Raw genomic sequence first — 57,671 nt, 5'->3', positions numbered from 1 at the left:
GGCCACGTCACCCATGCCGGAGCCCATTTCCCCTCCAGATCGCTGGTCCAGGCGACCGACCGTCCCAGCCCGTACTGCCAGCGGATCAGAATCGGGTCCTCGTCCAGGCTGGTCAATAGCTGTTCAGCCGTCTGTTTTGGCGTCGTCGCCACGTATGCGTGCAGCGGCGGCAAGGGCTGGCGGAGCGCGGACCAGTCGTCGCCTCCGGTGCGCTTCGGCACCTGCGGCTGTTCCACGATATACGTGCGGCTGGCCAGCGCTGTCTCCTTACTGAAGATTTTCGGCACCGACGTCGCGTCTTTGGCGAAGTAGTAGCGCCCGTTTCCCCATTGGGCGATATCCTCCAGCAGCAAAGTATCGGCGTCATCACCGACGGCCACGGTGGACACGGTGATGTTTTCGCCCGCCATCTGCTGCAGGAGCGCCTGATAGTCACTGCTTCGGCCCGACTGTCCGTCGGTCAGCAGGATCACGTGCTTCCGCTTTGTCTGCATCGTCTTGATCCGCTCGTACGCCATCTGCAGCGCCGGGAATATATCCGTGCCGCCGTCGGCGAAAATGCCGCCGATCTGCCGATGGATTTCGTCCAGGTCGGTGACGGATCGGGGCGGAACCACTTCCCAGGGACTCCCGTCAAACGCAATGACGCCGATCTGATCCTGCCCGTTCAGCATCGTGGTGGCCCGGATCGCCGCTTCTTTTGCCAGCTCCATCTTGTCCACGCCGTGCGCGTCCGCAGACATGCTCCCCGACTTGTCGATCACCAGCACCAGTCCCAGCGAGGGCAGATCTTCCTTGCCGCGCAAATCCATATGGACCGGCAGCGCTTCCTCGATCGGGGTCTGCAGCCAGCCGCCCATCCCAAAGCTGTTGGAACCGCCGGTCATGATCAATCCCACACCTAGATCGCGGACCGCCGTCCGTATCCGCTCCATGTCGGCGTCGCTCAACTGGGTGGCCTCCACATCGGCGAGGATAATCGACGCGTACCGCTTGTATCCGTCCAGCGCCTTGGGCAAAAGTGACGGGTCCTTCACGTCCGTCTTGATGCTGCCTGCCGCAAGCGCGCTGACCAGGTTTTTCGCCGCGCCGGGATGTCCCTCCAGAACCAGCACGGTCGGGGCGCCTGCCACCTGCGCGTACGCGTGTGCCTGGTTGTTGGTCTGTACCGTGTCACGCTCCGGTTCGATCTCGACGCGGTAGCGCTGAAACCCTTCCTGCAGCGCTTTTTGCGTAAACAGGAAGCGGTTTTTCCCCTTTTCCACCTGTATGGTCTGCCGGCCTGCTTCCCGATTCCCCTCGTACAGGCGGAGGGTCGCCCGCGTGGCCGTCGTGCTTTCGACGTCCACCTTGATCGCGTACTCCTCGCCTGCGTACAGCCGCTCCGGCACCTGTACAGCCGTGAGCACCACTTCTTCTCCCTGCGGCTGCTGCAGGGAGACCGCTTCGACGGCAATGCCCCGTTCCGCCGCCAGCTTTGCTTCCCGCGCGGCATCGCCGTGCGTGGCCAATCCGTCCGTCAGGAGTACAATTTTGCCTCGCGCATGGCTGGGGATCATCGCGGCGGCCAGGCGGATCCCTTCGGCCAGATTGGTGGCATGCCGGTTCACTTCCACCCCGACCGGCTGCACGTCCTGCCGGGTCGTCAGCGGCTGGTCTACTGCCGCTTCCGCACCGACAGCCACCACGCCGAACTGATCTTCGGCCCGCTTCTCCTCCACCGCGGCGCGAATGAATTCGTACACCCTCGGGTCATCTTTCATCGACGCCGACCGGTCGACGACGACCACCACTGTCTCCGCCCGCACCGGATGGAGAAGCTGTGTCCCGGCGAGCGCCAAAATCAGCAGGAGAAAGACAGCACCGCGCACGGCAGCGATCAGCGTCTTGCGGCTGTTCGGCATCCTGCGCTGGCCGCGCCACCAGGAAGCAATCATCCAGGCGGCGGGAATCAGCAGGAGCAGAAACCACGGCTGCTGCACGTCAATACCCACGTTGATACACCCTCCATTCCGCAAACACCACCAACAGTGCCAGCGCCGCCAGCCACCCGGTCAGCTCCCGGCTTCCGGCAGCCTGGCCGTCCTGCGGCTTGGCTTCTCCTTCGCCGGCCCCGCTGCTTCCGACCGTCAGCGAACGCGGCGCGATGTCCGACTCCGCCTCGTCCATGTGAACCGCAAAGTAACGGACCTGTGCCGTTCCTGCGACTTCTTCCGTCAACCGGTACAACCCCGTCTGCTCCGGAACACGGAACAGCCAGGTCGTTCCCTGCGCCTCGACGGCCTGCTCCCGTCCGTCCGGGTAGGTCAGCGTCCGTTTTTCCGCTCCCGGCGTCAGCGGAATCGCCAGCGTCTCTCCCGGAACGGCGGGGCCGATCGGAACGTTCTGGGCGGACGACAGCCAGGAGGCCACATTTTGCATGAAAATCGGGAACGCCGGCCGCAGCGGAAAGTCGGAATCGTGCAGGTCAAAGTTGACGATGACACCCTTTCGTCCCGCCAATGACCCGGCCAGGACGAGGTTGGTGTCTCCTGCCTTCACCAGCGGCCGCATGCCCGGCATTTCGCTTACCACGGAGGTCCGGGCCACGTGCACATCCTGCCAATCCACGTGCTTCACGAGCGGATCGTCCGGCCGGAGTGTTTCCGGCCTGTGCTGCACAGCAGCTGCACCGGTGTACGGCAGCCAGTCTGTTTTTCGATCGGGAGCGATCACCAGGATGTTCCCCTCCGGCAGCCGGTCGGGCACCACGCCGTCAAACACCCACACGTCGGCCCTCTCGGTGCCATCCGGCAGCTCGGAGCGCGTCTCCACTTCCAAACGGCCGACTGACTGCAGGGCCTGGTGCAAAAACCGGTTTCCCTGCGGACTGACCAGCACGGCCCGCCCTTTTCCGGCGGCAAATGGCACGCTCCACCGCTCGTTGTCTTCCGCCAGCCCGTCCTTTTCCGGTTCGATCACCGCCCGGTAGACAGGGGCGGCGGGCAGGCGTTCAAAGGTAACGGTGCGGGACGCCCCGGCCTCCACCGCAAACTCGCTTACGTCCAGCACTTGTTGCTCGGGGCCGTAGATCGTCGCCCTGCCCCGCACGGGCTGACTGCCGTAGTTGTCGATCCGCAACAGCCCTTCTGTCCCGCCTTGGCCCGGCTGAGTAACAAAGGCGCCGATTGCTGCGTTTTCTTTTGCCCGACCCGCTTGCACAAAGCGATACGGACCGGATACTGCCAAGGCGCTCTCCTGTTCGGCCGCGCGGGCGGTCCCGCCGTCGCCAAACCACATCACCCCGCTGCCCGGCTCTGTCGCCGTGATCGCCGCGGCCAGCGACAGGGCCGCCTGCTGATCACTCGTCCCCGGACGAGGCGCCAGCGATTGCAGTGCCTGCAGCAGCGCCTGCCTGTCCGTACTCTTGGCCACCAGAACCCGCGGCTCCAGCCCCGCCTCGATCAGTGTGATCGCCTGCCCGCCGCTCAACCGTTCCACGATGCCGCGAGCGGCATCGAGGGCCTGCTCAAAGCGGGAGTGCTCCCCTTCCCTGGTCAGCATGCTGCCGGACGTGTCGATGACAAGCACGGTATGGTCGGCAATTGCTCCCGCCGTGGGCACGGCCGGACGGACCAACGCCAGCACCAGCAGGACGGCGGCCAAAAGTTGGAGCAGAAGCAGCAGGTTGCGCTTCAACTTTTCCCACGGGCGCACCGCTTCCCAGCTCTGCAGCGTCCGCTGCCACAAAAGCGTGCTGGGCACCTCCAGGTCCTCCGTGTTCCGCTTGAGCAGGTAGAGGGCGACAATGGCCGGCACGATCAGCAAAAATCCCAGATTGCCCAACGCCATCCACTGCATGACTGCCTTCTCCTCCTCTCTACCGAATCAACCCTGCCTGCCGGAACACCCGAAAGACCATTTGCTCCAGCGGCGCTTCCGCCTCCACCGCTGTGCAGGCGATTCCCCGCCGGTAGGCGAAATTGGCCAGCTCCGCCTGATAGTCCCGCACGGTCTGTCTGTAATGGTCGACGAGCTGCCGGGTAAGCGACACCTCTTTAAACTGCCGCGTCTCGCTGTCGATCAGCCGCCGCTCTCCCTCGTACGACGGCTCTCGTTCGTCTTGCGCCAGTATCTGAACCAGCGCGACCTCCTGCCGGGCAGCCTGCAGATAGGCGATGCCCGCTTCATAACCCGTTTCAAACAAAAAGTCGGACAAGACGATGGAGATGCCCGGTTTGCCCCGCACGGCGCCCGGTGAGCGGAGCGCCCGGTTCATGTCACCTGTCCCGCCCGCCTGCAGCCCGGAGAGAAAGGAGAGCAGGTGGGCCGCCTTGTGTTTCCCCTGCAGATTGCACAGCGACGCCGTCACCTTCTGGTTAAAGGCGTATACCGACACATAGTCCAGATGGCAAAGCGAGATATAGCCCAGTGCGGCTGCCAACTGCACCGCCCGTTCCAGCTTCCGGGGTTCCCCGTAGGCCATCGACCGGCTGCAGTCGATGTACAGCGTGACATGCAGTTCCTGCTCATCGAGAAATTTTTTCAAAAACAGCTTTCCCGAGCGGGCGTAGGCGTTCCAGTCCAACTGCCGCAGATCGTCACCGGGAGCGTACGGCCGGTAATCGGCAAATTCCAGCGAACTGCCTGTCCGTTTGGAACGTCGTTTGCCCGCGTGGGTGCCGCTGGCCATCCGCCTGCTCAACACCTGCATCCGCTCCAGCCGGCTGAGCCACGCCGGGTCCAACAACTGCCCGCTCATGCCTTGTCCTTCTCCAGCGCGGCCAGAATGTCGGTGATAATCCGGTCAGGGCGGATGCCGTTTGCTTCCCCTTCAAAGTTGAGAAACACGCGGTGCCTGAGCGCCGGCAGCGCAACCGCGTCGATGTCTTCGTAGGCCAGGTTGAAACGGCCGGCCAGCAGGGCGCGCACCTTGGCCAACGCCACCATTGCCTGCACGCCGCGCGGTCCCGCCCCGGAACGGACGTACCGGTTGACCGACTCCACCGCCTGTTCACCGGGATGGGTGGCCAGCAGCAATTTGACCGCGTATCGCAGCACCGGATCAGCCACCAGAATGTCGCGCGCCGCCTGCTGGATCTCGGCGATCTCCCGTGCGGAGGCCACCTTTTCCACAGACGCCGGCTGTCCCGCCGTCGTCCGCAAAACGATCTCCCTCAGCTCATCCTCGCTGGGAAACGGCACGTCGATTTTAATCAGGAACCGGTCCATCTGCGCTTCCGGCAGCGGATAGGTCCCTTCCTGCTCCAGCGGGTTTTGCGTCGCCAGCACGAAAAACGGCTCCGGGAGCGGCCGCGTGCTCCCGCCCGCAGAGACGGTCCGCTCCTGCATCGCCTCCAAAAGCGCGCTCTGCGTCTTCGGCGTAGCCCGGTTGATTTCGTCAGCCAGCACGACATGGGCGAAGACGGGGCCTGGTTGGAACTGGAACGACTGCTGCCCCGTTTCGTCCACGCGCAGGATGTTGGTCCCCGTGATGTCGGTGGGCATCAGGTCGGGGGTGAACTGAATCCGCTGAAACGACAGTTCGAACGCCTGCGCAAGCGTCTTCACCAACAGCGTCTTGCCCAGCCCGGGCACGCCCTCCAGCAGCGCGTGGCCGCCGGCAAAAACCGCCCAGAGCAGCTGCTCCACCACGTCTTTTTGCCCCACCAGCACTTTTCCGATCTCCTGCCTCACCCGTTCCACCCGGCTGAGGCACTCTTCCACTGCATGTTGTGTCATCGCCACGTCTCCTTGCTTCACGTTTTCGCTTAGGGTTCGATACTGCTGAAATACGCTTTGACCGCGTCCTGGTAATCGTCCGGAATTTTCCCGTGTTCCAGGCTCTCGCGGGCAAACGAAGCGTATTGGCTGTATACCTCTTCATAGGGACGGGCAGCTCCCGACGATACCTGTGTCGTGGTGCTGGCCCGGGACTGGGAGGGACCGGCTCCGAGCGGACCGCCCACGGTATCGGTCGGCCCTTCTGCGCCGATGCGGGGCGATGGGACGGTCACCAGTTCATGTCTGCCTGCGCCCAGACCCGCACCCGGGCCCTTGCCGCCACCTTTGCCGGAACCTCCCCCCGCCCCGGCACCGCTGCCGGAGCCTGCTCCATTCCCGGAGCCATTACCCGCACCGGAACCGCTTCCTCCGCCTGCCTGGCCGTTTCCACCTGCACTGCCGGCTGGGGATGTCCCTTGGCCTTGTTGGGAGCCTGCTCCCGAGGAATTCGCCCCCGCAGACCCGGAGGCGGGGACTGCCGTTCCCGCGCCGACTGATCCCGCTGTTCCCGCGCCAAAGCCCATCCCTGTCTGGCCGGCGCTGCCGAACGGGGAACCGGCTGCTGCCAGCATCATCTGCGACTGCTGCAGCACGGCCAGTGACTGTGCGGCCAGCAGCGCTCCCTGCTGCGCCTGTGTCACCTGCTGCATGGCCTGCAGCAAGCCGGATTGCAGTGATGCCATGGCCGACTGCACGTTGCCCTGGGCCAACTGCTCGGCCGCCTGCTTCAATTGCGCCGCGGTGGCGGCGGCGTCATCCGTCCCGGCGTCAGCAGCGGCCTGAGCCAAATGTTCCGCCGCTTTTTGCAGCTCCTCGGCAAGAGATTGCCGCTCCTTGGCAGACAGCGCCTCCAGCGCTTTAGCCGACTGGCGCAGCGCTTCTACCAGCGCCTGCCGGTCCTCTTTGCTGAGAGAAGCCGCGGCCTGCCGCAGTCCTTGATGCTGCGCCAGCGACTGCTGCAAACGCTGCAGTGCCGCCTGCTTCGCCAGTTCCGCCTGCTTCCATTGATCCAACTGCTTTTCCGCTGCCTTCAGCGCCTGGAGCCGTTCGGTCTGACTGTCCGCCTCCGACAGCGCCTTTTTGGCTTGCGCCAGTATCTCTTCCAGCTTCTTTTTTTGCGCGTCGCTCAACCCCTCAGCGGCTTTGGCCTCCTGCTCCAGCTTCGTCACCGCCTCTTGCGCCGCTTTCTTCGCCTCCCGCTCCTGGGCCAGCTGTGCCAGCCGCTCATCCTGCGGGTTGGCCCAGAAAACCAGCAGGAGACAAAGGGAGAGCAGGCATCCCGCTGCGTACGCGGGCCGTTTTGCATCTGGCAGGACGGGGATGCTCTCCAGCACCTGCGGCAGCGCCTCGCGCAAGCGGCGTACGGCGTCCTCCCGCTGCATAACAGCTAGCGGCGACGTACTTTCACGGTGCTCCAGCGCCGTCACGACCCGCTGTGCCAATCCCTGACGGTCGGCCAGCAGCGCGCACTCCCGCTCATCCGGACGGTGAATAAAGGCGACAATCGCTCCCGCCGCCACTGCGAGCAGGCAGATGGCGGCCGCAATCGCCTTGTAGTACGGGATGGGCACCAGGCGGGCGATGAGAAGAACCATCAGGCTTCCCCCCAGTCCCCACAGGACACCCGCCGTGAGCCTGAGCACAAGCTTCTGGACGCTCAACCTCCTGCGGATCGGCCGGAGCAGCGCGGACAGCTCATCCTTCTGTTCCTTCTGTTGCCGGATGGACACGACCCATCACTCCTTATTCGCCGCTTTTCGCAAACGGGGGCGCACCGGCTTGATCAGATAAACAGCCAGCGCCAGGCAGATTGCGGTGACAAACGTCAGAAACAGCACGTACAGCCAGAACGGGTCAACCGAAACGAACAAGAACTGGCTGCTGAGCGTCCGGCGCAGATCATGCACAGGTCCTTCGTTAAAAATGCCCAGCATTCCGACCAGCGGATTGATGCTGTGCAGCAGATCAGGCAACAGCGGCTCCGTGCGCACCGGCGCAGGGTTTTGCCGCTGCTGGTACTCGATGAACTCACGGATTACTTCGGCCAGGATGACGGTGCCCGCGGTATACGCGAAGACGACCGCATAGCTCAACACCGTAGCGACTCCCGTCCGTTTGATCAATGTCGAGATCAGCACCCCGACGCTGCCCAATGCCAACATGGTAACCAGGTAAAAGCCGAACACCTTCAGCAGTTGGGCGGGAGAGATGCCGCCGTACAAAAAGACGATCGCGTACAGCGGGATAGTGGAGAACACGAGAAACGTCACAAAGCTGAGTGACGCCAGCCATTTGCCCAAAATCAGTTTGGTCGCGCTGATGTTGGTTGTCAGCAGGACGTTCAGCGTCTGACGCTCCCGCTCGCCGGAAATCACCCCTGCCGTCAACCCCGGCACGACAAAGCAAATCATCCCCAACTGCAGGATTGAGAGCACGATGAACATTTCGCGCGAGTTGTTCATGTTGTAGTAGCCGCGGCCTCCCGTCACCAGATAGATAAACGTCAGCGTCACCATGCCCAACGCCAGCAGGTAAAAGGCGATGATCCACGGCGAACGGCGCGTCCGCATCCGCAGTTTCCACTCGTTTACAAGCACAGGGTTGCGCAATCGCTGCATGAGGTTCATGAGCCCACCCCCTTCGTGATTTCCAAAAAGATTTCTTCCAGATTGCCCTGCTCCTCGTTGAACGCGGCCACCGGCAGTCCCGCGGCCGCCAAATCGCGCAGCAGCGCTGCCTGCTGCTCGTCATTTCCCGTAAACCCGGCTACCACCCAGCTGCCTTCGCGCGTGACGTCTGATACGGTCGGCACTTCACGCAGCCGGGTCATCGCTTCCTCCACGCGGTCCAGCAGGCGGATGCGCAGCACCCGCTTTTCCTGCATCTTCTGGTAAATCTCGTCCACTCTGCCACACGCGACCAGGCTGCCGCCCTCGATGATGCCGATCACGTCGCACATCTCGGCCAGCTCCGGCAGAATGTGCGAGCTGATGATGATGGTCTTGCCCATGTCGCGCAGTTCCTTCAAAATCTCGCGCAGCTCGATCCGGGCCCTGGGGTCCAATCCGGATGCCGGTTCGTCGAGGATCAGCACTTCCGGATTGTGCACGAGGCAGCGGGCCAATCCCAGGCGCTGCTTCATCCCCCGCGACAGCGAGTCTACATACGCGTCCCGCTTGTGGCTCAGATTGACCAGCTCCAGCAATTGCGGAATGATCTGTCGGCGCTCCTGGGCGGGAATGTCGTAGTTGGCTCCGTAGAAGTCCAGGTACTCCTCCGCCGTCAAATTGTCGTACACCCCGAAAAAATCAGGCATGTAGCCGATCAGCTTGCGCACTTCACGCGGATGCTTTGTCACTTCGTATCCGCCGACGTACGCCTGGCCGCTGGTCGGCTCCAGCAAGGTGGCCAGAATGGACATTGTCGTCGACTTGCCGGCTCCATTCGGGCCGACGAAGCCAAACAAGGTGCCCTTCTCAATCTCCAGCGTCAGCCCTTTCAACGCTTCCATTTTGCCGTATCGCTTTACCAGCCGATTGATCTGGATCATGGACGCATCACCTTTCCTTCCACGCTGATCACCGGGGTGCCGAGGTGGCGGTAATCTTCATACCGGTGCGAAAACTTGATCCGAAGCGTGCCTTCGGGCGAGAGGTACACCGGCGTCTTGTCCCCGGTCATCGTGTTGTTGGCAAACGCCTTTTCGAACGGATCAAATTTATGGGTCTTCCAGTTGTACACCTGTTTATCAAACTGCGTATTGCTGTCCGACCAGGTGTAGAGGTAAATGTTCGTGATCTTCACCTGTTTGTCCCCAAGTTCGATCGGGAAGTCAAGCGTGATCTCGCCCGCCTGCATCATATACCCGTCGTCGCGTTCATCAACCTTCACCGAACTGCTCGTTTTGATAGGCACAATCGTTCCGGGCGGGTAGACAATATGGCCGTCCGTGGAGGGCTTCAGCGACAGCGGCTGCGTCACCAACGTCAGGCTTTCCGTCTGAGACCGCCTGTTCTTCACGTCCGTCTCCACCGCAGGGGTCTGTGTCCAGCCAAAAAGCATGAGTGACGCCGGCCGGAAGCCGCTTCCTCGATCCAAATCGTGGATCATCTCGCCTTCCCGACTCGTTTCATACGGGTCGTACCAGTCCACGTGCGGCGGGAGAATATCGGTTCTGGACTGATAGACAGAATTGTCTATTTGTGCCGGATTAAACGGCAGGTTGACCTGGACACTCGATCCCGGCGCCAGTTCAGGCACCTTTTGCACCTTGCTGCCCGAGACGATGACGACGTCCCGCAGCGCATACTTTGACTTGTTGGTCACCGTCCCTTTGACGGTGCCGTCGGCGTAGACCAGATCGGCCTCAAACAAACCAGCGTCGGTGACGATGTGCTCCATCCCCACCTTGCGCATGGACCAAAACTCGACGTCGCGGAACTGCACGAGCGACCGATCCGACTGCATCGAGACCCACGCCTTCGTCGACGCTTCACCGAGGTAATGGTGCTGAATCGGCCACACCTTGCCGTCTCCCTTTACTTCCAGCTCATAGTCGCCGCTCGTCGGCACAAACAGCGCCGTGACCGCCTTGGCCCGCGCCTGTCCGTCCCCCTGCAAGTGGATGATGCCGGTTTGATGCACGAGCGCGCCAGTTCCCCGCTGCAGCGCGCCGTACGAAAAAATAGCGACGCCGGTGATGACGGCAAACACCGGGACAACCACCCACATGTAGCCCTGCTTTCGCTTGCGGCGCAGCAGGTAATAGAAGACCGGACCCGCCAGCAGCGCGTAGCAGCCAAAAAACAGCGCTGTCCACTTCACGTCCGGCAATTTCAGCTGGGGAATGCGGTCGGCGGCCTGGTTTAATCCCCACATGCCATCCATGGGATCTCTTTCTGTTCGTTGCAGTGATGAGCCAAACGCCTTGGTCAGCGTCTCCGCCCAGAAACGGCTGTTGCCGCTCCAGCTTGCCACCGGCTCTTCCGACAGGTCGTAGGCAACGTACAGCACTTTGCCCTCACCCAGCGAACGTACCGCCATTAACGGAACGCCGCCCTCCGCATGGACCACGCTGCCCGTTTTCAGACGTCCCGCACTGATCGTAAACGGCTTTTCCAGCACAAGCGGCTTGTTTTTCTCCACCGCCAGACTGGAAAAAGCGGTCAGGCTCGTAACACCGGTCACCTCTACCGGCGAAAGGTCGGCAAGCACCCCCGCCGTCTTGTTGTAGTGGGCACCGCCGGCCAGCACGAGCATGCCTCCCCCCGCTGTCCAGTCGCGGATCGCCTGCACCTGCTGTCCATTTAACCCGTCCAGGGCAAAATTGTTCAAAACCAGAATGTCGAGCATTTCCAACTGCACTTTTGAAGTCGGGATCTGCTCCGGTTGCATCGGCAGGACCCGCACCGGATTGGGTAAGACCGATTGGGGCATCGCCCCAAGGAAGTTGGCGGTGTCAACGTCGGCCGCCAGCACGCCCACGAACAGCGTGTCCGGACCATACCGGCGTCCGCCGATTTTCGTTTGGGCCACGATCTCATCGCCTTGAATCAGGGCCACGTATCCGAATGGGTCGATCGCGTTGCCCGGTACGGTGATCGTTACCTGCTTGGTCGCTCCTTTGGCGACGGATACAGGCTGGTAGTACCCTACAGAAAAGTCGTCATTCTTACTTCCGGCTACGACCAGACTGCCTTCCACATCCGCTCCGCCATTGCTGACTGTCACCTGAACCGGGACCACGCCTGCTTGCTTGTACTCACCGCGAATGCCGGGCGTGACGCCCAGTTGTACAGATGATTCCGCATGTACCGTTGCTGCCCGGCTGTCGGGCAGTCCGGCCAACAGCAGCAGGCAGACACATATGTGCAGCAGCCAGTGCTTGGACTTCGCCATATTCATTTCCGCATAACCTCCGCGAACAAATTTGTCGTTTACCTGTAATGACGTATGAATTCGACAAATGGCTACAAGTTGGATTCAAATCAATTGCCCTTTGTCAAAATATACAAACTTATCGCGGTAAAAATAAAGGATAAAATGCTGCCAGTCCCTGTTATGAAGAAGGTGCTGGACCAGCAGGCCCGGCAGCAAAAAAGACACCGCCAAAAAGCGGTGCCGGAGGATGGAACATACCGTATGGGGACGTGAAATGGCGACTCGAAGCACCCGATTGCTCACGCTGCCCTACGGGATGTGATCAAGCCTTGCCCGAAGCCGATACGACGGGCTGCTCCCGAAAAAAACGAGGCAGAAAGAACAGCGGATAGATCAACAGGTACAGGTTGGGAATCCACCAAACCGGATCAAAATCCCCTTTGAACAGCCAAAAGGAGATCGCCTGCAGACCGGAACAGGACGTCAGTACCAGCGAGATCAGCGCCAACGGCCGCCAGCAGCTGTTTTTCCTGCGGTACGCGTACAGACTGGCAAATCCGGTGATCGAGATGAACAGATCGAGAAACCCTGTCAGCCGCTTCATTTGGCCTCACTCTCCGCCACAACGCCTTTTTCCGGCCCGGCCGAAGCGCTTTCCCCGTGCGCCGCGCCGCTCAAATTCAGCATTACGCAGCCGACGATGATGAGCGCGATGGCGATGATTTTTTGCGCAGTGAGCACATCCTTGAAAAACAGGAAGCCGATGACGGCAATCGCCGCCGTCCCCACTCCCGACCAGATCGCGTATGCCGTGCCCACCTCAAGCTGTTTGAGCGCCATGCTCAACGACGAAAAACTGATGACGTAAAACACGAACATCAATACGGTAAAAACAGGCCGGCTAAGCCCGTTCGACAGCTTCATGAATGTGGTGCCCGCCACCTCGAAACAGATGGCCAACGCCAGATACAACCAGCTCATACGCTCTCCTCCTGTCGTTTTTGGGTACGGACCACTCCGCCCAGCAAGATGTCGATCACCGCGTCAAGCGCCTGATCAAGAGTCATGTTGTTTCTCGTCAGCCACTGCCGGTTGATTAACTGCTCCCAGGCGCCCACATACATCTGAATCAGGATGTCCGTGTTCACCCGGCGAAACACGCCTTTGCCCATCCCTTCTTCCAAAACGGCCCGGACCTGGTCCCACTCTTCCTGAATGCACGCGTCCACGAGTGCCCACTGGGCGGGATAGTATCGCTTCAATTCGTACCACAACCGCAGGTCGGTGCCGCCAAACCCGCTCGGCACATAAGTCAGCAGCCGGCGCAGCTTCTCCGTCACATCCAGATCCTGCCGATTCACGATGGTTTCCATGCTGTCCCGCACGTCCTGAATTTCCTGTTCGATCAGATGACCAATCAGTGCTTCCTTGGACGGAAAATGGCCGTACAGTGTCTTCGTGCTGACACCCGCACGGCGCGAGAGGTCCGCCATCGTAAATTTGAGGCCTCTGGTCTGGATTTCTTCAATCGCCGCCTGAACAATGCGTTCCTGCAAGGGCATCCCACTCCTTCCACTCGGAAACCAAGGAAAATATTTTATTTCTATCATTTTCCTCACGCCTGCAGTATAAGAGGAATGCGAGCCAAGTGTCAATCCTTTCCAAACCCGCACATTTTCAAGCATGGGCAATTTTGCTATTGTTAGGAGAAAAGGAGGATTACCATGAACAATCAGGACACCCCCACTGCGCCCGTGCGGTTCCTCGAGGGTGACCGGGTGTACTTGCGGCCCATCGGCCTTGACGATACCGATCTCTATTTCCGGATGCTGTTTGACCCGGAGGTGCGGAGACTGACCGGCACGCAGAAAAGCTTTACCCGTGAACAAATATACCGATACATCGAAGGAAAAACGCAGGACCCGTCGTCGCTCCTACTGTTGATCGCCTTGCGGGAAACGGACGAGGTGATCGGCGACATCGCCCTGCAGAGCATCGACAACGTGAACCGCAATGCCAATATCCGTATCGCCATTAATTCCCAGGAACACCAGGGCAGGGGGCTTGGCACGGAAGCCATGCGTCTTCTGCTCGACTACGCATTCGGGATTTTGAACCTGCACCGGATTGAGCTGAACGTCTTCTCCTACAACTCGCGGGCCATTCGCGCCTATGAAAAACTCGGCTTTCAGCGGGAGGGCGTGCAGCGCGAAGCCTTGTACTACAACCACCAGTATCACGACTCGATCATCATGAGCATCCTGGAAGACGAATACCGAGCGCAGCACCTGAAGAAACACGTCTAGCCGCCATAAAAAGACTGAAGACAAACTGTACTTTTTGCCATTGAGTTCCTCAAGGAAACAATCTACCATCGTTCCCAGGCCGGAAGGCCTGCACTTTTTACAACCAAAGGTGGAGATAAAGTACGAGCATGGAGTGATGGGCCAACCGAGCTCCTTTGACGACCTGCTTAGCGGAAAATCGAAGTCGCGGGGAAAAACAGGGGAGCACAAATCTCACTTCGTCGAACTACCAGATGTTTGCCCCCTGCACGCGTTGCGTTTTGGAGCGGACATTACAACTTCTTTGCTGGTCGTCAAGATAAAAGGGGGGAGAAATTTATGAAGCTGTCTATGAAGTTGTTCAAAAGAATTTTTTCTCCTGTTTTAGCTCTGTCTGTTTTGGCGGTAGCAGTACCTACTTCTGTTTTTGCCGCAGAAACAAACACGGTGTCACAACTCAACCCTTCTGTGGCGAAGGTCAACACAGTGTCGCCAAAGGTAGAAACACAGGGTGTCAAAACTGCAGCACTCCAGAAAGCGGTATTGAAGTTAGCAGATATGCTGGAATCGCAAGCCATAAAAAAATTGCTCGACTTTGTTGAGGATTACGGCAGTATAAAAGTAGCAGATACTATCAGGAAATATGCCGATGATATTGCTGATACCTTGCGGACCATAGCTTCTTGGAAAGACCTTTCTATCAAAATCATTCAAGATCAAGTTAGCGGGGTGTTATATGATCTGGGAGTACCACTGAGTACAGCGAGACAGGTTGGTTGGGTCATTTCAAAATTCGTAGACTGGGTATTACTATAGTACAAGGAGGGTGCTATGTACGAGGAAAGAATCAAGGATCTTGAAGCAAAATTGAATCTAGCCACCGACGCAATTACGTTACTCTTAGATATGGTGAACAAGGAGCATAAAAGCTTTGCGATTCTGGCCTTAGCCACTGGCTTTACTGCCGACGAGTTGGAACGCCTGGAAAAGCTGTTTTATCACGCTGGCAAATCACAGTGGGACAAGGACACATTTGTGGCAGAGTTCGAGAAGCGGCTTCCCAAAAGAAGTGCAATGTTGAAAAGCATTTTGGAAGGGCTCAAGTCAGATGGAAAGTACGTATCACTATGCGAGAAGTATTTGGATTGACAGAAGAGGCTGTCCAATAAGTCCCCAAAATAAAAAATGGGCGGAAAACCGATAAGGTTTCCGTCCATTTTTTGGCTACTTGGTTTCTTTAAGTTGATGGCAGTCAGATGGATGCTCGCCACCTTCATTAGATTATGGGCCAAGGTCACAATCCCATTTCGGTCAATTAGTCTGCAGCCGGTCGCAGTAGAGTTGGATCGCTTCCCGCAAAAAGGCGGCCAGCCCTTCCCGGTATTTGTCAAACGTCGCTGTAAAGCGTTCGTCGGCTACGTACAGCTCACCCAGCCCCCTGAAAATCTCCGGTGTGCACTCGTAGTAGTAGCGGGTGATGTGCTGTCTCAGCTTTCCGACGCCTTCCTGAACCTGCGGATCGGCCGGTCCGTTTTCCATCGCCTCGACGATCCCGCGGATAACATTCTCCCATTCCCCCATGATGCGCGCCCAATCGCTCTCTGTGTAGGCGTTCGTTCGTCTTTCCGTCTCGTCGACGATCGCGCTGCCGTACTTCGCTCTCGCTTCCGCCGCGTATTTCTCCTGGTGTTCCTTGATCTTTGTCATGTCAAACCCGCCAAACATGTCCTTTTTATCCATTGTGATTCCTCCTTCAATGGAAGAGAGGGTTTTGTCCACGGTGCGGATGATCTCTTCCAATCGTTTCTTTTTTTCCAGCAGCAACTGCTTGTGGTCCCTCAACGCCTGCGCGCGGTCAAATCCGGGACTGTCCAAAATCTGCTTGATCTCCTGCAGGGGAAAGCCAAGCTCTTTGAAAAACAAAATCTGCTGCAATCTCTCCAGGTCCTCGTCGGTGTACAGCCGATACCCGGCCGGGGTTATCGCCGCCGGTTTCAGCAACCCGATCTGGTCGTAATAATGGAGTGTCCGCACGCTCACACCTGCCAGTTCGGCCACTTCCTTCACCATGTACGGCACGTCATCACCTCCACCTCGATCATAATGGCTGACGCAGCGTGAGGGTCAACAAAAAAAGGAACAGGAATCATCTGGTCCTGTCCCCTCATTGTTTCCTTTACGCATGCTGTTCCAACCGCTGTTCCAGCCGTTCGATCCGCTTGCGGTAGGCAGCTTCCTCCGCCTTGGACTTGCGGCGCAGCAGGCTGCTTTTTTTCTTCCACAGGTCAAACGCCTGCAGTGTGCAGTGCAGCGCCTGTTCATAGTCTTTAAGATGATGCTCGTAGATTTTGGCCAGCTCGACATAGACGTCTTCCGGCACGTAGCTGCCCGATCGGACCACTTCTTCCCACAACCGCATTGCCTGTTTCCAGTCTTTTTGCCGCTTGTAGCAGTGGCCCATCGCGATTGTCGCCTTCACGCCAAGCGGATGACCGCTAGTTGCGACCAATCGGTAGGCGCGGAGGGCACTTTCGCCGTCGCCCAACGCTTCATACCAGCGAGCGATGTTGAACCGCTCCTCCGCGGAGACGTCCTCCCTGTCCCAGGCGAGCAGCAGGGAAGAGAGGCGGATGTACAGCGTGATCAAGGAGAGCACGTCCATCTCGTTGTGGGCGAGGACGCCCTTGATCGTATCCGGGTCCTTGTCCGTGAGATAGTCAAAGTACCGGATCGGCGCCAAATAGCCGGGAAGATCGTTCTCCCGCCGGACGCCCAGCTTCTCCTGCTCGATCAGCGACAGCCGGCAGGACTCCAGATCCTCCCGCCACAGCCTCCTCGCCCCGTGCAAGAGGTCGTAATGGCCGAACGACGGCAGACGGGGCACAAGATCGCGCAGCAGCGTATGCCGCGTCTTGACCTGCGGCCAGTCAAATGACTTGCCGTTGTACGTAACCAGATCGGTCGCTGTTCGCGCCGCTTCCAGAAACGAGTGGTAGAGGGCGGCTTCCGCGTGAGGAGCGGTCAAAAAGTGCTGGCGGACGACGACGCAGTCTCCCTCGAACCGGCTGTGTCCCAGCAAAAAGACGGCATTGCCCGCTCCGCCGTGCAGACCGGTCGTCTCCGTGTCAAAAAACAGCAGGTCTTCCGCCGTTTTGCCTGCCGCCGACAGCGGATGGCGGATGCCCGCACGCTCCCAGGCGTCGATCGTCTCGTACAGCTGGGCAAACGTGTAAGCTCCATGCCGCGCCGTTACCGGGTAGCGGACCTCACGCACCATCACGTACTCGCCGTCGAGCACGTACGGTTTGGCCTGCAGGCCGGCCCACTTTTCCCGGTACGGGATGTCCAGAAGCGACGCCGTATCGGAGGCCGCCGGAGAACTGACAGCCCCGCCGGGTATCCCGTCCCCCTCCGGCTGCCTGGGGGCTTCCCGGGTGAGATGCGGTTTGAGGCGGTTCAGCTTCGCTTTAAGAGACATGCGGGCTTCCCCCCTGGGCGACCCGCAGCAAGGAGAGCGCCAGTTCCTTGCCGCCTCCTTCTTCCGCCGCGCCGACGCAGGACGGGCAGCCAGACTCGCACGGGCAGGAACAGATCAGCTCCTCCGCCCGGGCCAGGATCGTCTCCATCTGCTTGTACACCTGCTCGCTCAATCCGATGCCGCCCGGATAGCGGTCGTACAGGAAAATCGTGGGCTGACCGGAGTGCACCGCTTTGCGCTGCGGAATCACGTGCAGATCGAGCGGATCGCACATCACGAACAGAGGGGCGACGTGCTGCAGCACGTGAGCCAGCCCCACCAACCCACGCTCCACTTCGCTTGTCCTCACTTCCTCCAGCAGCGCTTCGGAAAATCCGATCCAGGCCGCGTTGGTGTGCAATTCTTCCTCCGGCAGGTGGATCGGACCGGAGCCGATGTTTTCATGTGTCTCAAACTTGATTTTCTTGAAAATGGTCGCCATGGCGTGGACCGACACTTCCCCGTAGGCGTATTCGGTCTGCGGCCCGCGACGGGACTGATCCTGCTCCAGCACCTTCAGCTGGACGGCCAGGTTGGCGTCCGTATAGTAATCCACCTGCACTTCCCGCACGTACGCTTTCTTCTCTTCGTAGTCCAGTTTCTCCACCTGATACTGCACGCCCTGGTGAAGGTAAATCGCTTCGTCGTGCAGAAGCGTCAGCGAACTGAAGCGGTCCATCTCCCCGATCACCTTTTCGTTGCCCCGCTCGCTGATGTCGATGATCACCACGTTTTCCTGGGAAGCCGAACGGAGGCTGATGTTGTGCGCTGGAAACGAGTCGTTCATCCAGAACCACTTGCCCTTGGCGTGGTGCAGAATCTGCTCTTCCGTCAAAAACTCCAGGATTTCCGTGATCTCCGCCCGGCCGAAGCGGTCCCCTTCGGAAAAAGGCAGTTCGTAGGCAGCGCATTTGATGTGATCGACGAGGATAATCAGGTTGTCCGGGTTGATCCGGGCCGACTCCGGGCTGCGTTCAAAAAAGTATTCGGGATGCTGAATCACGTACTGGTCCAGCGGCGTGGAGCTGCCGACCAGGACGACGACCGACTCCCCCTGCCGCCTCCCGGCCCGGCCCGCCTGCTGCCAGGTGCTGGCGACCGAACCGGGATAGCCGGTGATCACGCACGCCTGGAGCTGGCCGATGTCGACGCCCAACTCCAGCGCGTTGGTGCTGACCACGCCCATGATCTCTCCCTGGCGCAGCCCCTTTTCGATCGCTCGCCGCTGGCTGGGCAGATAGCCGCCGCGATAGCCCTGGATCGTCTTGGGCCCCAGCTTCCGTTTGACCAGTTCTTGCAGATACTTGAGCAGGATCTCCACCCGCACCCGGCTGCGTGCGAACAAAATCGTCTGAATCCCGTTGGACAGAAACAGCTCCGTGATGTCCCGGGCTTCCAGCGTGGCGCTGCGCCGGATGTTCAGCTGCCGGTTGACGACGGGCGGATTGTAAAACAGGAAGTGTTTTTTTCCGGTGGGCGCGCCGTTGTTGTCCACCAGCACCATCGGCTCTTCCGTCAGCTGCTCCGCCAGTTCCCGCTGGTTGGCAATGGTGGCCGACGTGCAGATGAACTGCGGACGGCTGCCGTAAAACGCGCAGATCCGCTTCAGCCGGCGGATGACATTGGCCACGTGGCTGCCGAACACGCCCCTGTATGTATGCAGTTCGTCGATGACGACGTATCGCAAATGTTCAAAAAAGGAAACCCACTTGGTGTGATGAGGCAGGATGGCCGCATGCAGCATGTCCGGGTTGGTGATCACGATGTTGCCGGCCTTGCGGATCGTCTGTCGGATTTGGGCGGGCGTATCCCCGTCGTAGGTTTCCGACTTGATCGGCAGTCCCGATTCGTTGATCAGCTCATGCAGCTCGCTTTTCTGGTCCTGGGCCAACGCCTTCGTGGGAAACAGGTACAGCGCCCGTGTCTCCGGGTCTTCCGCAAGCGCCTGCATCACCGGCAGGTGGTAGCACATGCTCTTGCCGGAAGCGGTGGGCGTCACCGCCACGATGTGCTTTCCATCCCGCACGTGGCGAAAAGCCGTCTCCTGATGGGTGTACAGCGAGGAAATCCCCCGTTTGGTCAGCGTTTCCCGAATCCGCCCGTCCAGGTCAGGGGGAAAGGGAACCGTTTGCGCCTCGCGGGGTTCGATGGTTTTCCAATGCACGATGTTTCGCGCAAAGCGCTCGTCCTGGCGCAACCGTTCCAACACCTGCGCCATGTCCAGCTTGATTTTCACGTCGAACACCACCTTCTTTCTCTATTCTACGAATGTACGTTCGACAAGTAAATGGCTCGCGGGAAATCCACTTCATGGGATGGACATGGGAGGGGAAGCCGCCGCGTTACAACGCCGGCGGCGCTTGCCCCGGCGGGTTCTGTTCCAAACCACCCGTTTTTTTCGCCACGGCCAGCCCCGGACCGCCCAGGACCAGGCCGGTCAGACCGTATTCCGCCTTCGCTCACCGACGGAGCGCCCACAACACAATCCGCTCGTACCATTTCCAGGGCAGCAGGCTTCTGAACAGATTCATCGCCGCTGTCCCCCGTCCCACGGGATAACGCAGACGAGGCGCGGGAGCGAGCGCCGCTCTCACCACCGCCGCCGCCACTTCCTGCGGGGGCGGCGCCGTATCTGCCGTCTTTCTGGCCATGCGCAGGACGGCCTCCAGCATGGGCTGATAAGGGGAGTCCTTTCGCGCGGGGATGGTCGCAAATCCTTTGCGCCAAATCTCTGTCTTGTACGCTCCCGGTTCGATTAGAACAGCGTGGATGCCAAACGGCAGGACCTCAAGTCGCAGCGCTTCGGTAAACCCCTCGACGGCAAACTTGGTAGCGGCGTAGGGGGCGAACCCCGGGAACGCGATCCTCCCGCTGACGCTGCTGATGTTGATGATTGTCCCCCGCCGCTGTCTTCTCATGTGCGGCAGGACGGCCCGGGTGACGGCGACTGTCCCGAAGAAGTTGGTCTCCATCTGCGCACGCCACGTGTGATCGTCCACTTCCTCGACGACTCCTCCGGCAGCAAATCCGGCATTGTTGACCAGCACGTCAATCCGGCCGTAGTCCGCGGCGATCTTTTCGAGGGTTTGGCGAATACCCGCATGGTCGGTGACATCCATCCGCCGCACGTCAATGCTCTCCCGCACGCCGGCTGCCTCCGCCGTATGCAGCAGGGCATCCCGCTTTTCCGGACTGCGCATCGTGGCGACAACGCGATACCCCGCCTGCGCCAAGGCAACGCTCGTGTGCAGGCCAAATCCGCTGGAGGCTCCCGTAACCAGAGCGACCGCTCGTGTTTCCCGCTCTATCGTCATGACCGTTCCTCCTTTGTGCAAGTGCCGCCCAACAGGCCAGCCACTGCACAATCATCTGGTTTCTCTCATCTTATCTCACGCAGCTCGCATGAACCAGGACAAAAAAGGACGCCGCGTGTGCGCGAGCGTCCCGTTTGCTTTCTTACTTCTTCAGGTCCTCGATCGAGGTGATGTCCATGTAGCTCGGCACCACCAGACCGATCCTCGTGCCGTTGAGATTGGGGCCGAGGTCTTCGACGTCCTTGCCCAATTTCTCGTAGTAATCCGCATGCGTCGTCGGCAGCCAGGCCGCCACCATGCCGTCCACGTCGCCGTTGGCCACGCCGGCCCACATCGGGCCTGCTTCCACCTGGTTCAGCTCTACCTTGTAGTTCAGCTTCTCTTCCAGCACCTTTTTCACCACGTGGGTGCTGGCGATTTCGGAATCCCAGGCGACGTAGGCCAGGGTGATGGTTTCGCCGTTGCCCGGCTTGATGCCCTGCACCCATTTATTGACGAGTTCCTGGTTGTTGTTCACCCATTCAGCTGCCGCTTCCTCCGGGTTTTTGCCCTCGGAGATGGCCAGCATCACCTTTTCCATATCGCTCGGCGTCCAGGTGAAGTTGTCCAGGAACGCATACGCGCTCGGGTGCGCTTCCTTCAGCCCCTTGCGGACGATCGTATGAATCTGCTCTTCTTTCCCGTACACCCCTTTGGGGTCTTCCAGATACTTCAGGTCAAATTTGGAAAACATCCAGTGCGGAGTCCAGCCGGTCACGATGATCGGCTTTTTGTTTTTGATCGCCTCGCTGAGCGCTGCCGTCATCGCCGCGCTGGAGCCTTCCACCAGCTCCCAGTCCTTCAGTTCGTACTCCCCGACGGCCTTTTCCGTCGCTTTCATCAGGCCGGCACCGGGGTCGATCCCGATGATCTTGTACCCCACCTGCTGGCCGACACTGCCTCCGCCGGCGTCCTGCGGCGTCTGCTCCTTCGAGGAACAACCGACCATCAGCATGCTGATTCCGAGGAGAACCGCCAAACCTTTGACCCAACGTTTTTTCATTATTTATCCCTCCCGCAGGTTTTTCTTTTTCCCCATGTTTTGGGTGATGCGATCCAGCAAAATGGCCATAATCACGATTGCCAGCCCCGCTTCAAACCCGGTGCCGATATTGATTTGGGTGACTGCCCGGTAGACATCGGCTCCCAGCCCCTTGGCACCGATCATGGATGCGATCACGACCATGGACAGCGCCAGCATGATGCTCTGGTTGACGCCCGCCATGATCGTCGTCTTGGCCAGCGGAAGCTGCACCTTGAATAGCTTTTGCCAGGAGGTGGCGCCAAATGCGTCCGAGGCTTCGATCAATTCCCCCGGCACCTGGCGAATACCCAGATTGGTCAGGCGAATCGTCGGCGGCATCGCAAAGATTACAGACGCGATCACACCCGGCACCTTGCCAAGACCGAAGAAAAAGATGGCCGGAATCAAGTAGACAAAGGCCGGCATTGTCTGCATGAAGTCGAGCAGCGGCGTGACCACGTTGCGCACCGAATCTTTGCGGGCGCACAAGATGCCGGCGGGCACGCCGATCACGATCGAAATCAACCCGGCGGTAAGCACCAGCGCCAGCGTTTCCATCGAATGTTCCCAATACCCCAGATTGGCGATCAACAGCAGGCCAATCAGTGTGAACATAGCGACGCGCAACCGTCCGACCATGTAGGCCAACAGTGTGAAAACGAGAATCAACAGCCAGTCGGGCAGACTGGTAAAGATCAGTGCAAACAGATCCACCGTGCTGCCAATGATGGCCGAAATCACGTCAAAAACCAGGCCGAGATGCTCATCCAGATACTGGACCAGCCGCTCCACCCAGCGATCGAGCGGCAGTTTCGGAAACAGCTCACTCACCCTCTACCACCTGCCTTTCTGCTTCTGCATCGGACGGCGTTATCCGGTTAACCTTGCCGGCTAGTCCACCCAATACCGCCCCTTTCACGACGACACCCAGCAGGCGGTTCTGCTCGCCGACGACGGCTACAGGGACGTCGGAAAACGCCACCAGGTCGAACATTTCGTTTAACAGCGTATGGGCCGAGACGGTCGGCACCTCGCGTTCCATCACGTCTTCCAATGTCTTCGCTTCCCGCGAGGCGGCATTGACCGCGTCCGCCTTGATCACACCGATCAGCCGTTTCTTTTTGTCCACCACGTACAGGCTGGAGACGCCCCGGTCTTTCATCAGCTGCAGGGCGACCCGCGGCCCCTTGTCCAGGGTAATGGTTTCCGCCCGCTTCATCACGTGTTCCGCTGCCAGCACTTTGGAGCGGTCCACGTCTTCCACGAACTTCTCCACGTACTCGTTGGCCGGATTGGTCAGAATCTCTTCCGGCGTGCCGATCTGGACGATCGCTCCGTCTTTCATCAACGCGATCCGATCCCCGATTTTCAAGGCTTCGTCCAGATCGTGGGTAATAAACAGGATCGTTTTCTGCATGGTCGTCTGCAGTTCCAGCAGTTCATCCTGCATGTCTTTGCGGATCAGCGGGTCCAGGGCGCTAAAGGCTTCGTCCATCAAGAGGACGTCCGGATCGTTGGCCAGCGCTCTCGCCAGCCCGACCCGCTGCTGCATCCCGCCGCTCAACTGATCGGGAAAGCTGTTTTCCCAGCCGCTGAGGCCGACCAGCGCCAAGGCGTTTTTCGCCTTCTCTTCCCGCTCTTTTTTGGGAATATTCTGCACTTCCAAACCAAATTCCACGTTTTCCAGCACCGTTCGGTGGGGAAACAGCGCAAATTTCTGAAAGACCATGCCCAGCTTTTTCCGCCGGACCTGCTGAAGCTGTTCGGCGTTCATCCGGACGATGTCTTCCCCATCGATCAGGATGCTGCCGGCCGTCGGTTCGATCAGCCGGTTAATCAGGCGCACCAGGGTCGATTTACCGCTGCCGGACAGACCCATGATGACAAAAATCTCGCCCGCCTCCACCTCAAAACTGACCTGATTGACCCCCACGGTCAAGCCTGTCTCCTTCAAGATGTCCTGCTTGGACCATCCCCGCTTCAGGTAGTCAAACGCGCGATGAGGCTGACGTCCAAAGATTTTCGTGAGATTTTCCACCTTGATTTTCGGCATAACGTCACCTCCAACGTTTTTGTACGGACGCAATCGCTCCCCCTCATTGTAGCGAAGCGAGGTTGGCTGCCACAAATTTGGTAATCCGCGATATTTGGGGCTATATAGCGTTCAGAAAAAACTTTACGTACTTTTTTTACTATATACTAAGAATATCTCGTATATACTGTATGATGTGGTCATTTACTTCTGGTCGTTTCCCTAGTACAATTCGAATCAGGTAAAATGGATAGAGGAGCTGCTTTGTTTGCTATGGATGCCAAACATGAAGAAATCCTTCAACGGGCTCAAGAACGGGTAATCGAAGCTCTCGCCAAAAACATGGATCTGTACGGAATCACCATGTCCACGGGGTTGCTGTACGGAACCCTGCTGTTTCAAGACAAGCCGATGACGCTTGATGAAATGGGCAAAGCGATGGGCATGAGCAAGACGAGCATGAGCACCGGTGTGCGCACCTTGATGGAATTAAAAATGGTAGAAAAAATTTGGAAAAAAGGAGCACGAAAGGATCACTACGAGGTAAACCTCGATTGGTACCAGAATTTCATTGACTTGTTCTCGCTCCGTTGGAGAAGCGCGGCCGAGTACAACGTGCATGCGATGAAAAAATCACTCCAGGAGCTGCACGCCCTTCTCCATAGCGAAGACCTGTCGGATGAGCTGAGAGAACGCGTGCAAACAAGCATTCAACGCATTGAGAACGGTTTGGAATACTACGACTGGCTTTCCCGCTTGATCGACTCGTTTGAAACACACGAGATATTCCAGTTTGTACCAAAGAAACCGATGAGCTAGGCATGTCCTCAGCCGCTTATCGCACAAAAGCACCCGCGCTGCTGCGATCTGGCAGCAATACGGGTGCTTTCATTGTGCCCTTGCGTGGCGATTCATACGTGCTTGCGTGCGGCAGCCGCTCCTACCGAGGCAACAAGTCAAACGCCTCTGCCAGCAGTTGATACGACTTCAGCTTAGCCTCAAAATCGTGTGTAATGGTGGCCACCATAAACTCCGTTGTATTGTATCGCTCGCTCATCTGCAGGATTCGTTCCTTCACCTGTTCCTTGGTGCCCACGATCATGCGCTTGCGGTTTTCCTGAATCCGGTAGCGGTCATAATCCGTATAGGGATAACGAAGCGCCGCCTCGACGGAAGGGGTGCCCTGACTGCCGCCCCCTTTTTCCAGCAGCAAGAGGGACAGGTCGAGACTGGAAGCAATTCGATTCGCTGCTTCTTCGGTCTCGGCACAGATGACAAAGATCGCCACCATCGACTGCGGTCGATCGTTTACGAGGGACGGCTGAAAATGTTTCTGGTACCACCGCATGGCCTCTTCGCCGCCTTCCCCGTTGATAAAATGGGCAAAGGCAAACGATGCTCCCCGCTCGGCGGCCAGTCTGGCGCTCTCCCCGCTGGAGCCGAGCAGCCACAACTGGGGCACGGTGGGGACGATGGGCGTTGCCCGCAGCCCCGGAAACTTGTGGTTCTCGTCAATCGTGTCGTACAAATAGCCGATCAGATCATCCAACTGCTCTGGGTATCGGTCGATGCCCGCTACTTTTCCCTCCTGCAGTGCTCTTGTGGCGAGCGGCATGCCGCCAGGTGCCCGGCCTACTCCCAGGTCGATCCGGTTGGGGTGCAGTCCTTCCAGCACGCGAAACGTTTCCGCCACCTTGTACGCGCTGTAGTGGGGCAGCATGACGCCGCCAGTACCTATCCGCATGTTTGTGGTGACCGCCGCCAGATGGGCCACCAGGACTTCCGGGCTGGACCCGGCCAACCCCAGCGTATGGTGATGTTCCGATACCCAAAAGCGATGAAAGCCCAGGCGGTCCAGTTCACGGGCCAGGCGGACGGTCTGGGACAGCGCCTCCGGGGCCGTGCTGCCCTGGGCAATCGGGGATTGGTCCAGTACGCTCAAGCGAATCATCTTGCTTCTCACCTCTCCCTTATGATTTCACGTTTTTCCTCCGACAGGCAATAAACCAAGTGTACCCGAGTGCAGTTTGGGCGTCGCAAGGCAAAAGAGCTGGCGCTTCTCCCCGCCCGTGCTGCGGCAGTAACGAAAAAACCCTGCCTGTCCGCCATTACGCGAAAACAAGTAGGGGCTCGATACATATATTTATAATGATGTTCCTCGGTTCACAGCCTTCGCCGATCCCCGCAACGACTATTTCAGACCGGCTTCTACCTCTTTCACCATCTCCGCGACAGAAATCAGTCCGCCGCCGGACAGGTACCAGTAGTTCGGGTCGAGATAGACCACATTTCCTTCTTTATAGGCTTTCGTGTTTTTGACCAGTTCGTTTTCGACCACTTGTTTCGCCGAAGACTGGCCGCCTACGGCCGCCCCTCTGTCCACCACAAAGAGGTAATCGGGATTTTTCTCCACGATGTATTCAAAGGAAATGCTTTGCCCGTGCGTAGAGTCCTCGATGTTCGTGTCCACCGGCCTGAAGCCAAACTCGTCGTGAATCAAGCCGAAACGGGAACCCGGTCCGTAGGCACTTACTTTTCCGTCGTTGGCCAGGATGATCAGCGCATTCTTGTTGCTGGCCGCTGCTTTTTCATGCAGCTTCTTGACGGATTCATCCAGTTTTTTCAGTTCTTCTTCCACAACAGCCTGTTTGTCAAAGATGTTTCCAATCGTCTTGGCATTCTCTGCAAAAGACTCCATGTACCGCTTCGTGTCTATCCCCAGGTAGATGGTCGGGGCAATCTTTTTAAACTCTTCATACAGGTTGGCTTGGCGGGCGGAAATGATAATCAGATCGGGCTGCACTTCGCTAATTTTTTCGAAGTCCGGTTCTTTCAGGCTGCCCGCATTGACGTACTTCTCATCGTTGTATTTGGAAAGGTACGGCGGAAGATTGGTTTTGGGGAGAGCCGCCACCTCAATGCCCAGTTTGTCCAGCGAATCCAACGTACCGTAGTCGAAGACAACCACTTTCTGAGGATTTTTCTTGACGGTTGTTTCGCCCAGCTCGTGCTTGATCGTCAGTTCTGCGCTTTGTGCCGCGCCCGATCCTGCCCCCGCTGGCTGACCGGAGTTGTTCGATCCGCATGCAGCCACAAGGACGGCTGCCAGTAACGACATGAGAATTACAGACAGTTTCTTGGTCACTCTGCTCACCTCTATGATTGTTTGTGTATATTCAATAATTTGATGGCTGGACTTCACGGGCGCAGGCCCTGCGGATGTGTATCACCGGAGATGTGCAGGCGGGGACCCTTTGCCCGCGTCGGTCAAACCATCAAATAATTGAAACCGTTAGGGATGTAACTCATGCGTAATAGACACAGATCTTGTTTTGATCGATCTCCTTGATCTGAATATCCATGTCATAGATGCTGCGCAAGACGTCAGGCTGAATAATCTGGTTCGTGCTGCCTTCCTTGATGACTTTGCCGTCCTTGAGCGCGACGATATAGTCGGAATAGCACGAAGCAAAGTTGATGTCATGAATGACGATCACGATGGTCTTGCCCAGTTCGTCCACCATTTTCCTCAGGGTCTTCATGATCTGGACGGAATGCTTCATATCCAGATTGTTGAGCGGCTCGTCGAGGAGAATGTATTCCGTGTTCTGGGCGATGACCATGGCGATATAGGCCCGCTGCCGCTGCCCGCCGCTCAATTGGTCCAGGTATTTGTGCTGGATCTCCTCCAGTTCCATATAGCGGATGGCTTCATCAACATAGCGCCAATCCTCCTCGGAAAGTCTGCCCTGCGAATAGGGAAAGCGTCCAAAGGAGACCAGTTCCCGTATCGTCAACCGCAGACTGATGTGATTGGACTGCTTGAGGATTGAGATTTTCTTGGCCAGTTCGCCGCTTTTCCACTGACCAATTTCCTGGCCGTCGATGTATATCTCTCCCTGATCCTTGGAAATCAGCCGGCTGATCATGGACAGCAGCGTGCTCTTGCCTGCCCCGTTCGGGCCGATAAACGACGTGATCTTCCCTTTTTCGATGGTGACCGATACATTTTCCACCACGTTTTTCGAACCGTACCGTTTCGAGACGTTTCTCACATCTACCATGCCTTATTCTCCCTTACCAGCAGATATAGAAAATAGACGCCGCCAACGAAATTGATAATCACACTCAATGGCGTGGAAAAAGAAAAGACCCGCTCCACAACCAATTGTCCACCGACCAAGGCGATGATGCTGATAAGTGCCGAACCCACCAGCAGGTATTTGTGACGATAGGTCTTCAAGAACTCATAGGTCACGTTGACCACGAGCAGCCCCAGGAACGTGATCGGTCCCACCAGTGCGGTGGAGACGGAGATCAGCACCGCGACGACGATGAGCAGCCGTTTGACCACGTAATCGTACTCGACGCCCAGGTTAATCGCCTGCTCTCTTCCCAGGGACAGGACATCCAGGTATTTGACAAACCGCGCAAAATAGAACAGCACGAGCACGACAGCGATACAGGCGAGGACGAGGATCTTCGTATTGACGTTGGCAAAGCTGGCGAACATCCTGTCCTGGACGACGAGAAACTCATTGGGATCAATGAGCACCTGCATGAACGTGGTCATGCTCTGGAACATGGTGCCGAAGATCAACCCGATCAACAGCAAGTAGTAGATGTGTTGATTCTCCCGCTTAAACAGCACGTGGTACAGCACGCCCGAGAACAGAATCATGACCCCTACGGAAAGGAGAAAGTTTACATTGTGATTCATCATCGTCAGGGTCTTCGAGCCAAACAGAAAAATGATGACCGTCTGGATGAGCATGTACAGCGAATCCAAACCCAAAATGCTGGGGGTCAGGATTCGGTTGTTCGTAACGGTCTGAAACACGGTCGTCGCCAGGGCTATGGCGCCGCCCGTCAAAAGAATCGCCAGAACCTTTCCCAGCCGTTTCGGCAGGACGTAGTCCCAATTGCCGCCGAGTTTAATAAAGAGAAATACGCCGACCAGTATCACACAAACCGCGGCCAGAGCGCCGACTTTTGCTTTATCCCCCATGTGCCTGTCTCCTCATCAACAAGTACGCAAAAATGCCGCTTCCGATGACCCCAACGGTAAGACTGATGGAAATCTCGTACGGATAAATAATGATCCGGCCGAGTATGTCGCAAAACAGGACGAAGACTGCACCCAGCAAAGCCGTGTGAGCAAGGCTTTTCTTCAGATGATCGCCCAAGTAGAGGCTGACGATGTTCGGGATAATCAACCCCAGGAACGGAATCGTTCCCACCGTCAATACCACGGACGACGTCACCAGAGCGACGATGATTAACCCGACATTCACCACTTGCTTGTAGTTCAGCCCCAGGTTTTTGGAAAATTCCTCTCCCATCCCTGCTACGGTAAACTTGTTGGCGTACAGGTACGCGAGGATGAGCAGCGGAATGCTTATGTACAGCAGTTCATATCTGCCTTTCATAATCATTGAGAAATCCCCTTGGAGCCAAGACGATATGTTTTGAATCAGGTCGTATTTGTACGCAAAAAAGGTAGAAATGGACGTAATGATGTTGCCAAACATCAGCCCCACAAGCGGGATAAAAATGGAGTCTTTCATCTTGATTCGATCAAGAATTTTCATAAACACGAATGTTCCGATTAGCGCAAATGCAAACGCAACAATCATCTTTTGCAGAGGACTTGCGCTCGTAAAGAGCAGCAAGGATACCAACACACCCAGCCTGGCCGAGTCCAGCGTTCCCGCCGTCGTCGGGGAGACAAACTTGTTGCGGCTGAGCTGCTGCATAATCAATCCGCAGATGCTCATACTCGCGCCCGCCATGATAATGCTGATCAGTCGAGGCAGCCTGCTGACCAACAAGATCTGCGCCTGGTCTTCACGAAGGCTGAACAGATCCAGCGGGGAGATGTCCTTGACGCCGATGAAAATGGATGTAACCGATAGTGCGATAAGCGCAGTAAACAGATATCTCTTTTTCATGTCGCTTCCTTACTCTTCCCTGATCGACTCGGGATGTTTTCTCGCGGATAAAAGCCACTGCCACCAGCAATGATATTAATTATCATTCTCATGACAGGTACTATTCTAACACGTTCCGGGTATCTGTCAACAGCGTTTTTGGAAAAAAGCGCCGTATCAATGGGTTGTATGTCCCAATATTTCATATCACGTTTTCCCATGAAAAAAGACACCCGGTCACAGGTGTCTCAGCGTGTAGACAAAGGTCGCGGCGCATGGGAGATCGGGCCCGCTCGCTCGCTTGACGCCCAGCACAGAAGCGGATGAAGTCCGCTCCAAAACGAGACGCGGGCAGGGGACAAACATCTGGGTGTTTCGATGAAGTGAGACTTGTGTCCCCTGTTGATCCCCGCGTCTTCGTTTTTATGCTGAGTCGGTCGTCAAAGGAGCTCGCTTGGCCCATCACTCCATGCCCGAACTTTATCTCCACCTTCGGTTGATCAATATGCAGGCCTTCCGGCCTGGAAATCATTTTCTTATGGACGCTTATTCAATGAACCGTTTGTCTTCAGTCTGAAACACCCGGTCACAGGTGTCTTTTTTCGCGGAATGCCGTCATCGGTGCGGCTAGCTGTGCAAGCTCCCCTCCAGACGGGCGGCAGGGCGGCAGGGACCTACCGGGAGCTGGATCAGGCAGGTTTGGCCGCGTGAGGCGATGCCATAAATCCCGTCGCACACATCCGCATCGTATCCAAGCAGCGGATGCCCCGCCATTCCGAGGGCTGTTGCCGCCAACAGCACATGCTGCACGAGCATGCCCGCTTCCATCTGTTGAATGCGGTATCCCCTGTAGCCCAGTGCCGTTTTGAGGTGATCCCGCTTCCCCGCCAGATGCAGGCATAGCGGGGTTTGCAGCAGATTGACGTTGTCCAGCGTCATGGCCTGTTGGAGCGACAGCCGATGATCGCCGGGACGTTCCAGCTGCAAGGCATGCGCACCGCTGTCATAGCGGTAGGCACCGTCCGGGATTCCTTCCACACGATGCAGACAGAGATAGAGCGAGATGCGAGGGTGAGGATTCGCGCTGCTGCCGTCCAAATCATTTCGGTAGGCGAAGGAAGCAATTGCCTCCCGCAGCATTGCGGCCAGCTGCTCCTGGCTTACCCGGCCCAGCACGAAGTCGATCCCCGGCGAATGCCGCCCTCTGCACGCTGCTGCCAGGTCATAGACCAACCGCTCTGCCTCGGGCAGGAACACCGCCCGCCCCTTTACGGACTCCTGCCTCTCACCCTCTATCTGCACAAACGCCCGTGTCGATTCCAGCAGGGAGGCTTCGTTCATCCTGACCAGCATCGGATACGGGCGGACCCGCTGCGATCGGACGTAGTGCTCATGCGCAACAGGCATCAACTCCCGGCACAATTCACTGGCCGTGATCACCTCATCACTCCCCCTGTCAGAAAACCAGGTCATCCCCGGTTCCACTGACAGCGGAATGACCGCATATACGCTCTCGTCCTGTTCGGACAGTCCGAGCAAATGGTTAATGGCCCTGTCAAGAAACTGGAAGTACACTCCGGCCGAAAAGCCAAATCGTTTCGCCACCTCCAGCATCTGCCCGATCAGCACTCCGGCATCCAACCCCTGCAGCCGGTAGGAAAAGTTATGGTATTTAAAAAAATTTTTCCAAAACACCGTCGAGACAAACACCGTGCCGAAGCACGCCGACACGTCACAGCGATTGCCGAGAGCCCTGGCGACATAGGAGTCAAAATTGCCTTCCCGCAGCAGCACCAGGCGGTGATGTGCAGCATCGTAATGATAGACCCCTGTCGGCAGTTCCATGATTCGCAAATACAGGTACAATTCGTTGGGATACAGTGCCCCGCCGGAAGGAACAAAGCGCCGGAACGCATGCATCACGCCGCCTTCGCATCCCATTCCATCCCCGGGATAGTCCCATTGGCTGACCTTGGTCAGCCCGTACACATACCAGAGAAAATGGCCGATGTCGGACAGCGCAGGCGTTCCGGTCACTTCCCGTCCTATCAGCGTCAGCGGCACTTCCGCCGAAAGCGGGACGACAGGCAGGCCGCGGTAAAGTTTATACGCGAGAGGCGCGTCGCTCCAATCCACCTCCCAGTCCGGCGGCTCAAGCCTGTCAATGTTACCGTGCAGGTGGTGCAAAAATGAATCCAGACGCATAAGACTTCCTCCCGTCCGGGATTATGGAAACGGATGCGGATGGGGATTGAGCTGATCCGGTGTCAACGGCTGCCTGACATATCCCAGCTCCATGGGGACACGCAGCACCCGGTCCAACCCTTCCAGGCGGGTCAGGTGATACCCGAACGTCATCGGCAGCATCCCCGGAATCAGCACTTTTACGCAGTACAGGCTGTTTCGCCGCATCTCCGGTGTGGTCTGGTCCACCACGATGACATCGAGGTTTACGCGCCGAAATGCCTGGAGCATATCCTTCAAGTCATCGGTCAGGTCGGCCGACTTCTTCTGCTGCGGAAATGATTCGTCAAACGTGTGCAGCGGGCGGTCTTCATTCAGCAGAAAAGCCAGGCGCTTCTCCGCTTGCGGCAACCCGTACAGCATGGAGTGGTCTTCCATCTCCTGCACCAGAAACGGATCGTCCAGCATTCGCTCATACTTCTCCCGGAACGCCGCAAATTTGCCGTCAATCGTCCCCATCATGTCAGCCAGTTCGTGGACCGCCCCTTTCACCGCCCGGACCGGGTCCGGATGAGCTCCGGCCGCACAGATGAGATTCACTCCTGTTTGTTTTCTGTTTTTGGCCAGCACCCACACGCTTGGTATGCCGTTCTCCATCGTCGCGTTGTAAAAATGCAGGTCGTAGCCTCCCACCGTCTTCGCACGCTCGATCATCAATTGCAGTTCCGTATCGTCGAGGGAATCGGGGTCAAGGCGCGGAAGCGGCAGCTGGGCGTACCAGGTCATCAGGAACGAATCGCGCTCCACCACTTCCAAAATGCCGTAGAAGATTGCTTCCTCCAGACTTCCCCCCAAGGCGCATCCGTTGGACGTCTCATAGACGAAGCCGTCCCCGTAATTCAGGCTGTAATAGGCCAACAGCTCCGGAACCAGAATCGGACGCTCCTGCATGCAGGAGTAGCCCCACACCCATTTGATCGGGCGGTCAGGGTCAAACGGTCGGTACGGAAAATCAGGACGTGCGTATTGATCCTTGGCGTGCACCCCTACCGTGAGCGGGTTGAGCGCTTGATCGGCAAGGTTGCGGTAGCTGTCGTACACGACCGTCCGTTTGCCGCGCGGTTCCAAACCGCAGTACCGCTCCAATCCCTCCAAAATCGCCAACAACTCGCTTTCCGCGAAGGAATGCGTCCGCCCCGCCGTCGATTCGTCCCCCACAAACAGCGGCAGATTGACGCTGACAACGGCAAACGGCGCCTCGTAGTTGTTCCGTTTTCCGTTGAGCAATCCCGTCCGGGAATCCAGGTAGTCCCTGCTCAGAACGTCTTTCAGCTCATCCAGCGAACGGCAGCGGTACCTGTCGGCACTCAGCTTGGGGCGGGGTGCGAGCGAAATCTGCGCCGCCATCGGTGAATCGTCGGGCAGTTCACCGCAAACCGGGCACAGCGGGTCGGGCAGAAAAAAGTGACGCGAGCTCTCCAGCGTTTTCAGGTTGACGAGACAGACGTGTTCTTCCAGGTGGGCCTGCCCGCCCTGCAGCACCCGTTCGGCTTCGGCGATGAGCAGGTGAGCTGTCTGCAGCATCCCGGTCCGCGACGCCCACGGGTCCCGCGGCATTCCTCCCTGCTCCGCCAGCGCCTGTTTCCATTCCCACATCTGGCTGCGATCTATTCTCGCCACGATCCGCCGCAGGTCCGCACACTGGGAGCAACCCGGCTTCCCCGGGCGCACCAGCGGTCCGATTACGGCTTCGCCGCATGCGGCAAAGCCCCGCAGCCAGGGAATGCCGGCCGGTTGAAACAGCGCCTCAGCCTGCTTATGGACAGCAGGCTCCCAGGTATCGTGCAAAACCAGCACGAGGTCCGCCGATTCCGGCAAGCTGGTTTTTACGTCGGCATGACGAACAATCCGGTATTGAGAGGACAATGCCCTGCTCACGAAGTCGGCCAACAGCCCTTCTCCAACAACAACCACACCAGCACTCACCGGGACTCCTCCTCTCGCACCAGCACGCCAAACACCCCTGCCAATCCTTCGCGCAAAAACGGCTCCAGCGCCAGATCACAGACCAGCAGCCGCTTGTTATTTCGTCGCAGCACCTGCAAAGCGGACTGCACAACCATGACATGATCGTCCGCTTCACACGCCGGGATGCTCAGGCTTTGCGGCGTCTTGTCTGCCAGCAGCACGTCGGGAACCTCCACCGCCTGCATCCCGGAGTGCGCCGCCTGGTTCTGCGCCTTTTGCAGCGCCTGCTGCAGCGACTGCCGCAGAGCTGACGCCACGTGGAACCCCACGCTGCCATACCACCGGCCATTCAAGCCGACCCACACCACGGGGAACCCGCAGACGTCCTCTCCCAAGCCGATCAGCGGCGCCTCCTGCATCGTGGTCAACGCCTGCAAGTAATAACGGCAGGGCTCGTCTGCGACCGTTTCCACCCGCAGCAAAGAGATGCGCGGCTGCTCGCTTGCGTATCGTCTCCTCAAGGCCTCGGTCAAACACTTCCGCAGTCCCCGGCTTACGCCTTCTGCTGCTGTTTCACCTGCTCCAATGCCGATACATTCATCCGGTTGGAGCGTGATCTTGTCGGCCTCCTGCTCGGCGGAGAGCGCCGACAACAGTCGATCAGCCAATTTCGTCACGTACGCCTCGATCCCCGCAAGCCCCGCTTCCCGCCGCGCCTCATCATGCGTCAACCCTGTACAAACCACTGCCGGCTGCAGGCGATCCGGCCCCTCCGCCAGCGGATCGACAGCCTGAACCACGCACTGTGCCAATGGAATCTGCCGGGTATCCAATGGTTCCCACACGTGCAAAATGCCGGTTACCGGCGATGTGAGCCGGCTGAAAACCGGAGTCAATCCGTCCGTATCCCGCCTGCCGGCATCCCGTTCAAGCGGCAGATCGGAAACGTTGATCCACTCGATTGGTTTACAGCCCGTCACCAACGGATGGGGCAGGAACGAATGCCAGCTTCCTTCCAACGTCTCCAGGTCCAACAGAAAGAATTGCGGCTCTGGCCGGAATACGCCTGCCGCCGTTTTGAACCATTCGAACACCATGACATTCGCCAGCATGGCTGCCGCGGTGGAGGAAAAGGCGTGCTGCTTCGGGTCTTTGCGCACTGACGACAGGTGCAGGCGACGCCACGCCGACTCCCAACATCCCGCACTGTCAGGATGCACCAGCGGACCGGCCATCCCTGTCTCATGGATGCACAAAGCCGGGAGGAACACCTTTTTTTCCTGCCTGCAAATGTCTTGAAGAAGACGCAGTTCCTCGACATCCCCCTTTTCTGACACGTACAGGATCGCATCAAACGGCTGGACAAACTCCCGCCAGGAGAAGACTCCCCCTTTTTGCAGCGAAATGGCCTCCAGTGATACCTCAGGGTCTTCTTTTCGTGCATGTTCCGCCAGTTCCGCCAACCGCTGCCGATTGGTGACCGCCTCATCCGTGATCAGTACGTGCAGCCTGGGCAGTCCCGACTCCAACAATGCCGCTGCCAGCGAGAGCAAAAACGTGCCGGCGCCCGCCGCAGCCACCCTGGTCTGACGATACGTCTGAAAGCGGTAGGCACCCGAGTCCGCGAAACTGTCCAAAAATTCGATTTGCTCCGCATATCGTTTGCGTATCCCTTCCGGCAGTTGATGCGGCCGATCCCGGCTTACATCACGGACAAAACCGTTATTGTACAGCACCTCTGCAATCTCATACACCCGGTTCCGGTGCGGGGCCGGCAGTCCGTCCGTCAACTCCTCCAGCGTATGCTCGCCATTCAACACCGGCATCAGTTTTTCCATCCACTGCAGGATCGTCCTGCCTTCCATGTAAAGCGAGCCGACGTTGTTCCGAACATGTACTCCGCCGGATGGATCGGGAAGAAAAAACGTATCTCCCTTCACTTTCAGACGCATCGAAGGCTTCAAACCTGTCATCCCCATGGTCCCTCCCGTTCGCCGTGCTGACTATGCGCATCCATCCCACAATGACATTTCGTGTTCATCATATGTACCGCTATTTGTCCTTCTTGCCTACTTTGTGGGGAGGGCTTCATTAGACCGCCCGCTTCCTTGACACGAATCCTGACAGGCCCGTCACTTCCAACCGAACCCGTCGCTTCCAACCGAAAAAGAAGCCGAACCCCTTGCAAGTGAAGGGATTCGGCTCTTTTTCCAATCATGACAAGCACGATATTCGGGCTATCCCCAGCACCGTGCGCACCGCGGGAAGAAGCAGTTGTGGCAGCGTGGGACAAAGCAGTTGAAGCAGCGCGGGAAAAAGCAATTGGCGCAGCGTGGGAAGAAGCAGTTGCGGCAGCGCGGGGCAAAACAGTTGCGGCAGCGTCCCCCACATCGCCCGCAGTTGAATTGAGCGTATTCGTATTCCGGATTTTCATAGGGAACCATTTCGCTCGCATGAAATTCATCCGCTTCCAAGTTTCTCATTTCCTTTTTGAAATCGTCCAATTGTGATACCTCCATTCAAGAATTGACCTGGATATTTAGGAACGGCCATCGTCAAAAGCTTTCACCGTAAGCGTCATACACGTCGTAGTAGCCTGCGTACGGGTCAACATAATCAACGTAGTCCAGATATTCGTCATAGAACGGCGCCTGGTAGACAACCGGCACGTAAGACAGATAGGGCGAATACATGACCTGATACGGGTGCGGCCAATAATACCACTGCGGATCGTACACGGCTGCGTCGTAAGGTATATAGCCATGTTGGCTTTCAACGGGTGTGCTGCTCAATGAAACCTTTCCCCTTTCACCATCTTTCTGATTGCTGCTACAGTGCACAATATTCCGATTTCCCAGATTGGTTGCCTGCCCATATCGAATTGGGCGTTTATCTAACACGAAAGCCACTCCAATACACAGGAGTGGCTTCAGTGTGTAGACAAGGTGACTATTGCAAGGAGAACACGTTTCCGTCATCCGCTCCGTGCTCGCCCAGCAGGGAAGCACAAACTGTACGCTCCGCATCGATTTGCGGGGGATCGCCAAAGCCGCATGGCTACGCAGCCCGTTCAGAGGTGGCGCTCCTTTTTCCCGCAAATCGCCACTCCGCTCGGTAGGGCTCACAAATCGCTCTGCCTGGAAACGTGCTTCTCCTGCGGTACAATCGGTTTGTCTTCAGTCTGAGCCACTCCAATACATAGGAGTGGCTTTCGGTTGTTCGATGGGTGATGATACCCGCTGCGCGCTACTCGTAACGCAATGCGTCAATCGGTTTCAACCGCGCGGCTTTGCGGGCCGGGTAGACCCCGAAGATCACGCCGACAAGCACGGAAGAGAGGAACGCGTACAGCATCGGCGTCACACTGACTGATGTGGCAATGCCGGCAAACTGCCGCAAGCCGATAGCAGCGCCGACACCCAAAAGAATGCCGATGATTCCCCCCAGCAAACTGATGGTCACGGATTCGATCAAAAACTGCCGTTGAATGTCCCAGCGTTTTGCTCCGAGCGCTTTGCGGATGCCGATCTCACGCGTGCGCTCCGTCACCGAAACCAGCATGATGTTCATGATCCCGATTCCCCCGACCACCAGCGAAATGGCGGCAATGCCGGACAACAGGGCGGTCATTACACCGGTCACCTCTTCAGCCGTACTGAGAATTTCCGATTGCGACCGGATTTGAAAGTCGTTTTCCTGGCTTGGCCGCAGGTTGTGCTGGGCTCTCAGCGTCAGCTGAATGTCAAACTGCGCCTGAGGCAGCGCCTCCGCAGAGACGGCCGACACGTAAATGCTGCCCACAAACCTGCCTCCGGTCAGCCGGTTCATGGCTGTTGTAATCGGGACGATCACTTTGTCGTCATTGTTGGTCATTCCCGTACTGCCCTGACTTTTCAAAATGCCGATGATTTCAAACGGAATCCGGTTGATCTGGATGGTCTGTCCGATCGGGCTGGCATTGCTGTCGCCGAACAAATTGGCGATCACGTCCGGACCCACTACTGCTACATTTGATTGTCTCTGCACTTCCAGTCGGTTAAAGAACCGGCCCTGCTGCACCTGTACGTTCCGCACCTGGGGATATGATTCATTGGTGCCTTCGAGCGAGGTGGCGTAGTTTTTGTTTCGCCAGACGACCTGAGCCCGCCCCGTCACACTGGGCGAAGCTGCTGCGATGGAACTGTTTTTCGTGAGCGCTTCACTGTCTGCCAGCGTCAGGCTGTTTAACGAACCGGCACCCAGGTTGATTTGCCCCCGGGCAGTCTGGCCGGGCGTCACGATGAGCAGATTGCTCCCCAAGGCGTTGATTTGCGACGCCACGTCGGCGGAAGCACCTTCCCCGATGGCCACCATCGCGATGACGGCGGCAACCCCGATCACGATGCCGAGCATGGTCAGCATCGAGCGCAATCGGTTTGTTTTGATACTGCGCAAAGAGACGCGCAGGCTTTCCGCGAAATTCATACCTTCACATCCTCAAGGTTGGCCCGTCTCTGCCGGGCAACCGCTTCGTTTGCGATGATCTGTCCGTCACGAAAGCGAATGATCCGCTTGGCATGTTCGGCAATGTCGGGTTCGTGTGTAACCAGCACGATGGTCTTGCCTTGCTCGTGCAGCTGCTGAAAAATGCTCATGATCTCAATGCTCGTTTTCGTATCCAGCGCGCCTGTCGGTTCATCAGCCAAAAGCAGCACGGGATTGTTGACCAGCGCCCGGGCAATCGACACCCGCTGCTGCTGCCCGCCTGACAGTTCGTTCGGCTTGTTGTACAGCCGGTTGCCCAATCCCACGCTTTCCAGCGCCTGCACGGCTCGTTCGCGCCGTTCCTTCGCGGGAACGCCCGCATACAGCAAGGGCAGTTCCACATTTTCCACCGCGCTGGTACGGGGGAGCAGATGAAATTGTTGAAACACAAAGCCGATCTTTTGATTGCGAATGATGGCCAGCTCGTCGTCATCCGCCTGCGACACGGGGTGACCATCCAGGTACAGTTCGCCCGACGTAGGTTTGTCCAGACAGCCGATCAGATTCATCATCGTCGATTTGCCGGAACCGGAGGGACCCATGATCGCCGCAAAATCCCCCTCCTCGATCACCAGGTTTACCCCGCGCAGCGCTTGAATTTCCTGATCACCGATAACGTACGTCTTCTTTACCTCTTCCATCTGAATGACCGGTTTCATCTCAACGATTCCCTCTCATGCCGCCGCCGAATCCTCCGCCGGGTCCTCCGCCAGGGCCTCCCATCCCGCCAAAGCCCGGGAAGCCTCCCATGCCGTTTGACCTGCTGCTGGAGCCGGAGGCGGCAGTGTTCTCAAAGGTCAGGACCACTTGATCCCCTTCCTGCAGACCGGACGTGATTTCCACCCGGTCAGAGCTGAAGTAACCGATCGTGACCGGCTGGAAGCGGAAGCGGGCAGCGTTCCGGCCTGCTGCTGCGCCTCCTGTTTGTGCAGCGCCGGCCTCACCCTTGGCCGATGCGAGGTACACACCATCTTTCCCGTTCTGGGTTTTCAGGGCAGCTGCAGGGACGTACAGCACATTTTCGTGCGTTCCCACTTCGATGCTCGCGTTGACGGTCATGCCGGTTTTCAGTAGGCCGTCCTTGTTGTCGACGGACAGGAGCACCTGATACGTGGTGACCCCCGAATCGGTCGTCGCTTCCGGATATACCAGCTTCACCTTTCCGGCAAAGGTTTGATCGGCATACGATGAGGTGGTAAAGCTGGCCGACAGCCCCGCCTTCACTTTGCCGATGTCGCTTTCGCTGACGTGCGCCAGCACCTCCAGATTGCCGGCGTCCGAATTATCCATGATGATGAACGGATTGGACGGGCTTTCCCCCACATTTCCGTTTATCTGCACAATCACCCCGTCCATGGGCGCTTTGATGGTTGTGTCCTGCAGGTTTTTTACCTGCTGCTGCCACTGCGCCTCCGCCTGTGCTACTGCGGCTTGTGCAGACTGCACAGCCGAGGAGTCCGGCCCCGCTTTGGCTTCCTGCAGGTCGGCCACCGCCGTTTCATACGTCGCCCGCGCCTGTTCCAGTTCGCTCTTGGCTTTCGCTTGTGTCTGGCTGCGGGCCAGCACGGCGCTGTTGTACTCCAGCTGCGCCTGATCCAGACTGCTCTTTGCTTGCTCATACTCGCTTTTGGAAATGATGCCCTGAGTGTACAGCGCGCTTTGCGTGTTGTAGGTCCGTTGCGCGTTCTCCAGATTGGCTTTGGCCTTTTCCACGTCGTAATCGGCCTTTTTTGCGTCGTAACCGCTTTGGGCCGCGTCCAGTGCGGCCTTCGCCTGGTTCACCTTCGCCTGCAGCGCGTTGATTTCCGCCGCGGTCTTGGGCTTTGTCGCTTCAGCCAAATGGGCCTTGGCGGACAGGAGATTGGCTTCCGCATTCTTTACCTGCAATCGGGCTTCCGAATCGTCCAGCTCGGCCAGCACTTGCCCGGCCTTGACACGGTCGCCGACGTTCACACGGATCGATTTGATGACTGCATTGCCGCTGGAAGCAGACAGCGAAACACGCTTGGAGGCCTGCACGGTTCCCGATGCAAAGACCGTTTCCGTTACATTTCCCCGCTTGACGGTCTCCACGCGCATCACGGAGGCGGGGCTTTGCGAAGACGCCCATTTCTGGTAGGCAAAGGTTCCCGCCCCGCCCAACAGGACAGCGACCAAGCCGATCGTCACGACCCGTCGCCTGTTTTTGCCGGGCAAGAACAGTGCCAGATTTCTCTTGGCATACTCACTCACGCAGCATTCCCCCTAGACGTATCTGACAAGTCTTACCCGCTCATTATAGGGAGCAACGGTGAAAAAACGGTGAAAAGGAAAACGCCTTCCTGATCGATGCCGAAACCATTTTTTCACCCAATTTTCATTGAAAGCGTGTAGTATGGAGAGAGGAATGAGACCAGACACCTTTTCATGTTTTGTGCAAGGAGTGTCTCTTTTGAATATTTTGCTGGCCGAAGACGACATTCGACTGGGTGAATTGATCGCGTACATGCTGAAGAAAAAAGGAGGCTATCAGGTTGAATGGGTGACACAGGGAGACGATGCCCTCGCCTATGCCCTGCAGGCCCACTTTGACATCCTGATTCTGGACTGGATGCTGCCCGGAGAAGATGGGGTGCGCGTAGCCAGCCGATTGCGCCAGCAGGGATACAACGGCGCCATTCTGATGCTGACTGCGCGAGACGCGCTCCAGGATCGCATCGAGGGGCTGGACTCCGGAGCCGACGACTACCTGGTAAAACCGTTTGAAATCGAGGAACTGCTCGCCCGCTTACGCGCGTTGGCCCGCCGCAATTTTGCCCCGATTCAGGAGCAGATCGTGCAGATCCATTCGATCACCGTCAATCTGACCAACCGCACAGTCCATGACGGCGAAAAGGAAATTCACCTGACGCCGCGGGAATACCAGCTGCTGGAACTGCTCATACGCAACAAGGGACAGGTATTGTCGCGAGAGGTGATTTTCGAGCGCATCTGGGGCTTGAATTCCGACGTGTCCATGAAAACGATAGACGCCACCATCAAGTTGCTCAGGAAGAAGCTCAACGGCGAGACGGAGATGATTCAATCCATTCGCGGGGTGGGATACAAACTTGATGACTGACTGGTTCTCGCGCTGCCGTTTTTGGAAAAAGGATCTGTTTGTACATACGCAAAACCGGATGACCGTCCAATACAGCATTTTGCTCATGGTCTTTCTCACTCTGTTTATTGGTATCGTTTACGTCCTCGTCGACATCGGGATTGCGTATGAACAAAAGAGACAGCTGCAGATGATCACCGAACAGGAAGTCAAGCTGATCGAAGAGGCGCTGCGAGACGACGTGCTGAGTCAGGAAGAGTACGACAACCTCAACCGGATGCGGGAAAGCCGGAATCAATTCTTTTACTATGTGGTGGACGCAAACGGACAGCTTTTGTTTGGCGATGAATTCATCCCGCGGGCCAAGTCACAGATCCTGGAGCTTGTCCGGGGATGGATTCCTGCCGCCAACGAAGTCCGGCACGGCACCGTGACGGTTCCGCCTCCGCCCCGGCGAGGCAAGCCGATGCCGCCGACGGACGGACGGCTGGAACTGATGATGACGGGCCGCCCCATTTTTCAGGGCGTACAGATGAAGGGAATCCTCTACACGGGTATCGACATTTCGTTTATCAACCATTTGCTCAAACGGCTGCTCACCGTATTGACGGTCCTGGGCATTTTGTTTTTGGGGATTGCGCTCCTCCTCAGCCATTTCATGTCCAAGCGGGCGATGATCCCGATTCGTCGTTCCTTTCAGCGTCAGCGGGAGTTTGTCGCCGACGCTTCGCACGAGCTGAGGACTCCGCTCAGCATCTTGCAGTCTTCGCTGGATGTATTGGAAATGGAAGAGGGCGAGCAGCTTTCCGCTGTTGGACGAACCGTTCTGGACAACATGAAAGATGAAGTCAGACGGATGACCAAACTGGTGAGTGACTTGCTGACGTTGGCCCGTTCCGACTCCGGCCCCCCCGATCTGCAGTGCGAGTACGCTGACGTGGTCCCTGCTGTCCAACAGATGATCCGCTCCACCCAAACGGTGGCTGCCTCGAAAAAGATCTCCCTGAGACTGGATGCGCCAGCGACGGTGATGGTGTACGGCGATCATGAACGGATCAAACAACTGCTGTACATCCTGCTGGATAACGCCATCAAGTACACTCCCAGCGGCGGAGACATTACGGTCACTCTCTCCGTTGACAACACGGCGAATCCCCCGTCCATGTGCCTCACCGTCCGCGACACCGGCATCGGCATCCCGCCAGAGGAGCAGGACCGCATTTTTGACCGGTTTTACCGGGTCGACAAAAACCGCTCGAAACAAATGGGCGGCACAGGACTGGGGCTGGCAATCGCCAAATGGATTGTGGAAGCCCATCACGGCACGATCACCGTGACGAGCAGCCCCGGACTCGGCAGCAGCTTCACCGTCAAACTCCCGCTGCATTCCCCCAAAACGTAACGGCTGTGTGCATACACAAACAACAAACAAGGGTCCATCACCTTGCTGACACACGCAGCACAGGCTGATGGACCCTCGCTTTTTCCAGCACGACGGCGTCATCATTCCGCTTGGACCCCGACGCCGTCTGTTTCTAGCCGCATCTGACGACAAGAGCTATTTCATGACCAGGTACTGTTCCAAATCCAAATGCAGCAGGTACTCATTCTCTTTCAGAGAAGGGCTGCGGTAAAAGACGACGGAGAATGTGGGATATTCTTCATACGGGATGAGCCTGTATTCCAGAATGTCGCTGAAGTTCTTTTCAAACTTCCGGTCGTGCACGGACTCAATAGACTTTCCGTCAATGCTCAACGGCAGCTCCGCGCACAGGAAACTGAAAATGGAATCGTCCAGGGACGCAATGATCTCGTCCCACTTGGGCTTCTTCTGCTGGAAGAAGTACTCGTACACGTTGACGCCGTACGCATGCGCCCCCAGATCGGTCGTGCACAGGCCGGCGAAGCGGAGCGGATTCACCTCGATTGGAATGAGCTGGCCCGATTTGGAAATCCGCACTTCAAAGTGCATCGGGAATCGGCGGAGCTGCATTTCATGGCCCAACTGCTTCATAAATGTCTCGATTTTGGCCAGGGCCTCCAGCAGCACGCTTTTCCCGGTGAAATAAATCCGGTCGGACGTGTCGGCTTCGTGCGCAAACATGCGCTTGAACACGTTCAGGACGACAGGTTCCCCGTTTGCATCGTAAAACGCATCGACCGCGTATTCCTCTCCCTGAATCCACTCCTCCAGGATAAAGCTGCTGGCGCTCACGACCGACTCGGGATAAATCTCCTTAGCCGCTCTCATGTCCGCCTGCAGCTGCTTGCACATCGCCGGCCATTCGTCCGGCTTTTCCACCAGGTAAACGCCGACGCTGCGAAAGCCTTTTGTCGGCTTGACCACCAGTGGAAACGGAAGTGTCTCCACCGGCAGTCGGAAAATCTCCTCATAGGAACACTCGCGGAAAAAGAAGTCGGGATACAGCTTTCGCAAGGTCTCGCGAAACTTGATCTTGTTTTTAAACAGCTCCGCCTGTTCCATGAGCGGTGTTCCCTTCAGAAGCGGATACACGGACGCCACCGCATACTCGGAATTGCACAACAGCGCAAGGTCGGGATCACGCACACGATCCGCCACCTCGTCCAACTGCCAAATCTCCAGCGTTTTATCCAGCGGAATGCGGATATCCCCGCACTTCACCGCCGGTACGCCCACATTGGCAAGAGTCTGGGACAAGAGCAGAGATACGTACGGCTTATCCAACACCATCATCATGCAGATTGTTCCTCCTTACCCGCATCGCCGCGCACCACAAACTTTTTGACCAACTCATTGAGCTGTTCGGAGGTCGCTTTCATCTGACCGGCAATCTGTCTCATATCAGATTGAATCTCCGTCTGATTTTGAATGTTGCTGCTGATCGTCATCAGAGCCGCCGTCATTTCCGTGATGCTTTCGGTTACCTGCCCCAGATTTTGGGACGAAGCGTCCGTTCCGTCAGCCTGCGCGTCCACATTCGCCTCGAACGTCTTGATCTGCTCCGTGGAACTTTCAATCGACGTTTTGATCTCTTTCATGTGTTCGATCAGCGACATGACATTTTGTTTTTCCCGCAGAATAATCTCGCTCTGCTTGCTGAGCGTGTGGATGGTCTCACTGAGCGAGTTTTGCAGTTCGCCAATAATGCCGTGAATATTGTCCGAACTGTTCTTGGATTCTTCCGCCAGCTTGCGAACCTCTTCGGCTACGACCGAGAAACCTTTGCCGGCTTCACCCGCCCGCGCCGCCTCAATCGAAGCGTTCAACGCGAGCAGATTGGTCTGTGTACTGATGCTGGTCATGGTCGTCACGATGTCGCTGATTCGTTTCATGCTGTCTTCCAGCTGCTTGGCAATGTCAACCGACTTCTTCACTTCGACCTCGATATTGTCCATGCCGGCCAGCGCCTTGTTGGCAACGCCCTCCGAGTTTTCGGACAAGTTCTTGATCTGTGTAATTTCATTGACCAGATGGCCCAACGTGGACAGGTTGTCCCGAGTGGTCGCGGCAATCTCCTCCACCGCCGCGCTCAATTCCTGCGCCACCGCGGAGATGTTGGTGGACTCATTGCTTACGTCGTTGGTTTTGCGGTTGATGCCCTCGATGTACTCGGTACTGGACGCGATGTTTTCCTCCAATTGAATGGAGTAGTCAACAACGGTCGTGGCCGAACGTTTGATGTCGGCGATCATCTTCTCCAATTGGTTCAGGTATTCATTAAATGCGTCGGCCAATTGACGAATTTCATCTGACCCGGATACCTGAATGCGCCCCGTCAGATCTCCGCCGCCCGAGGCGATGGCAACCAGACGGTCGCGTACGTCCGACAGCACGTTCAGACGTTTGGAGATGTATGCGAAAACAATCACAATCCCCACGATGAACATGAAGATGATCAGGCTGATGAGCATCACCTGCTGGTCGGACAATTTTTCAATGTTTTTGACAGGAACCCACAGGAACAAATACCACCCTGTCTCTTCGATCTTGTTGGCAAACACGAGATCGTCCTGATCGGTGTACAGATCGCTGTCTTTCTGTTCGTTTAATACCTTCACCATCCACGCCTTCATGGCAGGATCTTCAATATCGGTTTCCAGCGTATTCTGTTCGTTTGTCTCCACCTGTTTGACTGCGCCCGTCAAGATGTTTTGATAGGAATCAACAACCATGGCGTGCATGCCGTCCGCCAGCGAGAGCGAGTTGGCGATGTCCGCCACACCCGTCAAGGAAATGTCGATGGAGAAGACGCCCTGGAACTTGTCCTGTGCATAAATCGGGATGGAAGCCGTCACCATCATGCCTGTTCCCAATTCGTCCTTGTACGGCTTCGTCCATTTAATCTCCCGGCTGGGGTTGTTTTCGGGCACGGCGATTTGGAAAAATTCATTGGCCATGGATTTGTCGGTCGTATAGGCGCCTTCCTTGTTATCCACGAACGGATAAATTTTTTGGAACTTGTGAACGGTCGTAAAATAGTACCACTGCGATTCGGGAATTGTCTTTTTAATCGTCGCAAACAGACCGTCGAAGCTCTCGGACGCCAAAATCTGCCGCTTTTGCTCAACGGTCAGCGGTCCTTTTTCAATCCGCGCATTCCCGATGTCCGCCTTTGTTTTGGCGACATATTCGTCCAACGCGTACAACCCGTTGCTCATCCGATACTTGCTCTCAAACAACTGGTTGACCAGGTCATCCGGATATCCGCGCAGTTCCTCCAGCTTTTTCTCGTACGAAGAGTTGGCCAGCTTGCTGACCACCCCGATTTTTTCGAACTCTTCCCCGATCAGCTGAATCTTGGACTGCAGGAGGCTGCTTGTTTTGTTGATCTCCTCCTGCTGAATGGTTTGTTTGGAATAACTGATGGCAAATGAGGACAGTCCCAATTGCAGGACGAGAATGATCACAAACAAGAAGAGGACACGGGCTTTTAAACTGCGCAACCGCAACCCGCGCCATTGGAAGTCCCATTTTTTGCTCGTCGCGTTCATGTTTCTACCTCCGATCGTCTGTTGGTTTGAAGTGATATGAAATGGCATCCTAGAACAAACCTGTAACCCCCTTTCGCTCATTCGAAAGGTTGGACTGGCAAAACCGGCTGCCACTAAGCAGACGATAACGGTGGCCGTGGAACCATTTTCCCTTGCTGGAATGTTCACAAAAAAGACTATTCGGTTACCCGAATAGCCGCCATTCCTGAGACTGAGTGAAATAGAGCGCATCGGTTTCGGCAACCCGGCCATCATAGTTTTGACAACCTTAGACCCGAGGCTTTGCGTCCTTATCTTTCGATAAGTTTGCCATTGACGAACCTTGTCGAAAATTAGTGGATTTTAGTGGTTTCTGTAATATATTGTGACTTTTTGTCACATTCATAATATAACGAATTAGGTTACTGGTCAATATTTCCTATGCTGCGAAAGTTGATAGACCTATGGATTTGCAGCGGAATTTCCGGCGGCTTGGGAGTTTTCTCACATAGGATTGATCGATAGAGAGGAGCTTGGTAGGAGGGATGAAGAGATGATGGAATGGGGATTTGAAGTCGACAAAAACATTTTATTGATAAATAAATATCTACAGAAATTACTTTTGGTATAGATAATTTGCGTGGATCAAGTGACGTGTCGCGTGTTTTCATTGAGCAATTCCTCGACATCTGGGCAAAACGAAGGGAACTGCCCCGCGTGATGGGCGTATAAAAACCCCCCCAAACGACTTGTTTGAGGGGGCGGACCGAAGACAAACGGTTCATTGAGTTAGCGTCCACAAAAAATGATTTCCAGGCCGAAAGGCCTGCCCATTCATCAACCGAAGCGGAAGACAATGTGCATCGCGTGGAGGGATGGGCCAAGCGAGCTCCTTTGACGACCTGCTCAGCGGAAAAACGAAGACGCGGGAATCAACAGGGGACACAAGTCTCACTTCCTCGAAATACCCAGATGTTTGTCCCCTGCCCGCGTCTCGTTTTGGAGCGGACTTCATTCGCTTCTGTGCTGGGCGTCAAGCGAGCGAGCGGGCCCGATCTCCCATGCGCCGCGAACTTTGTCTACACGCTGACCCCCCAAACGACTTGTTTGAGGGGGCTGTTCCTTCATAACGATAAAAGAGCGCTCAGCCTAATTTTCCGCCGTGGTAACAGTAATAATGCGCAGCGTGCAGACTTGTAATGGTTCGCAACGATTGCTCCGCTTTTTCCAGATCCAAACAATAATGCGGATTGGCGACGACGAGTTGACCGTTGTCATTCACCGCAGCATCACCGGTAATCACGCTGTTCAGTTCGGGAACATACAGGGAAATGTGCCCGGAAGTATGTCCGGGAGTAGCGATGATTTTACATTGATTGGAAAACAGCATGCCGCCATCGCGCACCACGTGATCAACGGGCACATGTTTCAAACTCTTCAACTGCTGGATGAACCATTTGCCAAATGCCTGTTGTTCCTCAGGCAAATGCTGCAGCAGGTTTTCAGCCTGAATCAATCGCTCTGCTTTGCTTTCACCGCTGATGAACCTGGCTTCCTGTTCACTTGCGATAATCCGTATCCACGGGTATTTTGCTTTAAAATCATACAGTGAGCCGATATGGTCATCATCGTAATGCGTAATGATGATATGTGTGAGATTCTTCGCGTCATAGCCGTTTCTTGCGATCTCGCTTTCGATGAGAGGGAGAAACCCCGGATACCCGGTATCGACCAAAGCCAGTTCATTCTCCGATACGATCAAACTGGGATAGATCACATTGGTTGTGCCATTAAATTCAAACGAAATGCTCAGTTCGACAATCTCCATACGCTTCACCCTACTTTCCATAAGTCCGTATCGTTTATTCCGGGTGATTCCCCGACGCCTCGCCAACCGTATAAGGCGTTGTCACGTTGGGATACGTCAAATGCATCGACATCCCCAACGCCGCATGCTCCAGTATGTGGCAGTGATCCATCCAGATGCCCGGATTGTCGGCGCGGAATGCCACTTCGTAGGTTTCGCCCGGTTCCACGAGGACAGTGTCAAGCACGAGCGGACTGCCCTTGTACGGCTTGCCGTTTCGGCTTAGGACAACAACATGATGTCCGTGCAGATGCATCGGATGCTCCGAAAACGACCGGTTGACGATGCGCGTCTTGACGAGGTCCCCTTCCTCCACCACGAACGTCGGCGTATGCGGAAACACTTCCCCGTTAATGGCCCACAAGTGATTCGAGGAGCCATTGTAATTCCCCAAATAGATCTGGTCCAACACCATGAGAAATTCCCGGTCAAACTTTGCAGTGTCATCAATTGGTGCCGGAGCGGGAGCACCGTATTCCAGCGGGTCCAGGATCGGACCTCCTGCCCGGATGTCGGCTTTCCCCTGCCCGTCTTTACTGAATACAACAACGGCTTGGGATTCCCTCTCATCCAGCGCCAATGTTACCGGATGTTCAGGCATCGTAAATGTCACATCATACCGGCCGCCTCCCCCGATTTTCAGCCGCCGGTCAGTCACCACCCCCGGCTTGTGAATGTCCCAACCGTCAATCGCGGATACTTGGAAAGGCGTCCCATAAAGCGAGAATATTTTCGTATTGCTGGCGCTGTTCATGAGCCGAAGCCTCACCTTCGTACCGGGCTTTATGATTTGGCTTTGAGCGGGGGCTGGCAGATGCAGAACCGCTGTCTCTCCATCCGGCGTTTCCCAGTCGTGAGCGAAAACCGTGACATCGGCTTCCTCGCCGCTCGTCTGACCATTCCCGGCACTGCTCGCATCACTGCGCTTGGGCAGGATAATGAAGGCCCCGAACAGCCCTTTGGCAACCTGGACCGAAGAAACTTGATGGGAATGATACCAATGGCTGCCCGTCTCTTCCACGACAAAGCGATACGTATGGGATTCGCCGGGCATGACGGCATCTTGGGTCAATCCCGCCACCCCGTCTTCCGCGTTTGGAACATCGACGCCGTGCCAATGCAAAGTAACCCCTTGTTCAATATCTTGATTCCGCAGCGTGACTTCCACCAGATCTCCTTCGTGCACCACCAGCTGCGGGCCCGGAACCTGGCCGTTAAATGTCCACGCTTCGACCGTGTGTCCCGATGCGAGCTGGATCGTCTTCTTCTGCGCGACGAGCGTAAAGCGTTTGTCGGGTTGGCCGGTGCGGGGGCCTGTCAAATCGGCGACGCTCACCGCTGCTGCGCTGCCTCCTGCCGGCATGACGGCATGGTGACCGTGATGATCTGACGATACAACGCTCGGAATTTCGGAACCTCCGCCATATTCAAACGTTTCCGGATGAATCATCGCCATGGATTCAGGAAATTTGCTGTTTGCAAGCGACCACTGAAACCACGCCACCAACAGGACAACCGCCGCTGATGCCAACGCGGTTTTTCTCAATACCCGCGCCAGAATCCCCTGGGGGCGGGACCGGATGATCTCTACGCGCCGCCGATGGTACAACCACAGCAGAGCGGCGCATCCCACCAGCACGGCCAGGTACAGCGTGGACTCTCTCACATCCGGGATGGATGGAATATCGAACATTACCAAAGACAGCACCAAGAGGGCCCCGGCTGCCATCGTGTGAATGGATGCCGCGATGAACACCAAAGATTTCGGCGTCATGACCGTGTTCTGCTTCAAGAATGGCAGAGCGCTTCTGGCCACGAAAATAGCCGGCAGAGCCAAGAGCGGCAGCATGACGATAACGCGATCCATGACGAAATACCAGCCTAGCGTGAAATAGGCTATCGTTATGACAATACCCCAGAGGAAAAGCAGGATGAAGCCCGCCCAAACGCCGACTCGCACCGCTTTTCTCCACCGGGAAACACCGGTTTGCCGAAACGAAACGTATTTCAGACGATTCGCCGCAAGTCCGGTCAGCCCCCAGACGATCACAAGCGCCAACAACAGAATAAATTCCAGACCATACAGTGCCTCGAGCACGAAATTGCCTCCTTTACGTCTCCCTCCAGGAGCCCCTTTATACCGTTACCTTGTCATGCCAGTTCACGCGATAATCGTACATCCACGCGAGAGATTGACGGCTCGCCATCTTCAGAAAGAAAGGGAGCATCAAATCGCGGAAAAACACTTGTACCGGATTCGTCGCATGTTTGCGCTGGCCAATGCTTCTCGAATACTTGACGATCTTCTCCACCCGTTCCCGCCGCAACAGCTCAAAGTGCCGGAACGCCTCTCCCAGATTGCCGATGTCCCGGACGCATTTGGCGAGCATCAAGGCATCCTCAAGCGCCAGCGAAGCCCCCTGCCCGGCGTTGGGCGAAGTCGCATGAATCGCGTCGCCGATGAGTACCGCGGGTCCGCTGTACCAGGCGGAGACGGAGATCAGGTCGTAGATCGGATAGACGCCGATGTCGCTTTCCGTCTTGCGAATAATGTCCGGAACGGGCTGAAGTTCGCCTTGGTACAGGTTGCTGATCACTTGACGCCACTCCGCCTGTGGTATGGACATCAATTCTTTTCTCGTCGGCCTGCCCGGATAATCGAGATTACCGAACCAGTAGATTTCTCCGTCCGACTTGACCAGATAACCGAAAAACGCTTTTTTCCCGAATACCATGTGCTGGGTGCCGGGCTCGCGCGGAACATCGACGCCGCGCGCAAAGCCGCCAAAGCTGATCAGGCCCGTGTAATCCGGTTCCGGAGCGTTGGGCAATATCAGCCTGCGCGTGCGGGAATGAATGCCGTCGCAGCCGACCAACAAATCGCCTTCCGCAGAGGTCCCGTCTTCAAAAAAGGCGGTCACCTGACGATCCGTCATCTGCAGATTTGCAAGCCTTTTGCCGAATTCAATCGGGATGCCTTCCTGCAAGGCTGCTTCGCGCAGCACTTTGTGCAAAAATCCCCGTTTCACCGTGAACCCTTGCACTTCTCCGGAACGGTCGCCGATCGTCCCCAGCCATTTGCCGCTGCTGCTGTGAAAACTCATGACGCGCATTTCAATGCCTTCCCTGCGAATGCGGTCGTCTACGCCCAGTTCGCTCAGGATGCGCATGCCGTTGCGCGCCACATTCAGAAACAGGCCGGCGTAATCATCATGATCCGGCTGTGCTTCATAAATGCGCGGTTCGTATCCGGCCCGCCGCAAAAAGATCGCAATCGCAGGTCCAGCAATTCCGCAGCCGATAATCAGCGCTCGCTTGTTTCGCATCGTGTCATTCTCCTCCTTGAACACATTGGTTATTATCTTAAAAATTAAGATATAAGGCCGGAGGTGTCACATTTGCATAAGCGGACGATTTCCTATATCTTAATAATTAAAATATATGCAAAATGCGCTCCGCTTTCCATATCCATATTACGGGGAATGAGAAGCTTCTTGTACCGGCTGCAGCCCGATTTGCTCCCCGACTTTGGTCGGAGATGAAATTGTGATGGGGGGATTGTCCATGAATCGCCGCGAACCGGTTCCACCGGAACTGTACGCTTCCTTGCAGGATGCTTCCCGGAAGCTGTCCACCCAGACCGTGTTTTTCCACCAGGCCGTAGCCAAATCGCTGGGGTTAAACATCACCGATCATAAGTGCCTGAATATTGTGCTGGAGATGGGAAGAGCGACCGCCGGGCAGCTGGCCGAGCTCACGGGACTGACGACAGGCGCCATCACCAGCGTGATCAACCGCCTGGAGAAAGCGGGATTTGTCCGCCGGGCAAAAGATCCCAACGATCTGCGCGTCGTCTATGTCGAACCAATCCCAAGCAACCTTCAACCGCTTCAGGACGTCTTCGCGCCGCTCGGCAAGGCCATGGCCGAGCTGTATTCCCGGTACAGCGCAGACGAACTGCGGCTGATCCTCGACTACCTCGAACGATCCGCGCACATTCTTGCCAGGCAAACGGAGCGGTTGAAGGGATAAAACATCCATCGAAGCGATGAACCGGCGGATGGATAAGCTTTGGATCATTCATGCATCGCTCGGCGCGCACGCCTCAACACACCGAGCGATGTGCAGTCAATAAAAGCTGATCTCTTCATACGTAATGCTGCCGATCCATTCATCAATCGCCCGGATACGCGAAGCGTCAAGACGTTTCATAAAGCCGATCAAATGATTCTGCCAATCGCGCTCCGCCCCTTCCCGCCCCTGGATAATGGTGTAAAGGTCCGCAGCCCCGCCTCGCAACTCTTCATAGAACATGATCTTGCACAAGATCGCCAGTTCCGTGTCACCAAACGATGCGTACAGCGCTTCGTAATCTTCCCCGTACAGGCAGTCGCTCTCCAACAGATCCAGATAATCGTGCAAAGAGAAAAAATGAGACCGGATGAGCCGGACTTTGTCCTCCTTGGACTCGCTGCAGCTGATGTCGTCGAGCAGACGGCGCAGCTGTACATTGCTCATACTGTCTCCCGTTTTCAACGATATAGTGACGGGTTTGATGTCGTCTTCCTTGTCTACTAAGATGACCGTCTGCAGATTCCGATGTTCCGCAGCGTTGACAATTGTCATTTTAGAAATTGCTATTGTCCCCTAAGTTTCTATAGACCTCATGGCTACGACTACAGCAAACTTATAGATATTCTAGAATTTGCATTAGACTAGAGGGGATCGGATACATAACTACAAAAACTTCCATAAGAGGAGATCAGGCATTTTTGCTAAGAGATAAGATATAGAAATGACTATTTACAAAATTCAAAAAAAGATGTATTTTTTTGGTATAGGAGGTGATAGTCGGAATATTTTTGTAATAATTTCTTATTAAAATCGTATAAAAAGGAGAGATGTACATGAAGAAAATCATTGGACTTTTCCTCTTTGCATCGGTTGTCATGGCATCATTGACTCCTACTGCATTTGCGTATACAAAACCTTCTGGCAACTATTGCGGAGCTGATGACAAAACACCAGGTTCTTCTAGTACGAAAATTCAATATTTTAAAATTCCTTACGAAGTAGAGTATTCTGGTGATACATCTAGTATTACTCCACTACTTTTAGACAAGTGGGTTTATAGCGGTGAGTCAAAAGCATGCGGACTTCCTTTTACTGTCGAATCGTACACAAATAATTACTCACAAACTGTAAATTACACGTTCACCGCAAAGGCATCTAAATCAACGACGTATAATACTAGTGTGAACGCAAATTTTTTGGATGCATTCAATGCAACAATGGGATACCAAGCAACAAATACTGTTGAGAGATCTTCGCAGTTCTCCGTTCCAGTTAAACCATACACAACGGTTACTTTAAAGGCGTCACCTTCCCTAGCAATCATAAAAGGCACATGGAAATACCTTACTGGCTCAAAATACGTTGAGGTCTATTACCCAACACATCTAAGATGGATAACCGAATAATTATAAGAAGGAGGGGCTCGAAGTGAGGCCCCTATCTTCTATGCCCTGCCTGATGTGAATAGTTGAAGCATAATTATAGAGTTGGGGCGTGCAAGTTGCCGATATGTGTAAGAAGGGAGACAATTTATGATGTCTAGAAAGTTTTTTTTCGTCACATTGTTGGCAGTATCATGTTTATTATCTTCATGTACTCAGGAAGTATCGACCCAAGAATTCTATGTAGTGAAGAATGAAGGTAGTTATGAATCATACTGGGATAATAGTTATCAAAATTTGTTTATCTTAAATCTTGCCTTTAATCACTCTCCTGATTTAGAACTAAATCAAAGCGATATAGAGTCAATAGAGTTACTACCTCATACCGATTTAGTGAAGATTGAGAAGTTTATCATTGAAGAAAATCCCCCTCAAGGGACATTAAAACAAAAAGCATTGTTTGTTCATCTTTTGTCACAAAGAACTGGTACACATACTTTTAACCAGATAGCTTTTCATACGAAATATGGTAGAAAGGTTATGGAGTTGGGGAATATTAATATAAATGTACATAAAGGTGTGTTTTCCGGAGTCATGCCTTTAGGAAAAAATATAGGAGTCTTTCCAGTATCAACACCATTGACAATTTTCCCAAGAAACGACAATGATTACCCTGTTATTATTAAAGGCATATTATTACATAATCCTTATATTACATATGACCGAAGTGACATAAAAATCTTAGTCGATAATAAAGAAGTGCCGCTGCCAACAGATGGGGTCAAGCTAAATCCAAAAGAACAGTTACAATTGACCGTGTATTGGAAAGTAAATTTTCCGCCTAACCAAATCATCAATATTGAGGCAAGACCTTTATTAATTAGTGAGCGTCAAGGCAACATTGAATATGCAGATATTCCAAATATGATCTTTCGAAACGATTTCAAGCTTCCTGCAAATTAAAGCATAAGACCACCATTCAATAGCTTGAGAAACCTTATTCTACCATTTCTGGTTGCTTGATCACCCCCAAATCTAAGATTTTTGAGAAATAGTTGCTACAAAAGTTGTGCATCTACAGTAATCTGATATTGAGCCATTTTCAAAAAACCTCTCTCTTCCTTGAATGTGGTCTCGTCAACTCACTACCGAGTTTTTTGATATGGCTCCCTTATTTTTAGAGAATCCCTTGTTGTCTTGTCTACGGAAGGATTCTAAGCGGCTTTGCTCATCTTTCGGACCTTGAAAGTTGATGGCAAAATTCACCTTGTATAATGGATACAGTTCCTCAAGGGTGGTCAGCTCAACCTCTCATCCTGCACGGGTGAGAACTTGTGACGAGCCAATCAGCTTAATAATCTCTTTCAGATTGTCGCAATGCTGCGTATTAAAAGAAAAAGTAGATCACCTGTCAGCCTGGTGATCTACTCCGCAGCTAACAATTGTCCTCTCGCTTGTGGAGGACAGACTGCAGGTGTAGCAACACCTGCGGTCCTTTATATAATACACAGGATTATTTTCCATAAACAACAACAAGTAAAACCCTTTCGTACATAAACATAAAATTAATTCCGTTTCATGGGAGTTAACAAGTTTTTTGCTCAGTCGCCCTCTGGTGCTTTTTCGATTTTTTTCACCCGTGCGCCGTGCATTAACCCGTTTCTGCATTATGTCTTTACGCACGGGGAATGTCAGCACGCCGCTTCGCCAAGCTCGAATCTGCAAGCCGGCCCCATCAGCCGGAAGAAGGGTTGTTCCGCCAATACTTGTTGACCGCTTCAGAACCAATCGTTCCGAACCATGCTTCCCTATCATAGGGGCAAACGAATTTCGCCAGTCCCCCGTTTCCCGGAACGCTAGTCAAACACGTGCGCCTTCGCCCAATGCTTGCCGCCATCCACCGTCGTGTACATGACGGTCGGTTCCTTGGAATCCGAGCAGATCAACCACCCCTTGTTCCCGTCTTCAAAGGCCAACAGCATATCCCCAAATCCAGGGAACGATTCCGTCCCCTTTTCCACCGTTTTGCCGCCGTCCTTCGTCCACCCGATCGTATTGGGCAGATCGCACGCCATGCAACGTCCGCCCATGAAGGCGATGTCGGGATTGACCACGTACAAGGGGCCTGGCGCGGAACCGTCAATCGTCGGGCCGCCGGGATAATCGGCGGGGAATCCCGGAGCAGGTCCACCGCCTGCCGTCGACTTCGCGATTACGGTCTGCCAGTGCCGTCCGCCATCCGTGGTGTGAAACAGGGAATAGGAGGTTTGGTTCATGCCGTATCCCCCGATGCACTGAATCCAGGCGTCATCTTTTCCGGCCGAACGGATGACCGCACCGCTGAGCAGGGCAACCGTTTCGCGCTTCATCACCGCGCTCCACGACTGGCCTCCGTCGACGGTTCGCATCACCTGAAAGACGCCGTTCTCCTGCGTCACCGCCCACCCATTCGCTTTGTCGTGAAAATAGGCATCGCCTGTCAGCTGCTTCGGAACCGGGAGCGGCTTCCACGTTTTTCCCCCGTCCGTCGTCCGCCAATGGGCGACAAAGCCCTCCTGGCCGGACACAAAATGGAGAAATCCCGGCTGCGGCACCTTGCCCACAAGCGACCAGTGCTTGCCGCCGTCCTTGGTGTGATACAGGAGGCGTTCACCGTCGGCCGCCCCATCCCGGGCCACGGTCGCCCACGCCAGCTGGTGGTTCAGCGCAAATACCTGTTCCACCGCACCTTCTACTTGATGCTGGACGCGCCAGCTCTTTCCTGCGTCGTCGGTCCGCGCGATCCACCCTTTGCCGCCGACCCAGCCCGAGCGGAAATCCGCCAACCGCACGGCTGTCACGTTTCCCAGCTTGGCAGGTGTCGTAGCGGATGGAGCGGAATTCTCCCCGCTTCCCCCCGGCGATGGTTCCCCTGTCGCGGAAGACGCCGATCCCTGAGTGGAACCAGCCTGGGAGTTCGTATCGGACGGTTGCTCCGCCGCGGGGGTCGGCACCTCATTGGAGCCGGAACACCCCGCGAAGATGCCCAGAAGCACCGCCAGGATGATCGCAAACGCGCGTCTGTATGCATATGTCAAAATGATCACTCCCTGTTACTGTCTGAAACCCATCACCCATAAAAGCTGCTTCAATAACTTTGACGCAATGTTCCCCAAAATATTTCAACCAATTTCAGGGAGTGAGTGCAGGTGCAAACGGGAGGTTACCAAGCGGCTTCACATCGCTCAACTATCGGACCTCACAATTCCATGGTATAATTTACCTTGTACAATAGATATGGCTCCTCAAGGGTGGTCGGCTCACCTCTCATCCCACGCGGGAAGGGGGTGAGAACATGACAGTGTACGAGGCAATCAGCCTGATGATCTCTTTCGGATTGTTGATTGTCGCATTGCTGTCGTTCCCAAAGAAAAAGTAGATCACCCTTGAGTTTGGCAACCGGTGATCTACTCCACTGTAAACAATGAGCCGCCCCCCTTGTGGGGAACGTCTATTGTACAGACCGTAGGTGTAGCAGCACCTGCGGTCCTTTTTATGATGCACAAGATCCTGTTCACATATTATACCATAAACAACGGCAAGTAAAACCCCCACGTGTGGGGGATGATCGCTTGTTTAGCGGTCGGATTCCGAGCGGCCTCCCTTCGCTCCGCTCGGCCTTCGCCCCCTCCGTCCGTTCGGACTTGCAAGTTCGGCTCCCTGCTCGCCTGACGCAAAAATAAAAAGCACCTCAAGGGTGCTTTTATTTTTGCGTATGGTGGAGGCGGGGGGATAATCGGAATCCTCCCTTTCCTTTGCTCGCTTCGCTCGCTTGTTTAGCGGTCGGATTCCGAGCGGCCTCCCTTCGCTCCGCTCG

48 protein-coding genes, 1 pseudogene and 1 riboswitch (1 of these 50 running past the window's edge) are annotated in these 57,671 nt (G+C 56.1%); of the genes and pseudogenes, 11 read left to right on the top strand and 38 right to left on the bottom strand.

The genetic code is table 11. The features are described from left to right. The 8 genes in view from KDN35_RS12400 to KDN35_RS12365 are tightly spaced (at most 29 nt apart) and all read right to left on the bottom strand, a layout consistent with a single transcriptional unit that may run on beyond the window. Nucleotides 1-1,994, bottom strand: partial view of a VWA domain-containing protein gene (locus KDN35_RS12400; RefSeq protein WP_212132838.1) — the 5' portion only. Its footprint begins 949 nt before the window's first position; only the first 1,994 of its 2,943 coding nucleotides appear in the window; its start codon is at nt 1,992-1,994; its stop codon lies off the left edge, out of view. After that, on the bottom strand, nt 1,984-3,840 hold the full coding sequence (locus KDN35_RS12395; protein ID WP_212132837.1) for a VWA domain-containing protein: 1,857 nt from the start codon (nt 3,838-3,840) through the stop codon (nt 1,984-1,986). The genes KDN35_RS12400 and KDN35_RS12395 overlap by 11 nt, the downstream gene beginning before the upstream one ends. A gap of 19 nt (nt 3,841-3,859) precedes the next feature. After that, nucleotides 3,860-4,741 (bottom strand): DUF58 domain-containing protein, encoded by an 882-nt coding sequence (locus tag KDN35_RS12390; protein WP_171566270.1) that lies wholly within the window; start codon nt 4,739-4,741, stop codon nt 3,860-3,862. Continuing rightward, complete coding sequence (locus KDN35_RS12385) at nt 4,738-5,721, bottom strand: AAA family ATPase (RefSeq protein WP_171566271.1); 984 nt, start codon at nt 5,719-5,721, stop codon at nt 4,738-4,740. The genes KDN35_RS12390 and KDN35_RS12385 overlap by 4 nt, the downstream gene beginning before the upstream one ends. 29 nt (nt 5,722-5,750) lie before the next feature. Beyond that, nucleotides 5,751-7,493 (bottom strand): coiled-coil domain-containing protein, encoded by a 1,743-nt coding sequence (locus KDN35_RS12380; RefSeq protein ID WP_349290981.1) that lies wholly within the window; start codon nt 7,491-7,493, stop codon nt 5,751-5,753. A 6-nt stretch (nt 7,494-7,499) separates the two neighbouring features. After that, nucleotides 7,500-8,390 (bottom strand): ABC transporter permease, encoded by an 891-nt coding sequence (locus KDN35_RS12375; RefSeq protein WP_212132836.1) that lies wholly within the window; start codon nt 8,388-8,390, stop codon nt 7,500-7,502. Then, nucleotides 8,387-9,313 (bottom strand): ABC transporter ATP-binding protein, encoded by a 927-nt coding sequence (locus KDN35_RS12370; RefSeq protein ID WP_212132835.1) that lies wholly within the window; start codon nt 9,311-9,313, stop codon nt 8,387-8,389. The genes KDN35_RS12375 and KDN35_RS12370 overlap by 4 nt, the downstream gene beginning before the upstream one ends. Continuing rightward, on the bottom strand, nt 9,310-11,667 hold the full coding sequence (locus KDN35_RS12365; protein ID WP_212132834.1) for a DUF7408 domain-containing protein: 2,358 nt from the start codon (nt 11,665-11,667) through the stop codon (nt 9,310-9,312). Before KDN35_RS12365 ends, KDN35_RS12370 begins: the two co-directional genes overlap by 4 nt. A gap of 48 nt (nt 11,668-11,715) precedes the next feature. On the opposite strand from KDN35_RS12365, the gene KDN35_RS12360 reads away from it, so the two are divergent. Next, on the top strand, nt 11,716-11,916 hold the full coding sequence (locus KDN35_RS12360; protein ID WP_212132833.1) for a hypothetical protein: 201 nt from the start codon (nt 11,716-11,718) through the stop codon (nt 11,914-11,916). A gap of 49 nt (nt 11,917-11,965) precedes the next feature. Here the strand turns inward: KDN35_RS12360 and KDN35_RS12355 are convergent. The 3 genes and pseudogenes from KDN35_RS12355 to KDN35_RS12345 all read right to left on the bottom strand — a co-directional run. Further along, a pseudogene (locus KDN35_RS12355) lies at nt 11,966-12,226 on the bottom strand (DUF5360 family protein); the annotation flags it as partial. A gap of 17 nt (nt 12,227-12,243) precedes the next feature. Then, nucleotides 12,244-12,624 (bottom strand): DMT family transporter, encoded by a 381-nt coding sequence (locus tag KDN35_RS12350; RefSeq protein ID WP_171566276.1) that lies wholly within the window; start codon nt 12,622-12,624, stop codon nt 12,244-12,246. Beyond that, entirely contained in the window at nt 12,621-13,199 is a 579-nt protein-coding gene (locus KDN35_RS12345) for a TetR/AcrR family transcriptional regulator (RefSeq protein ID WP_212132831.1), read from the bottom strand. The genes KDN35_RS12350 and KDN35_RS12345 overlap by 4 nt, the downstream gene beginning before the upstream one ends. 168 nt (nt 13,200-13,367) lie before the next feature. Between KDN35_RS12345 and KDN35_RS12340 the strand changes: the two genes are divergently transcribed. The 3 genes from KDN35_RS12340 to KDN35_RS12330 all read left to right on the top strand — a co-directional run bounded on the left by KDN35_RS12340 (nt 13,368) and on the right by KDN35_RS12330 (nt 15,077). Beyond that, the gene (locus KDN35_RS12340; RefSeq protein WP_171566278.1) at nt 13,368-13,949 is read left to right on the top strand and encodes a GNAT family N-acetyltransferase; all 582 of its coding nucleotides are present in this window, start codon (nt 13,368-13,370) and stop codon (nt 13,947-13,949) included. 318 nt (nt 13,950-14,267) lie between these two features. Next, a complete protein-coding gene (locus tag KDN35_RS12335; protein WP_212132830.1) occupies nt 14,268-14,744 on the top strand; it encodes a hypothetical protein in 477 nt (158 codons plus the stop codon). 15 nt (nt 14,745-14,759) lie between these two features. Then, nucleotides 14,760-15,077, top strand: a complete 318-nt coding sequence (locus KDN35_RS12330; protein WP_212132829.1) for a hypothetical protein — start codon at nt 14,760-14,762, stop codon at nt 15,075-15,077. A 162-nt stretch (nt 15,078-15,239) separates the two neighbouring features. On the opposite strand, the gene KDN35_RS12325 is transcribed toward KDN35_RS12330, so the two are convergent. The 7 genes from KDN35_RS12325 to proV all read right to left on the bottom strand — a co-directional run bounded on the left by KDN35_RS12325 (nt 15,240) and on the right by proV (nt 23,875). Next, nucleotides 15,240-16,007: a MerR family transcriptional regulator gene (locus KDN35_RS12325; protein WP_212132828.1), complete on the bottom strand. Its 768-nt coding sequence runs from the start codon at nt 16,005-16,007 to the stop codon at nt 15,240-15,242. A 97-nt stretch (nt 16,008-16,104) separates the two neighbouring features. Next, a complete protein-coding gene (locus tag KDN35_RS12320; protein ID WP_212132827.1) occupies nt 16,105-17,406 on the bottom strand; it encodes a ribonuclease H-like domain-containing protein in 1,302 nt (433 codons plus the stop codon). After that, the gene (locus KDN35_RS12315) at nt 17,396-19,663 is read right to left on the bottom strand and encodes a DEAD/DEAH box helicase (protein WP_212132853.1); all 2,268 of its coding nucleotides are present in this window, start codon (nt 19,661-19,663) and stop codon (nt 17,396-17,398) included. The genes KDN35_RS12320 and KDN35_RS12315 overlap by 11 nt, the downstream gene beginning before the upstream one ends. Before the next feature lie 241 nt (nt 19,664-19,904). Continuing rightward, nucleotides 19,905-20,759 carry an SDR family oxidoreductase gene (locus KDN35_RS12310; protein ID WP_171566284.1) on the bottom strand — a complete coding sequence of 285 codons (855 nt, stop codon included), beginning with the start codon at nt 20,757-20,759 and terminating at the stop codon, nt 19,905-19,907. 142 nt (nt 20,760-20,901) lie between these two features. Next, nucleotides 20,902-21,801, bottom strand: a complete 900-nt coding sequence (locus tag KDN35_RS12305; protein WP_171566285.1) for a glycine betaine ABC transporter substrate-binding protein — start codon at nt 21,799-21,801, stop codon at nt 20,902-20,904. A gap of 3 nt (nt 21,802-21,804) precedes the next feature. Further along, the gene (locus KDN35_RS12300; protein WP_212132826.1) at nt 21,805-22,653 is read right to left on the bottom strand and encodes an ABC transporter permease; all 849 of its coding nucleotides are present in this window, start codon (nt 22,651-22,653) and stop codon (nt 21,805-21,807) included. Then, nucleotides 22,646-23,875 (bottom strand): glycine betaine/L-proline ABC transporter ATP-binding protein ProV, encoded by a 1,230-nt coding sequence (proV, locus tag KDN35_RS12295; protein WP_212132825.1) that lies wholly within the window; start codon nt 23,873-23,875, stop codon nt 22,646-22,648. The genes KDN35_RS12300 and proV overlap by 8 nt, the downstream gene beginning before the upstream one ends. A gap of 252 nt (nt 23,876-24,127) precedes the next feature. Between proV and KDN35_RS12290 the strand changes: the two genes are divergently transcribed. Then, nucleotides 24,128-24,673: a GbsR/MarR family transcriptional regulator gene (locus tag KDN35_RS12290; protein WP_212132824.1), complete on the top strand. Its 546-nt coding sequence runs from the start codon at nt 24,128-24,130 to the stop codon at nt 24,671-24,673. 121 nt (nt 24,674-24,794) lie between these two features. On the opposite strand, the gene KDN35_RS12285 is transcribed toward KDN35_RS12290, so the two are convergent. The 13 genes from KDN35_RS12285 to KDN35_RS12225 form a co-directional block, all read right to left on the bottom strand. Then, nucleotides 24,795-25,805 carry an LLM class flavin-dependent oxidoreductase gene (locus KDN35_RS12285; protein ID WP_171566289.1) on the bottom strand — a complete coding sequence of 337 codons (1,011 nt, stop codon included), beginning with the start codon at nt 25,803-25,805 and terminating at the stop codon, nt 24,795-24,797. Nucleotides 25,806-26,045: 240 nt separating this feature from the next. Beyond that, a complete protein-coding gene (locus KDN35_RS12280; RefSeq protein WP_171566345.1) occupies nt 26,046-26,972 on the bottom strand; it encodes a siderophore ABC transporter substrate-binding protein in 927 nt (308 codons plus the stop codon). Nucleotides 26,973-27,159: 187 nt separating this feature from the next. Continuing rightward, nucleotides 27,160-27,918, bottom strand: coding sequence for an iron ABC transporter ATP-binding protein (locus KDN35_RS12275; RefSeq protein WP_171566290.1), 759 nt, complete (start codon nt 27,916-27,918; stop codon nt 27,160-27,162). Continuing rightward, nucleotides 27,912-28,862 carry an iron chelate uptake ABC transporter family permease subunit gene (locus KDN35_RS12270; protein WP_171566291.1) on the bottom strand — a complete coding sequence of 317 codons (951 nt, stop codon included), beginning with the start codon at nt 28,860-28,862 and terminating at the stop codon, nt 27,912-27,914. Before KDN35_RS12270 ends, KDN35_RS12275 begins: the two co-directional genes overlap by 7 nt. Further along, complete coding sequence (locus tag KDN35_RS12265; RefSeq protein WP_171566292.1) at nt 28,852-29,805, bottom strand: ABC transporter permease; 954 nt, start codon at nt 29,803-29,805, stop codon at nt 28,852-28,854. The genes KDN35_RS12270 and KDN35_RS12265 overlap by 11 nt, the downstream gene beginning before the upstream one ends. Before the next feature lie 606 nt (nt 29,806-30,411). After that, nucleotides 30,412-31,989: a SagB family peptide dehydrogenase gene (locus tag KDN35_RS12260; protein WP_212132823.1), complete on the bottom strand. Its 1,578-nt coding sequence runs from the start codon at nt 31,987-31,989 to the stop codon at nt 30,412-30,414. 21 nt (nt 31,990-32,010) lie between these two features. After that, the gene (locus tag KDN35_RS12255) at nt 32,011-33,954 is read right to left on the bottom strand and encodes a TOMM precursor leader peptide-binding protein (RefSeq protein WP_212132822.1); all 1,944 of its coding nucleotides are present in this window, start codon (nt 33,952-33,954) and stop codon (nt 32,011-32,013) included. Then, complete coding sequence (locus tag KDN35_RS12250) at nt 33,951-35,909, bottom strand: putative thiazole-containing bacteriocin maturation protein (protein WP_212132821.1); 1,959 nt, start codon at nt 35,907-35,909, stop codon at nt 33,951-33,953. The genes KDN35_RS12255 and KDN35_RS12250 overlap by 4 nt, the downstream gene beginning before the upstream one ends. A 264-nt stretch (nt 35,910-36,173) precedes the next feature. Beyond that, nucleotides 36,174-36,380: a hypothetical protein gene (locus KDN35_RS12245; RefSeq protein ID WP_249179075.1), complete on the bottom strand. Its 207-nt coding sequence runs from the start codon at nt 36,378-36,380 to the stop codon at nt 36,174-36,176. Nucleotides 36,381-36,491: 111 nt separating this feature from the next. Next, nucleotides 36,492-36,728 (bottom strand): hypothetical protein, encoded by a 237-nt coding sequence (locus KDN35_RS12240; protein WP_212132819.1) that lies wholly within the window; start codon nt 36,726-36,728, stop codon nt 36,492-36,494. A gap of 454 nt (nt 36,729-37,182) precedes the next feature. Then, entirely contained in the window at nt 37,183-38,400 is a 1,218-nt protein-coding gene (locus KDN35_RS12235; protein ID WP_212132818.1) for an ABC transporter permease, read from the bottom strand. Next, nucleotides 38,397-39,119: an ABC transporter ATP-binding protein gene (locus tag KDN35_RS12230; RefSeq protein WP_171566299.1), complete on the bottom strand. Its 723-nt coding sequence runs from the start codon at nt 39,117-39,119 to the stop codon at nt 38,397-38,399. Before KDN35_RS12230 ends, KDN35_RS12235 begins: the two co-directional genes overlap by 4 nt. A gap of 1 nt (nt 39,120) precedes the next feature. Further along, nucleotides 39,121-40,692 (bottom strand): efflux RND transporter periplasmic adaptor subunit, encoded by a 1,572-nt coding sequence (locus KDN35_RS12225; protein ID WP_349290980.1) that lies wholly within the window; start codon nt 40,690-40,692, stop codon nt 39,121-39,123. A 199-nt stretch (nt 40,693-40,891) separates the two neighbouring features. Here KDN35_RS12225 and KDN35_RS12220 point away from each other — a divergent pair, with 199 nt between their 5' ends. Both KDN35_RS12220 and KDN35_RS12215 read left to right on the top strand, forming a co-directional pair. After that, nucleotides 40,892-41,560, top strand: coding sequence for a response regulator transcription factor (locus KDN35_RS12220; RefSeq protein WP_171566300.1), 669 nt, complete (start codon nt 40,892-40,894; stop codon nt 41,558-41,560). 58 nt (nt 41,561-41,618) lie between these two features. Next, nucleotides 41,619-42,941 (top strand): sensor histidine kinase, encoded by a 1,323-nt coding sequence (locus KDN35_RS12215; RefSeq protein ID WP_249179072.1) that lies wholly within the window; start codon nt 41,619-41,621, stop codon nt 42,939-42,941. Between the two features lie 156 nt (nt 42,942-43,097). Here the strand turns inward: KDN35_RS12215 and KDN35_RS12210 are convergent, their stop codons facing one another. The 5 genes from KDN35_RS12210 to KDN35_RS12190 form a co-directional block, all read right to left on the bottom strand. Then, nucleotides 43,098-44,258 carry an ATP-grasp domain-containing protein gene (locus KDN35_RS12210; RefSeq protein WP_212132816.1) on the bottom strand — a complete coding sequence of 387 codons (1,161 nt, stop codon included), beginning with the start codon at nt 44,256-44,258 and terminating at the stop codon, nt 43,098-43,100. Continuing rightward, the gene (locus KDN35_RS12205; protein WP_171566303.1) at nt 44,255-46,513 is read right to left on the bottom strand and encodes a methyl-accepting chemotaxis protein; all 2,259 of its coding nucleotides are present in this window, start codon (nt 46,511-46,513) and stop codon (nt 44,255-44,257) included. The genes KDN35_RS12210 and KDN35_RS12205 overlap by 4 nt, the downstream gene beginning before the upstream one ends. 235 nt (nt 46,514-46,748) lie before the next feature. Then, nucleotides 46,749-46,834, bottom strand: a riboswitch (cyclic di-GMP riboswitch). 802 nt (nt 46,835-47,636) lie between these two features. Continuing rightward, nucleotides 47,637-48,320, bottom strand: a complete 684-nt coding sequence (locus KDN35_RS12200) for an MBL fold metallo-hydrolase (protein WP_171566304.1) — start codon at nt 48,318-48,320, stop codon at nt 47,637-47,639. Between the two features lie 34 nt (nt 48,321-48,354). Continuing rightward, nucleotides 48,355-50,457, bottom strand: a complete 2,103-nt coding sequence (locus tag KDN35_RS12195) for a multicopper oxidase family protein (RefSeq protein ID WP_212132815.1) — start codon at nt 50,455-50,457, stop codon at nt 48,355-48,357. A gap of 37 nt (nt 50,458-50,494) precedes the next feature. Beyond that, on the bottom strand, nt 50,495-51,685 hold the full coding sequence (locus KDN35_RS12190; RefSeq protein WP_171566306.1) for an FAD-dependent oxidoreductase: 1,191 nt from the start codon (nt 51,683-51,685) through the stop codon (nt 50,495-50,497). 238 nt (nt 51,686-51,923) lie between these two features. On the opposite strand from KDN35_RS12190, the gene KDN35_RS12185 reads away from it, so the two are divergent. After that, nucleotides 51,924-52,391, top strand: coding sequence for a MarR family winged helix-turn-helix transcriptional regulator (locus KDN35_RS12185; protein ID WP_212132814.1), 468 nt, complete (start codon nt 51,924-51,926; stop codon nt 52,389-52,391). Between the two features lie 96 nt (nt 52,392-52,487). Here the strand turns inward: KDN35_RS12185 and KDN35_RS12180 are convergent, their stop codons facing one another. Beyond that, on the bottom strand, nt 52,488-52,985 hold the full coding sequence (locus KDN35_RS12180; RefSeq protein WP_212132813.1) for a hypothetical protein: 498 nt from the start codon (nt 52,983-52,985) through the stop codon (nt 52,488-52,490). Between the two features lie 281 nt (nt 52,986-53,266). On the opposite strand from KDN35_RS12180, the gene KDN35_RS12175 reads away from it, so the two are divergent. Together KDN35_RS12175 and KDN35_RS12170 are read left to right on the top strand one after the other, a co-directional pair. After that, complete coding sequence (locus KDN35_RS12175; RefSeq protein ID WP_171566309.1) at nt 53,267-53,839, top strand: hypothetical protein; 573 nt, start codon at nt 53,267-53,269, stop codon at nt 53,837-53,839. Between the two features lie 129 nt (nt 53,840-53,968). Then, entirely contained in the window at nt 53,969-54,778 is an 810-nt protein-coding gene (locus KDN35_RS12170; RefSeq protein ID WP_171566310.1) for a hypothetical protein, read from the top strand. An 893-nt stretch (nt 54,779-55,671) separates the two neighbouring features. Here the strand turns inward: KDN35_RS12170 and KDN35_RS12165 are convergent. Continuing rightward, on the bottom strand, nt 55,672-56,892 hold the full coding sequence (locus KDN35_RS12165) for a beta propeller repeat protein (protein WP_171566311.1): 1,221 nt from the start codon (nt 56,890-56,892) through the stop codon (nt 55,672-55,674). A 257-nt stretch (nt 56,893-57,149) separates the two neighbouring features. On the opposite strand from KDN35_RS12165, the gene KDN35_RS20205 reads away from it, so the two are divergent. Further along, nucleotides 57,150-57,233 carry a putative holin-like toxin gene (locus tag KDN35_RS20205; protein ID WP_256379891.1) on the top strand — a complete coding sequence of 28 codons (84 nt, stop codon included), beginning with the start codon at nt 57,150-57,152 and terminating at the stop codon, nt 57,231-57,233. The last annotated feature ends 438 nt before the right edge of the window (nt 57,234-57,671 follow it).

It is taken from the genome of Brevibacillus sp. NL20B1, assembly GCF_018195675.1.
GTDB classification, from domain to species: domain Bacteria; phylum Bacillota; class Bacilli; order Brevibacillales; family Brevibacillaceae; genus Brevibacillus; species Brevibacillus aydinogluensis.
This window is presented reverse-complemented; position numbering and strand designations above follow the sequence as displayed.

Bases quoted from the DNA above. Each gene is read 5' to 3' on its own strand.
- KDN35_RS12395 (WP_212132837.1), bottom strand. From the start codon at position 3,840: ATGCAGTGGATGGCGTTGGGCAATCTGGGATTTTTGCTGATCGTGCCG.
- KDN35_RS12390 (WP_171566270.1), bottom strand. From the start codon at position 4,741: ATGAGCGGGCAGTTGTTGGACCCGGCGTGGCTCAGCCGGCTGGAGCGG.
- KDN35_RS12385 (WP_171566271.1), bottom strand. From the start codon at position 5,721: ATGACACAACATGCAGTGGAAGAGTGCCTCAGCCGGGTGGAACGGGTG.
- KDN35_RS12375 (WP_212132836.1), bottom strand. From the start codon at position 8,390: ATGAACCTCATGCAGCGATTGCGCAACCCTGTGCTTGTAAACGAGTGG.
- KDN35_RS12370 (WP_212132835.1), bottom strand. From the start codon at position 9,313: ATGATCCAGATCAATCGGCTGGTAAAGCGATACGGCAAAATGGAAGCG.
- KDN35_RS12365 (WP_212132834.1), bottom strand. From the start codon at position 11,667: ATGAATATGGCGAAGTCCAAGCACTGGCTGCTGCACATATGTGTCTGC.
- KDN35_RS12360 (WP_212132833.1), top strand. From the start codon at position 11,716: ATGAATTCGACAAATGGCTACAAGTTGGATTCAAATCAATTGCCCTTT.
- KDN35_RS12350 (WP_171566276.1), bottom strand. From the start codon at position 12,624: ATGAGCTGGTTGTATCTGGCGTTGGCCATCTGTTTCGAGGTGGCGGGC.
- KDN35_RS12340 (WP_171566278.1), top strand. From the start codon at position 13,368: ATGAACAATCAGGACACCCCCACTGCGCCCGTGCGGTTCCTCGAGGGT.
- KDN35_RS12335 (WP_212132830.1), top strand. From the start codon at position 14,268: ATGAAGCTGTCTATGAAGTTGTTCAAAAGAATTTTTTCTCCTGTTTTA.
- KDN35_RS12330 (WP_212132829.1), top strand. From the start codon at position 14,760: ATGTACGAGGAAAGAATCAAGGATCTTGAAGCAAAATTGAATCTAGCC.
- KDN35_RS12320 (WP_212132827.1), bottom strand. From the start codon at position 17,406: ATGTCTCTTAAAGCGAAGCTGAACCGCCTCAAACCGCATCTCACCCGG.
- KDN35_RS12315 (WP_212132853.1), bottom strand. From the start codon at position 19,663: ATGGCGCAGGTGTTGGAACGGTTGCGCCAGGACGAGCGCTTTGCGCGA.
- KDN35_RS12310 (WP_171566284.1), bottom strand. From the start codon at position 20,759: ATGACGATAGAGCGGGAAACACGAGCGGTCGCTCTGGTTACGGGAGCC.
- KDN35_RS12305 (WP_171566285.1), bottom strand. From the start codon at position 21,801: ATGAAAAAACGTTGGGTCAAAGGTTTGGCGGTTCTCCTCGGAATCAGC.
- proV (WP_212132825.1), bottom strand. From the start codon at position 23,875: ATGCCGAAAATCAAGGTGGAAAATCTCACGAAAATCTTTGGACGTCAG.
- KDN35_RS12290 (WP_212132824.1), top strand. From the start codon at position 24,128: ATGGATGCCAAACATGAAGAAATCCTTCAACGGGCTCAAGAACGGGTA.
- KDN35_RS12285 (WP_171566289.1), bottom strand. From the start codon at position 25,805: ATGATTCGCTTGAGCGTACTGGACCAATCCCCGATTGCCCAGGGCAGC.
- KDN35_RS12280 (WP_171566345.1), bottom strand. From the start codon at position 26,972: ATGTCGTTACTGGCAGCCGTCCTTGTGGCTGCATGCGGATCGAACAAC.
- KDN35_RS12275 (WP_171566290.1), bottom strand. From the start codon at position 27,918: ATGGTAGATGTGAGAAACGTCTCGAAACGGTACGGTTCGAAAAACGTG.
- KDN35_RS12270 (WP_171566291.1), bottom strand. From the start codon at position 28,862: ATGGGGGATAAAGCAAAAGTCGGCGCTCTGGCCGCGGTTTGTGTGATA.
- KDN35_RS12265 (WP_171566292.1), bottom strand. From the start codon at position 29,805: ATGAAAAAGAGATATCTGTTTACTGCGCTTATCGCACTATCGGTTACA.
- KDN35_RS12260 (WP_212132823.1), bottom strand. From the start codon at position 31,989: ATGCGTCTGGATTCATTTTTGCACCACCTGCACGGTAACATTGACAGG.
- KDN35_RS12250 (WP_212132821.1), bottom strand. From the start codon at position 35,909: ATGACAGGTTTGAAGCCTTCGATGCGTCTGAAAGTGAAGGGAGATACG.
- KDN35_RS12245 (WP_249179075.1), bottom strand. From the start codon at position 36,380: ATGGTTCCCTATGAAAATCCGGAATACGAATACGCTCAATTCAACTGC.
- KDN35_RS12235 (WP_212132818.1), bottom strand. From the start codon at position 38,400: ATGAATTTCGCGGAAAGCCTGCGCGTCTCTTTGCGCAGTATCAAAACA.
- KDN35_RS12230 (WP_171566299.1), bottom strand. From the start codon at position 39,119: ATGAAACCGGTCATTCAGATGGAAGAGGTAAAGAAGACGTACGTTATC.
- KDN35_RS12215 (WP_249179072.1), top strand. From the start codon at position 41,619: ATGACCGTCCAATACAGCATTTTGCTCATGGTCTTTCTCACTCTGTTT.
- KDN35_RS12210 (WP_212132816.1), bottom strand. From the start codon at position 44,258: ATGATGATGGTGTTGGATAAGCCGTACGTATCTCTGCTCTTGTCCCAG.
- KDN35_RS12205 (WP_171566303.1), bottom strand. From the start codon at position 46,513: ATGAACGCGACGAGCAAAAAATGGGACTTCCAATGGCGCGGGTTGCGG.
- KDN35_RS12200 (WP_171566304.1), bottom strand. From the start codon at position 48,320: ATGGAGATTGTCGAACTGAGCATTTCGTTTGAATTTAATGGCACAACC.
- KDN35_RS12190 (WP_171566306.1), bottom strand. From the start codon at position 51,685: ATGCGAAACAAGCGAGCGCTGATTATCGGCTGCGGAATTGCTGGACCT.
- KDN35_RS12185 (WP_212132814.1), top strand. From the start codon at position 51,924: ATGAATCGCCGCGAACCGGTTCCACCGGAACTGTACGCTTCCTTGCAG.
- KDN35_RS12180 (WP_212132813.1), bottom strand. From the start codon at position 52,985: ATGACAATTGTCAACGCTGCGGAACATCGGAATCTGCAGACGGTCATC.
- KDN35_RS12175 (WP_171566309.1), top strand. From the start codon at position 53,267: ATGAAGAAAATCATTGGACTTTTCCTCTTTGCATCGGTTGTCATGGCA.
- KDN35_RS12170 (WP_171566310.1), top strand. From the start codon at position 53,969: ATGTCTAGAAAGTTTTTTTTCGTCACATTGTTGGCAGTATCATGTTTA.
- KDN35_RS20205 (WP_256379891.1), top strand. From the start codon at position 57,150: ATGACAGTGTACGAGGCAATCAGCCTGATGATCTCTTTCGGATTGTTG.